Raw genomic sequence first — 56,470 nt, forward strand, 5'->3', positions numbered from 1 at the left:
GGCTCTTGATCGACGCGGCCGGCGAGTGGCCGTGGGACCGCGCGCTGGCCGTCAACCCCACCTTGGCGCGCATCAACGATCGCGCCCTTTTGGATGCCATGGCCCATGACAACTCGGTCGGCATCACCTCGGCGTGCGATGCGCGTGTGTATTGGGAGCGCGGCTACTTGGATGCGTACCGGCGCGCCGAGGCCAAGGGCGAAATGTCCGTGCGCATGGTGCTCGGGCTGTGGGCGTATCCGTTGAAGGACGACGATACGCAAATTGGAATGCTCAAAGGCATGTACCGCGACCAAGGCGGAATGGTCCGGGTGAGCCAGATCAAGATCTACGCGGATGGCTTGACCCAGAACACCACCGCGGCCCTGCTGGAGCCGTACCTGGCCAAGACCTTGGGCCCCGATCGCGGCCTCGAGTACTTCCCGCCGGCGCGCCTCGTTCGCTATGTGCGCGAGCTGCAAGGGACGGGCTTCGATATGCATATTCACACCATCGGCGACCGGGGCGTGCGGCAAGCGCTGGACGCCATCGAGTCGGTGCGCGGGGAGCCCGGCGGTGCGGCCGCGCGGCATCGGCTCACGCACGTGGAGCTGGTGCACCCGCGCGATGTGCCGCGCTTTCGCGCGCTGGGCGTCTTCGCCGATATGCAGCTGGGCGCGCACAACGATCCGGGGCACCTGAACGAGCTCGAGCCCTATGTCGGCGCGCGGCGGGTGCGCGAGCGCGCGTGGCCGCTGCGCGATCTCCATGCGGCCGGCGCGCCGGTGGTCCTCAGCTCCGACTACGACGTGGGCGATCTCGACCCGTTCATGGGCATTCAGCGCGCGCTCACCCGCGGCGCCCAGAGCCTCCCCAACTTGGACGCGGCGCTTCGCGCTTACACCGTGAACGCGGCGCGCGCGATGCGCTCGGAGACGCGCACCGGATCGATCGAGCCCGGCAAGCGCGCCGATCTCATCGTGATCGATCGCGATCTCGACGCGACGCCGGCCGACCAGATCGGCGCCACCAAGGTGCTCTGGACCTTGGTGGACGGCCGCGAAGTCTACCGGCGCCGCGCCTTCGATCTCTAGGCGCTCGCCGTCGACGTTCTCGCCGCTAGCCCAAGTCGTAGAGGTTCGGCAGGCCCAGGCGGTAGCGCAGCTGATCGTGCGCCTTGGAGGCTTCGAGCTCGGGTGCGCGATACAAGGTGTGCAGGGTCACCTTGGGCGCGGTCGAGCCCGAGGCCTCGAGCACGCCGTTGGCGGCCATGCGGCCTGCTTCGTTGGCGCCCTCCATGGTGGCCAGATCGATGTCGTTGCGCACGTAGTCGGCGCCGAGGAACAAGTTTGGAATCTTGGTGACGGCGTTGGGCCTCTTCCCCAAGGTGCCCACGGGGTGGATGAGGAGCTGCTCCGAGTTGGCCGCGCCCGGGGTGCCCAGATCGGTGACGGCGGGATCGAGGTGCCACGAGTGCCAGCCCTCTTCGGGGAGCACCTCGTCCCCCGTGTCCTCCAGGTGCGCCCGCAGCTGCGCCCACACCTCCTCGGCGACCTGCTGCCGTGTGCACTCTTTGGCGGTCTTGCCATAGAGGATGCCCTTTTTGTTCCATTCGGAGATATCGACCGAGAGGCAATCGACCACCGTGCCATCGCCGAAGCTCTTGGCGAAGTCCTGCGGCCAGAACTGCGCCTGGCAAATGGAGGTGAGCGCCCACGGCGAGTCCATGTAGTTGACGTGGCCTTTGACGATGGGCGGCCGGCGCCGAAGGAAGTATTGCAGTCCGACCATCCAATCCGTGTCGAGGGTGACGGCCTTTCGCAGCGCGGGATCGGCGGCCAAAATGTCCGGGCCCCAGATCGTCCGACAGTGCTCGATGGGGATGGCGCACACGTACCAATCGGCCTTGATCTCCCGGGTGGCGCCCGCTTTGTTCGTCACGGTCGCCCCCGCGATCGCGCCGCCGTCGAGCGCCATGCCGGTGACCTTCCAGCCCAGCTCGAGCTGCACGCCCAAGCTCGCCAGGTGCGCGAGCCATGGATGGATCCAGGCTTCATTGGTGGGCGCGTCGAGGAGCCTGTCCGGTGATTGGTAGTTCCCGCGGCGCAGCGCGGACCAGAGGAAGGCCTCGACCATATGGGCGACCGTCCACGTGCTCGCCACCTCCGCCTTGGTGGCGACGACATTGCGCGTGACGCCGAGCGCCAACATCCGCTGATACTCCGGCGACATTTTGGCGGCGCGCACGAAATCCCACCAGGGCGTGTGCTCCCATTGCCCGAAGCGGCGCTCGTCGCAGCTGGTGAGAAAGACCAAAATGCGATTGGCAAAATAGGCCAGCTCGTTCGGCGGTAGATGCATATTGGTCTCGAGCCAGCCGGCCAAGAGCTGCCGGAGCGCTTCGGGGGTGAGCCAGGAGGGCGCGTCCGCCGCGTCGAGCGGGATGAAGATGTCGTGCCGCCCGCCCGCGCGCGACATGCGGATGGTGCTGCCGTCGATCAAGTTGCCGAGGCAACCATTTCGGTTGCCGGGGAAGGGAATACGGCTCATCGTATCCGGCAAGTTTTGATAGAAGCCCGGAAAGAACCGAAATCCGTGCTCGCCCGGGAGATCTTTGCGACCATTTCGTCCGGTCCCAGGCACGGGGATGCTGCGCGCTTTGCCACCGAACCCCACCGGCTCGTACACCACGACCGAGAAACCCCGCTCCGCGAGCTCGTGGGCGGCCGTCAATCCGCCCACGCCACCCCCGAGCACCGCCACGTTCTTGCCCGGCGCTCCCGAGCTCGCCCATGCCGTGGAACGTCCACCGAGCCCCAACGTGCCAGCCACTCCCACCGCGCCGGCAAGAACCTGTCGCCTCGTCGTACCTGACATGTGTTTTCTCCCTGTGCCGCAAGCTACGTTTGCCAAACAGTAGAGAGCAGGAGAGGCGCTCTGACAAGGATAGTTGGTAATCGCAGACTGCGCGCCCGAATCATTTCGGTGCCGCAGGACGATTTAACGTCATGCGCTTTTCCATCGCGCGTGTCCCGTTTTGAATGGTCGGGAACGACCGAATTCGCATTTCCGTCGTGAGCCGCGCAGGTGCTTTCCTTCGAGTCGCTTCTCGCGGGTCGGCGTGCATGGCCAGGAGCCACGTCGCCCGCGCCTCGCGACGCACGAAGATCGTGCTTCCAGCCCGGCTGGAGCGGCCGCGATTCGGAGGTCCATGCCATCGGACGGGAAGAACCGCGCGCGCTCGTCTGTCATGGGCCCGATGGCACGGATCGATAGCATTCTGGCGATGGTCGTTCAGCAGGGCGCCAATGAGCTTCGCGTCGGCATCGATCGCGAGCCCAAGATCTTGGCGTACGGTGCGGCCAAGCGCTTCCACATGATGCCGACGTCGGAAGAGACGCTCCGCGAGCTCCTCGGTGAAATCCTCACGCAGGAGCGCGACGAGGCGCTGCGCTCGGCCCGAAAGCTCGAGGTCGCGTACGACGCGGGTGAGCTCGGGCCCTTTCGCGTGACCTTCGTCCTGCGCGCCGACGAGGGCTTCGACGCCGTCTTTCTTCGCGCGCGCGGCCGTCCCGAGGCTGCTCCGACGAGGCTCGCGCCCGTTCCTTCACCGCAGCCGCAGCCGCAGATGCAGCCGCAGCCGCTTCCCGCACGGGAGGTGCGCGACGTGCACGGTGGACGCGAGCTGCGCGACAGCGGTGAGGCGAAAGCGGTGCCCGCGGTCGATTCGGCGCCGGTGTCCGCGCCCGCCGCCGTGTCCGTCGATGGAGCGGCGGCGGCCGTGCCTTGCGAGACCCTGGTGGCGCACGCGGTGGCCATGCGCGCGAGCGATTTGCACCTCCTCGATGGCGACGTTCCGGTGGTGCGCGTCGATGGGGAGCTCCATCGCCTCGAGCACGAAGGCGCCGAGGACGTGGCGGCGCGCCTCGGCTTGGATCCGTCGGCCGTTGCGGCCGTTTCATCGGGCCGGGCGCTCGATTTCACCCTCGAGTCGGCAGACGGTACGCGGGCGCGCGTCAATGTGTATCGCACCTCGCGCGGCATCGCGGCCGCGCTTCGCTTCGTCTCGCGCGGGGCGCCGGCGCTCTCGTCCTTGGGGCTCCCGCTGCCCATCGACGATCTGGTCGACTTGCCGCACGGCCTCGTCATCGTGTGCGGCGCCACCGGCTCGGGTAAGTCGACCACCTTGGCCGCGCTCGCTCAAGCCGCGCTCGCGCGCCGATCCATCGTCTTGCTGACCCTGGAGGATCCCATCGAGTTCACCTTGGCGAGCGGACCGCGCTCGCTCGTCCGCCAGCGCCAGATTGGCCGCGATGTCCGCGATTTCCCGAGCGGCCTTCGCGACGCGCTCCGCGAGGATCCCGACGTGCTCGTCCTCGGCGAGATGCGCGATCCGGAGACGATCTCGCTCGCGATCACGGCCGCCGAGACCGGGCACCTGGTGCTGACCAGCCTTCACTGCGGCGGCGTCGCATCGGCCATCGAGCGCATCGTCGATGCGTACCCGCCCGAGCGGCAGCAGCAAGTGCGCATTCAGCTCGCCGACACCCTGCGCGCCGCCGTCGCCCAAAGGCTCGTTCCGCGCGCCCGTGGCGTGGGCCGCGTGCTCGCCGCCGAGGTGCTGCGCACCAACCACGCCGTCGCCAATATGATCCGCGAGGGGAAGACGGCCCAAGTCGCCAGCGTGCTCCACTCCGGAAAGCGCGAGGGCATGATCGCGCTGGAGCGCCACCTGGCCGACCGCATCCGCAGCGGCGAGGTTCGTCCCGAGGATGGCCGCGCCGTGGCCAACGATCCGGACTCGCTCGCCATGTTCCTTTCGCGCTGAGCGGCATCCCCCGGTCCGCCATGGAAGCTGCAACCGCGTGCAGCTCGGCACCCGCGCGCACGCGCCGAGCCGCACGCCGCATGTTGCAGCTTCCATATCCCCCTTTGTCGTTTTTATCCCCTCTATGAGCCTATTGTGCGCAACCGCGATGGTCGAGTTGCGGCACGAACCGTGTGGCACGCGCGGCGATGCTCGGTTTTGCATCCTCGCGGCCGCGGCCTGCGAGCTCGCCTCGATCCATGGCGCGCGCCGCGCGGCCCGGACGATGGCTCGGCGCTGGCCAAGATGATCGAGGCCGAGCGCGGCGCGCGCATCGGCCGCGGCTCGATCGAGGTCGTGCGCGCGCGCCATGAGCGCCGCACGCCGATGCGCTGACAATTCGCGCCACCATTGTCACATGGGAGAGGGGATTGGACGGCTGCTTCCACTTGCGCAGTATTTCTCTGCGAGGGCGGTTGCGCGTCGCCGAGAAGGGGGAGCGCTATCCCACACACCGGTTATCGATTTCATGAGCGGGGATGGACTTTCCGACCATTTCCTGAGATCGATGTATCCGCATTGGATGCAGCGAATCGACAGGGATATCGCTGCGCGTCACGCACAAACGACCGGAGGGAGCGGATATGAAGAGCATCGCGTTTTTGCCATTGGCATTGATGGTGGTGGGATGCGCAGCCGAGTACGGTGAGAATGTTGGGGAATCGGAGAGCGAGCTCGCCCCGGGAGTGTACGCGGCCCTCGGTGATTCGTATTCGTCCGGTCTCGGCACCCGCCAGTACGTCGACGAGGGGTGCAAGCGCTCGGTCCAAGCCTTCGGCCCCCAAATCGCGGCGGCTCGAGGCTACGAGCTAAAACACGTGGCGTGTTCGGGGGCGCGCGTTCACGATGTGCGCAACAATCAGCTGAGCGCCCTCTCGAGCGCCACCACCTTGGTGACCATTTCGGTCGGCGGCAACGACGCGGGCTTCGCCGACGTCATCACCGCGTGCGCAAAGCCCTGGCCGACCACGTGCTGGGGCAATATCGATAATTCCAAAAACTTCATCCGCAACCAGCTACCGGGTCTGCTCGACAGCCTCTACGCGGACATTCGCGCGCGCGCGCCCAAGGCCAAGGTGGTGGTCGTCGGCTATCCCCGGATCTTCAATGGCGAGGAGTGCAACCTGTTCGCGCGCATCAGCCCAGGCGAGCAGGCAGAGCTGAACAACACCGCCAACCTCCTCTCGGACGCCATCGGCAGCGTCGCGCGCGCGCACGGCTTCACCTACGCCGATCCCCGCGCGATCTTCACCGGCCACGCCGTCTGCGACGACGTGGAATGGGTCAATGGCCTCTCCAATCCCATCTCCGAATCCTACCACCCCAATCGCTCCGGCCACGACAACTACGCCTCGTTGATCCTGTCGCTCCTCTGACCTCGTCGCGCAGCCGGGCGGGAACCCGCTCTTCACATCATGACCCCCCTGGACCTCGGTGACCGTCGTGGCGGTCACCGCGGCCGGGAGGTGCTGGAGAAGCCCGCCCAGGAGCGCGCGAGCGCCTCGCGCAACGGTCCCATCGCGGCCCACCTGGGATAGTCTGCTTACCACCGTGCGCCCCAACCGACTCGAGCGACTTCGATCCATCTGCCTGGCCCTCCCCGAGGCCACCGAAAAAGAAGCGTGGGGCGATCCCACCTGGCGCGTGCGCGATCGCATCTTTGCCATGCAAAAGGGGAACTTCGAGGGCGGCCGACCTTCCGTATGGCTCAAAGCGCCCGACGGCGCGCAACGCATGCTGGTGTCGGCTCGGCCGGAGGTGATCTTCATCCCGCCCTATGTGGGGCACAAAGGGTGGATCGGCGTTTACCTGGACGGAAAGAGCATCGATTGGGGGGAGCTCGCGGCGCTGATCGAAGATAGCTATCGGCTCATCGCCCCCAAACGGATCGCGGCCAGCCTCGATGCTCCCCCGAAGCGCCGCACGTGACATGATGGGCGACGGGCGCGCTGTTCTTGAGCTGCGCGAGTTGGGATTCGCGCGTACGGGAAGATAATACCACTATCTGAGGATTCCTTTACGTATTTCCGAAGTTTCATTTTGGTTGCGCATTTCCGCCGCGCACGTCAGAAAGGCGTACGTTCCTCTGCGGCGGTCGTGCCTTTCGGACGTGTTTCGGCCGCGAGGCGGAGGGCACGAGCTCTACGAACCAGGAGGTGCTTCGATGGTGACGGGCAAGCTTCTCGCGCGCGGACTCCGGCCTCTCGGCTTGGTCCTGGGTTTGGCGGCGGCCGCGATGGCCGGCACGGTCATCTTGCCGGTGCGGGCCACGGCTGCGACGGCGGCCAATCATGGCTACGATATCGTATCGGCCAGCAGCGTTCAATTCTACGTCCAGGGGGCCCCGTGGGCGGATCTGCATTATCAAATCAACGGCGACGTGCAGCAAAACGTCCGAATGGCCCCCAGCGGCGGCAACAACACGTACACGGTCTCCAATGTGCCGTCGGGCGCCGTGGTGCGCTATTTCTTCACCATCGGCCTGGACGCAGGCGGCGCCACCGACACCGCCTGGTCGCAGTTCACCATGGGCTCGGCCCCGCCGGCGGGCAACTGGAAGGTCGTATGGGAGGACACCTTCGACGGGAGCGGTCAGCCCAATCCCTCCAACTGGAACTACCATGTCGGCAACGGGCTCAATCCCGGCGCCAATACCTTCGATGGCTGGGGGAACGGCGAGTGGGAGTGGTACCGTCCCGAAAATGCCTATTTGGAGGGCGGTAACCTGGTCATTCGGGCCGACTACCACGATACCCCTACCACCATCGCCGGCCGGCAGTGGTACCAGCGCTCGGCGCGCATCACCACGCAAGGAAAGCGCTCGTGGACGTATGGCCGCATCGAGGCTCGCATCGCGCTCCCCACCGCGGTGGCCACCTGGCCCGCCTTGTGGATGATGGGGACGTCGTCCGACAACACCTATACGAGCAATTATTCCGCGCCCATCGGCTACTACGACCGTATGGCGTCCAATTGGTCGAGCTGTGGCGAAATCGATATCATGGAGCACCGCAACGCCGAGACGGTGACCTTCCAGAACCTGTTCTGGGATACCCGCACCGGCGTGTTCCCCTGGGGCAATGGGCTCAACGCCGATCGCTCCCACACCTACGGCACCGGAAACGTCGCGCCGTTTCATCTGTACTCGATCGAGTGGGAGCCCAACGAGATCCGCTGGTACGTGGATCGGGAGACCAACCCGAACCCCGTGCACGTGGTGGGCATCACGGCCGCGAACCAAGAGGAGTTCCACAAGCCGTTTTACATCATTCTCAACTTGGCCATCGCGGGGCAGTTCCCGGGAACCACCCCGAACAAGGCCGATTTCCCGCTCTACATGCGGGTCGATCACGTGAGGGTCTGGCAGCGCCAGTAGCGCGTCATCTCCACCCGAGGAAGATCGGGTTGGAGAGCGCAACGAGCGTATCGGGGGTGCTCTCGGTCGGGACCGGCCGCCGCACCTCCGCGCGCACATAGGCCGCTTCGCGCGCGACCGTGCGCCACGTGAACGAGGCGGTGCCGGAGGCAGGGACGGGGACCGCGTGGACCTCGCCGCGATCGGTGATCAGGCGAACGGTGGTGCCGGGGACCCCCGCCACCTTCACCTCGACACCGATGTTCGTATGCGGGAAGGCCAGCAGGCGCTCGCCGATGCCGGCCTCGAAGATCCCGGCGCGGGCGCTCATCTCGAGCGCGACGTCGGCCGACTCGGCGAGCCAGCTCGTTCCGGCCCCGACCCCGTCGAGGATGCCTTGGCGGCTCAGGCTGCGGGCCTGCACCACCGTCTGCGGGAGCCCGATGATCTGCGGCTCGCGGTGCGCATCGCTGCTGCCGACCGCGGGCATCCAGCGGCGCGGGCCTTTGCGCTGCACGTAGTCGCGCAGCATCCCGTCCCAGAGCGCGACGGCCAGGGCGTCGTCGCCCGTCCAAGGGCCATTCCAGAGTTCGATCGCGTCCACGTCGGCATATCCGAACTTCCAGTCGCAGCCCACGAACGGACAGTACGGGTGCGCCGCGATGGCGAGCCCGCCGCCCCGGTGGATTTTGCCCACGAACCGCGCGAGCTGCGCGTCCTCGGCGCGGTAGCGCCAATCGATCCATTGATTGGGCCCGATCCCGGCGGCCACGAGGTGGCCGTTGCGCGTGGTCACCTCTTCACCGCTCACGATGAGGAGATCCGAGCCCGCGACATCGCCCCAAACGGCGTTGGCGCTGGTGGTGTTGTGCTCGGTGGAGACGAAGAAGTCGAGCTTGCGCTCCCGCGCGCCGGCCGCCACCTCCGCGGGGAGCCGCTTGCCGTCGGAGTGCACGGTGTGCAAATGCAGATCGCCGCGGTACCAGCCGAAGCCGCGGCCGGGGACGCGCGAGGGGCTGTAGCGAGGAACGAACGCCGGCCCCGGATCGCCGAAGCGCAACGTGATCTCCACGCGCCAGTTCATGCCTTGCGGGGCCACGGTGTAAGGGCCCAAAATGACGTGCCAGCGCCCGGGGCGAATGGGGCCCGGCAAATAGCCGGGGGTGGCGCTGCCGCGGCTGATCGTAAAGCTGTCGCGCGCGCCGCCCGACCAGCCGCGGAAGCCGGCCGCGTCGTCGAGATCGTGGCCATCCGCATCGAAGATGCCGATGTCGAGCGCATTGCCCGCCGCGCCGGGCGGCGGGGCCGGCTTATCGTACGTATAGCGAACTGCGATTTCACGCACCCCCGCCGGGACGTCGACCGGCACATAGGCCCAATCCGGCGCGCCCGGCTCGAAGCGGCCCGTCTCCACCCGAACCTCCTCGGGCACCACGCCCTGGTTCGATGGGTTCGATGAGCTCGAATCGTTCGAAAAGGCCGAATCGCCCGAATCGGGAGACGCCGCCGCGCGATCGGTCGTCACCAAGATCGCCGCAACCATCCCCAACGAAGCGACGGCGACGAGCGGTCCCGTGGCCCGTGAGCGTCCATTCATGGTCATCTCCTCTCCAACTCCAAGAACAACGAGGACGCGAGGATACCCGACGGCGCGCGGCCGGGATCGGATCCTCGCGCGCGTCACCGATATGTTGCGGCGGCGCCCTGCTTCGCGCGCGGATCGCGGCCCAGGGAAGCCAACTCATCTCGCAGAATGTCCAAAAATTCGGAGGTCAGCGGACTTCCTTCGCTCTTTCGCCAGGCCGCGCCCACCTTCCAGCGCGCCATTTCGTCGTCGAGCGCATGGACCACGATGCCCTCGATGCGCGTTCGAAGTTGGGATTCGGCGACCAGGGCCACCCCCAAGCCGGCGGCCACCAAGGCCGGGATGGTGCTGCTCTCGTGCGATTCTTGGATGACCCGGGGGTGAAAGCCATGATGGCTGCACATGCGAAGAATGTGGTCGTGGTAGCTCACCGAGAGGCTCCTCTGCGGCAAGATGAAGGGCGAGCCGCGGAAGTCGCCGAGGTCGATGCGCCGCTGCTCCTTGCGCTGGCTCTTCGGGACCACGAGCATCAGCCGATCTTCGAGGACCAAGAGCTGCCGGAACTCCTTGCCCGCCGGCACGCGGACGAACCCCACGTGGATGCGCCCCTCCCGCAGGGCGTCGAGCTGCGAGTGCGTCGCCATCTCGCGGAGATCGATCCGCACCTCCGGCCGGCGCTTGCGAAACTTGGCGAGGAGGCGCGGCACCAAGGTGAGGGTGGAGAACCCGAAGCCGATGGACAAGCGGCCGGTCTCGCCGCGCCCCGCGCGCCGGCCGATCTCGAGGACCCGGTCGGCGTGCAAAATCAGCCCGCGCGCCTCCTCCAAGAAGATCTTTCCCACCTCGGTGAGCGCGGCGCCGTGCCTGCCCCGATCGAACAGCGGCGCGCCGAGCTCCTCCTCCAGGAGCCGGATCTGGTTGCTCAACGCCGGTTGACTGAGGTTCAAGAGCCGCGCCGCCGCCCCGAAGTGAAGGCGCTCGGCCAAGACGACGAAGGAGCGCAGTCGATCGAAGTTCATAACCCATACTTATCACCATCGCCAAATCGTTGCATTGGACAGATGACCGGCCCGCGGGCTATCCCCATGAGCAGGCAGCGACGAGAGGAGAGAATTGGTTTCATGCGAATCGCAGTCGACATGGACGACGTGCTCGCCGATACGTTCGGCGTGCAGCTCGATTGGCTCAATCGCGAATACGGTCATGCGCTCACCCCCGAGAACATGACGGGGCTCGATCTTCTGGAGTGGCTCCCCCCCGCGCAGGTGGAGCACCTGGTCACCATGATGCAACAGGGCGATATCTTCGCGGACCTCCCGGTCATGGATCACAGTCAGGAGGTGCTGCGGAAGCTCGCCGACGCGAACGAGATCTTCATCGTCACCGCGGCCATGGAGTTCCCTGGCTCGTTCGGCCCCAAGTTTCGATGGCTGGCGCGCCACTTCCCGTTCATCCCCCCGAGCCGAATCGTGTTTTGCGGCGATAAGAGCATCGTCTCGGTCGATACCTTGATCGACGATATGCCGCGCAACCTGGCACACCTCGATGGACGCGGAATACTCTTTACGGCGCCGCACAATGCCCATCTCACCGGATATCGGCGCGCCACCGGCTGGCGGGAGGTCGAGCGCTTGCTCGTGCCCGAGTCGTCCGCGTTGGATGCGCCGCCCGCGGCGCCCGCCTTGCCCGCGTTGCAGGAGCTGCCGGAGCTGGCTCGAACGGCGTAAGTTGCTCCGAAAAACGCGGAGTGGTGCCAAAGACGACAAAGGCAGAGTCGCCGAGACGCGGAAATTTCTGGCTCTTGACTCAGGGCAGCCTCGTCCTCAATGTGGACATTGGGAGCACCCTCCATGCTTATGTCGCCTTCGCGTCGCCTTTGGGCCCCGCGCAGCGTTTCCACGCCGATTCAACCCACCATGGCGTACGAGTACGTGGGACAGGTTTGCGTTTTGGTGCACAGCGTCGATTGCCCCTCCGACCTCGAATGGGAGCGCGATCTGCCCGGGTACATCGAACGCTCGCGGACCGGCGCCACCACCTGCATGCTGGTTTACAGCGACGGGGGCGGGCCCACGTTGATGCAGCGCAATCGCATGCGCGTATCCCGCGAGCCGGCCTTCCACTGTCCGATTGCCATCGTCACCCGCTCGCGCATCGGGCGGGGGATCGCCACCGCCGTGCGCTGGTTCCGGCCCAACCTCGGCGTCTTTTCGCCCGACCAGCTCCGCGCCGCGTTCGAGCATTTGAACCTTCCGGCGTCGACCCACGACCACCTTGCGCAGCGCATCTTCGCGCTTCGCTCCGAGCTCTCCGCCCTTCGGGGCACCGGGATCCCGCCTCGCTTCACCAGCGGAAAGTTCCCCGGTTACGTCGCCGGGGAACCCTCCGAGGTGTGATGCGTGATGCACGAATGACGCGCGCGGCGAATCCCGCGCGCTACCGGCGGTAGCCGACCTTGAAGATGCGCCCTCCCGCGTCATCCGAATAATACAGTGCGCCATCGCGCCCCTGTCGAACATCGACCGGGCGCGGTGCCCCCGCCGCGCCTTGTTCGAGGCCGCCGGATGCATTTTTGGCGCCCACGATGGGCTCCACCGACACGATGTCTCCGTTCCGGTAGCGCGCTACGGCGAGCAGCTTCCCCACCGCCGGCAGACGGTTCCACGAGCCATGCACGGCGATGATGAAATCGTCGCGGTACGGCAGCGACCGTTCCGTGTACTGGACGATGCCGAGCGGCGCCCAGTGCGCTTGCATCACGAACTTGGGCGGGCGCACCTCCCGCGGATCGCGGCACCACGCGTCGGTCTTTCGGATCTCGGGGGCCAAGGTTCGATCGGACCACTGCGTCCCCAACCCTGCGCCGCCCGTCAGTTTGTATTCGCTGTAACAGAACGGATATCCATGAAACTTGGTGCGCGCGCGCTCGTCGTCGCCGGTGGCGACCACGTTGATCTCCTCGCCCGGATTGTCGGTGTGGATATCGCCGCCAAAGCGATCGTCGATCAGCTCGTCGCGCTCATTTTCGACGCCCCAGAGCCGATTGCGGCGGTCGATGAAGAGCCCCACCTCGTTGCGCATCCCCGAGGCGACGATGTCGCCCTTCGCATAGTCGATCCCGCCCGCAGGGATGTTCTCCGGAAGATCGAACCGGCGAACTTGGGATCGCGTGGCCCAGAGCTCCGGGGTGGCGTCGGTGTTGGTGGCGGAGCCCACGTTCACATAGAGACGGCCCTCGGAGTCGAAGACGAGGGTGCGCGAGTTGTGACGGCCCGCCGCGGGCATGTTCTTCACCACGATCTCCGCCGGGCCCTTGGCCGCGCGGTCGCCGCGCTCGTAGGTCCATCGGTAGATGGTGGTATCGCTCGATGCGTACACGAAGTCGCCATCGGGCCCGAAGACGAGACCGTGGTTGAGCCCCGCCGCCGTCGCGAAGGTGGCTCGTTCGTTGGTGTCGCTCGCACCATTGCGATCGGCATCCCATAAAACCGTGACCTTGTCGCGGTTGTTCACGAACAGATCGCCATTGGGCGCAAAGGCGAATTGCCGTGCGCGCCCCAGATTGGTCGCAAAGACATAGACGCAGAGGTTGGGATCGGCGACCCACGCATCATAGGGTGTCGTTCCGACGCAGTTGCCTCGCGGGCCCTGCGTTCCGTCGCTCGATGTGAGCGCTACGTCCTCGCCTGAAAAACCAGAAGAACCCGAGTCCGAAGAGGTGCTGCACCCGAAGAGCGCCAGAAGTCCCGTTGCTGCGGAAAAGACAAACCATCGCATTGGCTTTCTCCCTTGGTTGGATGTGCCACGCCGGTCGATACGCTTCGGCTAATTCATGAAAGCTGCTGGCGTTATTCAGCACACGTTTCCATGTTGCGCAAACTCAACGCGGTTCGTCTTCGCCGTCGAGATGGCGCGCGAGCAACGTCGCGAACCATTTGCGAAAGGTTCGCCCCGTCCGCGCGTTGGCCTCGAAGCCGGCCATGCCGAAGGTCGAGTCCCCTGCGATGGCCTCGCCGAAGAGCGCCAGCGCCGAGAGCACGATGGTGAAGCGGGTGTCCTTGTAGCTCGGCTTCTCGCCGCCCGCGCGCCTCCGAACGCGGAGCGCGTGCGTGGTCTCCGCGATCTTCGCCCACCCTTCGCGCGCGAGGTCGGAGTCGAACGGATCGTAGCCCGACAGCAGCAACCACGCGACCAGCCGCCCGTGCCCGCGCTCCTCGAACGTCTCGAACACGCGCTCGAACAGCGCCGCGCCATCGAGCGGTCGCCCCTCGGCCGCCGCCGCGAGATCGGCTACCAGATCCGCCTGCAGCCGCTCGAGAGCGCGCTCGACCACCGCGCGCACCAGGCCCTCGCGGCTGCCGAAGTGATGCAGGACGGCGGGGTGGGAAATGCCGACATCGGACGCGACCTCCTGCAGGCGAATGCTCCCCGGTCCCGTCTCGCGCAAGCGCCGCTCGGCGGCGTCGAGGATTCGTTGACGCGCCTCGTCGGCGCTTCGGCGGTGTCGCGGCATTTCGGCGGTCTTTCGCTTGGTCATTGACAAGGTTGTAAGTAGCGCTACCTACAAGATTGTAAGTATCTGCCGTTTACAGGATTGTAACAGGAGGAACCTCGCCATGTTCGACTCCCTGGGATCGCTCTACCTTCCGTGCTTGATGCGCTCGCCGCGAGGGCGCGCGTTCATGCTTCATTTCATGGCCCGCGCCGAGGAGGCCGACGAGGCGGGGGTGTTCGACACCTTGCTCGCGCGCGTGGACGATCCGGCGCTCAACAAGATGGTGCGCGTGCACCGCGACGATGAGACGCGCCACGCCGCGTTGCTGAGGGGCTGCCTCGAGCGCCTCGGGATCGAGCCGGAGCCGGTGCCGCCGGAGCTCGACGTGGTGGCCGGCATCGATCGTCACGCTGGCGGGCTCACCACCGCGTTCGTGGACGGGCGGCTCGGGGTGATGGAGGCGTATTTGCTCTTGCAAGTCATCGAAGAGCGCGGCGTGAAGCAATTCCCGCGCATCGCCCAGGCGATGCGGCCGTTCGATCCCGAGAGCGCCCGGATCATCGACGGCATCACGCGCGACGAGGAGCGCCACGTCAAGTACGCAAAGGCCATCAGCCGCCGTTACGCGCCGGACGAGGCCACGTTGAACCGGGTGCTCGACCGGTACCGGGCGGCCGAGGCGCGGGCCGTCGTCGAGAACGGCCGCGCGCTGCTCTCCTTTGCCACGCGCCGGGGGCTCGACGGCAGCCGCGGCCTCGAGCGGATTTTCTGGGGCGCCGTCGCGTCGCTCGGGCAGGTGAGGGGAGGTTTGGTCCGCGCCCACGCGTAGGTCCACGTCGGTTCGAGGCTTCGGCCCGTTGCTCTGGAGAGCTTCGGGTCTATAACCTCGGGCGACAAGGGCCAATGCCAATGATGGGACGCTCGACCGACTGGCTCCTCGCGCTCGCGGGGGGTGCGCTGCTTGCGGTGATGATTGATTTCAACAGCCTCATGGCCAAGCACAGCACCCCCGTGCTCGCCTCGTGGATCGCGCACGGCATTGGCTCGGTGGCCGCGCTCGCGCTGGTCCTTTTAGGGTCGCAATTCTTTCGCCGGGCGAAGGACGGGGCCGCGCGCACCAAGGGACCTCCGTGGGCCTACTTGGGGGGTGTGCCGGGGGCCTTGACGGTGGTGCTGGCGGCGATCGCGGTGAACAGCCGTCTGGCGCTCTCCGGCACCCTGGCGCTCATGCTGGTGGGCCAAGTGCTCTTCGGGATCGTCTGCGACCGCTTCGGGCTCTTTGGGATCGCGAAACGAAAGCTCGTCCTCACGGATTTCTATGTGGTGGTCTCCATCCTCGCGGGCAGCGCACTTTTGATCTTCTTCCGGTCCTGATCGATGATGGGATATGCCTTCCTTGCCATTCTCAATGGCGTGATCATCGGCACCAGCCGCGCCCTGAACGGTCAACTGAGCATCGAGCTCGGTCCGTTCAAAGCTTCGTTTTGGAACCACGCCATCGGCTTTGCGTTCCTGACGATCATCCTCTTCGCCATGGGCGGTCCCGTGTTCGAGGGGGCTTCGGGCGGTTCGTGGGCCGTCTCCGGCGCACCCGGTTTTACCTACCTCGGCGGGTTGTTTGGCGCGCTCTTCGTGGCCGTGAACAGCTATGTCCTACCGAGGATCGGGGCCATCAAGACCGTGCTCTTGGTGATCAGCGGGCAGATGATCACGGGCGTGTTGATCGATGCAAAGGGCGGCGCGGGCTTGTCCACCTTGGCCCAGCTCGCCGGGGTCGCGCTGATCCTCTTGGGCGTTTATCTGGCCAAGCGATCGAGCGCGCCGCCCTCCAAATGACGTATCGTGATGGAGGTCCATCGCCATGCAAGCCATCGTCGATTTCGTCCTGGAGCTGGACAAGCTCAAAGGCGTCACCCGCAAAACCCGCCCGCTCGGCCTGACTCGTCCGGAGAACTCGGCCGAGCATAGCTGGCAAATTGCGCTCTTGGCCGCGTCGCTCGAGCCCTATGCCGAAGCGCCGGTGGACATGCCCCGCGTGATCGCGATGCTGCTCGTCCACGACATCGGGGAGATCGATACGGGTGACACCATCGTGTACGCCGAGGGCGGCTGGGAGGAGCGCAAGGCCGCCGAGCTTCGCGCGGTCACGCGCATCTTCGGCCTGCTCCCCGAGGCGCAAGGCGCCCGCTTCTTGGCCCTCTGGCAAGAGTTCGAGCGCGGCGAAACGCCCGAAGCGCGCTTTGCCCACGCGGCCGATCGCGCGATGCCCGTCTTGCTCAACCTGGCCAACCACGGCCAGAGCTGGCGCGAAAACGGGATCAGTTACGAGCGCGTGGTGCGCCGCATCCAGCCTCCCATTCAAGCGGGCTGCCCCGCCTTATGGGCCTATCTCGAGCCCAAGCTGGAAGAGGCGCGGCAAAAGGGCCTCTTCGGCGCGTGACCGTCGCGAGACGGCCCGCGCGCCCGTCAGCCCTCGCGGCTGGGTCGATAGGTGTTCACCACCACGCCGGAGGTGAACGCCAAGGTGCTCGCCAGCCGCAGCGTGGCCTTCTTCGCGCGCAGCGCGTCGGGGAACAAGCGCCGGCCGGATCCCACGAAGACCGGGAAGATCGTCAGGCGGTACTCGTCGACGAGATCGTGCTCCATGAGCGTGTGCACCAGGGTGCGGCTGCCGGCGACCAAAATGGGGCCGCCGTCTTCCGATTTCAACCGGGTCACCGCGGAAGCGACATTGCCTCGGATGACGGTGGTCGGGCTCCACTCCGGGTTCTCCAAGGTGGTGGAGACCACGTGCTTGGGCATCGCGTTCATCTTGTCGGCAAATACACCCGAGCGCGCCGACCAGCCTTCGGCGAAGGACTCGTACGTGATGCGGCCGAGGAGCAAGGATCCGGCCTCGAGCGCCTCGGCGCACTTATGGGCGACTTCGTCGGTGCCCATGAATGGGTGCGCCCAACCGGTGTGCGGATGGCCGGGCTCACCGCCGGGCGCCTCCATCACGCCGTCCAAGGTGAGCAAGGTGGCGACGACCAGCTTTCTCACGATGCACCTTCGGCGGACGCGCCCGCGCGCAGGCTGGGGAGGAGCTCGGCGAGCTGGTCGAGGATCTCGTTCGTGCCTTGGACGTAGCCGCCGCCCACGTGCTCGTTCTTCATGGCCACCGACGCAAACAGCGTATGGATGGTCAGGATCGTCCCTCCGTCCTTTTCCGTGTAGGTGACGGTGACGATCATCTTCTCGGCGCCCGGGAGCTCGAACGCATTGTCGTAAACGATCTTTCGATTCGGAACGATCTCCAAATACTCACCTCCGAACGGTGTCTCGGGGTTGCCGTCGGGCCCCGTCATGCCAAAGCGAAAACGGCCGCCTACTCGAAAATCGATCTCGCACAAGGTGATGGGCCAGCCTTTGGGGCCGAACCATCGTTTGACGTGCTCCGGCTTGCTGTAGGCCTCGAAGAGCAGGCGGGCGGGGGCGTCGAACACGCGCGTGATGACGACCTCGCGGGCGGCTGCGGGCTCATTTTCGTTTTCGTTTGCTCTCATGGGTTTTCTCCTTTTGTTGTTGTTGCAGTTCCTTGACGTACACCGCGAGCTGGTCGAGGCTCTCTTCCCAGCACCGGCGGTAATCACCGATCCAGCGCGCAGCCCCTTCGAGCGGCGCCGCGTTCAAGCGCACGGGCCGAAACTGCGCGTCGCGACCGCGTGAGACGAGGCCGGCGCGCTCGAGCACCTTCAAATGCTTCGAAATGGTGGGTTGGCTGAGCTCGAAGGGAGCCACCAATTCGTTCACCGTGGCCTCGCCGGTGGCGAGGCGCGCCAGAATCGCGCGCCGCGTCGGATCGGCGAGGGCGGCGAAGACACGATCCAGCTCCGAGGTCGCGGGTACCATGTATAGCCCCTTGTCTATATAGACACGTATCTATATGCGAGGCGGGGCTTCGTCAAGCCCGTTCGTGAAGATGGCGGGTGGCGCAGCAATGGACTGCGCGCGGCCCGCTCGCGACGGCGCGAGCTACCGTGCGCGGCGGGCGAGCCAGGGGGCGATCATCACGAACGGCAGGGTCCAGACGTCGGTGGGATCGGTGACGGCGACTACGCGGCGCAGTGCGGGCAGCCCTTGGCCGTGTCCGAGGCGCAGGGCGGCTCGAAGTGGCCACTGAAGCGCGCCCAGCGCGTGGCGGTACCACGCGGTGCCCGCGGGATCGAGCTTGACCCATGCGAACACGGCGCCCGTCACGAGGGCGCAGAGGAGCAAGGATCGAAAGCCGATGGCGGCGGGCGGGCGGCGCGCGGCCCTGGCGGCAAGCGAGAGGAGCGCCAGGAGCACCACCGGAAAGAAGACCAGCCCGGCCGCGTCCGAGAGCTTGCCGGTGAGCGCCGAGGGCCAATGCACCTTCAGCACATGGTCGTTGATCCAAAGGAGCGCGATGGACCCCACGATCCACGGATGGGCGAGGAGCGTCGCGTGCAGCGGCGTCGCGTGCAGCGGCGTGGCGTGCGGCGGCGTCGCGTGCGGTGGTGTGGCACGCAGCGGCGCGGTGGGCTGCGGCGCAGCGGGCTGTGTGGCATGCAACTCGGCGCTCGGGGGCGGGGACGGCATGCGCGCCTAGGGGTTGCCCTCGAGGGCGTAGATGATGGACGTGATCGCGAGCGGAAGCTTCGGGGCTGCACACGGCTCGTGCTCGCGCTCGCAGAGCCCCTCGAGGGTGGCGACGATGCGCCAGCGCGTGCTCCGCCCGAGGCGATCGCCGTCGTTCGTTGCGCCTGCGTCGGTCCCGGCATCCGCGCCTGCATCGCCGAGGGCGCCCGCATCCGTGCCCGCGTCCGCGCCTCCACCGGCATCGACCCCCGCGCCTGAATCGACGTCTGCGCCTGAATCGTCACCACCCTCGTCGCGCGCCGAGAGGAGGTAGTCCGTCCCCGACTCGAGCCGGACGGACACACGCGCCGCGCGGCCACCACGCGCAGCGACGGGAAAGGCCTCGAAGCGCAAGGCGGGCGGCCCGCCGGGGACCAGCTCCGTGGGAGGGACCCAGCGCGCGACCTGCATACGAAAACCGACGTCGATGGTGCGCAATCGGCTTCCGTAGTGCCCGATGGTGACCTCGTGCTCGTGGCGCAGCGACCACGCGGGCCAAGGGGTGGGCTCGCTCACGCGAACGAAGGCGCCATCCGGGGGATCGCAGTCCCCGCCGCACCCTCCGCCGCATTCGCTCCCACTGGTGAAGACGCGGGTCAGGCGCTCGCCCGGAAACAGCGAAAGCTCGACCCGCGTTGGATGGGGAGGCACCTGCCGCCAATCCCCGATGCGCGCCGACGTGGGCCGCTCCACGTCGATCGCGACCCGTTCACTCGCCTCCGCCAGGTAGCGGTAGGCCATTCCCGGCGGCGGCGACGAGGTCTCCGCCGGGAGCTTGGCGTCCATCACCCAGCTCGGAGGCGACGTGGCGATCGACGCCACAGCCGCGGCGACGAGCGTCCCATAGGTCCGCCAGGACGAGGCGCGCCAAGCTGTGTTTCGAGGTCGATTCCGCATGGGATGGTGCCAACAGCACGAAGCGAGCCGATTCGTGGGCGCAGCACGGCTCGCTTCGACGCAAGACGGAACGCGCGTCCTCGCGCGGCGGCGTGAAACCTCGTTGCCGCCGAGGAGGACCGTGCGATCACACCCGGGTACGTCGCCCGCTACTTGCCCGCTTCCAGGTTCGCCAGGAGCTGCTCGCGGAAATAGCCCGGCGGGATGGTGCCCTGCTTCATGAACTGGATATGGAAGGCCTTGGCCGAGAACTTCGTGCCCAGCTTCTTTTCGGCGTCGGAGCGCAGCTCGAGGATGGCCTCCTTGCCGAGCCGGTAGGTAATGGCTTGGGTGGGCCACTTCGAGTAGCGGAACATGTTGCTCACGGAGACCGCGCAGCTCTGAACCTTGGCCGCATCCGTCGCGCCTTTGCAAGCGCCCGGCAGGAAATGCACGGCCTGCGAGAAGACGTCGACGGCTTCATCGAAGGTGAGGCGCCCGATGTGGATGCCGGTGTCGACGCGAACGCGAACATCGCGGAGCAGCTTGCCTTGCAGCTGGTACAAGCGCTCATCGGATTTGTAGAAGCCCTTGGGCGCGCTCGATTGCGGCTCCGCCATCAGCGCCTCGGCGTAGAGGCCCCAGCCCTCGGCGGCCGCCGAGTCCTCCCACATCGACGACGAGTCCTCCACCGCGCCGGGGGTGAGCCAGCGCACGCGGGTGATCTGATCGCGGTACTGCGTCATGATCTTGTAGTGCCAATCGTGCCCGGGGAACCCCTCGTGGGCGGCCAAGTAGGCGAGCGACGAGCGATTGTTCTCCGCCAAGGACGCGGGATCGTTGTTGGTCGGGGTCACGTAGAAGCGGCCCACGCCCGAGTCCTTGAAGGGCGGCGCCGGGTAGTACGCCGCGCCGCTGATGGAGCCCTGGAGCGGGGGAGGGGTGATGGTGACCTCCAGCTTGTACTCGGCCGGCATGTCGAAGAGGCCGGTGTCGCGCGCGTACTTGACCAGCCGCTCGCCGGCGTCGCGGTACCACCCGATCATCTCGTCGTCGCTCTTGGGCGCGTTCTTCGAGAGCTCGTCGAAGACGGCGCGCACGGCGGCCATGCCATCGGCGGGGAGCGTGAGACCGCGCTCTTGGCCGATGGTGCGGGCCACCGCGATCATCTCCTCTTGGGTGGCCTGAACGACGGCCCAGGACTCGTCGTACAGCTGCGCGGCCGTCTTCGTGAGGCGCAGGTTGTTCTGGAGCGCCCAGTTGTACTCCGCTTCACCCATCGCAAAGTGGTCGTCCCGGAACGCGGGCTTCAGACCGCTCCGATCGACCTCGGGCTTGGTCGCGTCGTCGAAGAAGGTCTCGGCGATGAACTGGTGCAAGGCGCGGTAGGCGGCGCTGGCCGAGGCCGACGCCTTGCGTACGCCGTCGAGGAGCGCCTCGCGCTGCGGCCCGCCGAGCCGCTCGTCGGCGATCTTCGGGAGCTCTTTGTCGAAGTAGTCGGCGTCGGCCTTGGCCGTGTTGATCCCGTTTCGGCGCAGCATGCGCCAGTCGGGCGTGTTGCCGTTCGCCACGCCGGCGCGGAGCTGCTCGCGGGCGGCCCCCAGGTACGGGCCCACGGCGTCGAGGCGCTCGATGATCCGCTGCCACTCGGCCTCGGTTCCATATTTGCCACCGCCGGCCTCGCTCATCCCTTGAAGTTGCCAATCGACGCCGCGAAAGGGCTCGTCGAGGTAGCTGTCCAGCGCGCGCTGTTGGTATTTGCGCACTTGGTGCAAATGCAATTGAAACTCGATTTGAGCCAGCGCCACGTCGCGATCCGTCTGGCGCGCGGGGCTGAGCTTCTCGCGCGGGAGCGCTTGGATTTGCCTCTTGAACTCCGCGAGCTTCCCGTCCTCCTCGGCGATCGCCGCGGCCGAATGATCGCGGAGCCGGCCATCGATTTTGGCCAAGCTCGAGTCGAGCGCGCTGCCGCCCAAGTAGGTGGCGACGACGGGGTTGCGCGACAGAAAATAAACGACGTAGTCCTGCTCGATCTTCCCGAATTGGGTATCGGTCGAGGGCGGCGGCGTGTCGGTTTTGTCGGACGAAGAGCAAGCTGCGCATAGGAGCGCAGCCGCAAGCACATGCGAAAAGGATTTCATCCTATCGTACTTAGCCGGTCCCCCTCGAAAGGCCATCCGCAAAGGATCGATCGCGCGGTGAGCGATGGCGCGATCGGCGCCTTCCCATGCGCTCGATCTGGCGCGCTCAGCGGATGTCCCATGCTATGTCCTCCCCCATATCGGGATATGCGAACGCGTTCTTCTCGCCCTTCTCTTTCTTGGTTCCGGCACCGACTTTCGTGTCGCGGTACGGCACCGTGGCTGGACATGATCGTGCCCCTGTGTGCCATGGCGCTCGTGGCCCTGCAGGTGCTTCGCTTTCACGCGTGGCTCTTTTCGCAGCCGGTGCTGGTGCATGCGCGGGACGAGGGCTACATCGCGGCATTTGCGCTTCGCATGTTGGAAGGGCGCATGCTGCCGTACGTCGATGCGGTCAGCCAGCGCGGTCCGCTCCTCTATTACGGCGTCGCCTGGATGGGGCACCTGTTCGATCCGCTCACCTGGATGCCCGTGCGCGCGATGAGCGTTCTCGCCATCGGCGGCTCGCTCACCGCCACGTCCCTCGCCGCCTGGCTCGCGCGCCGCCCGCTGACCGCCGCGGTGGCCGCCCTCGCGGGGGCGTGCGTGTACTTCATTTCCATGGAGGCCTACGATGCGCTGGGCCTCAGCGGCGAGCATTTGCTGAACGCCTTCTTGCTCGCGGCGTTTTGCTGCCTGGTGGTGGCGCTGCGGCGCGAGCGCCACGTGCCTTCGCCGGGGTGGCTCTTCGCGGCCGGCGCGCTGACATCGTGCGCCGCGCTGAGCAAGCACTTCGGGCTCGTGGGGCACCTCCCGTTCGGGCTATGGGTCCTCGCGGCGGCATGGCGCGAAGGGGCCCCGCCTCGGGCTCGGCGGGTGGCGGTCGGTGCCTATGCGGCGGGTGCGGTGATCCCCATCGCCGCGCTGCTGGTGCGGTATGCGGCGGCGTCCGAGCTCGGCGCGCTCCACTATTGGCTCATCGTGTACACGCGCGACATCTACATGGCGCCGCTCGATTACCCCGGCTACCGCGCCGAGGTGTACCGTCAGTGGCTCGTCCACAACATTCTAGCGATCGGCGCGGGGCTCACCTTGGCCGCCTCGGGGTTCACCCGGCTCTTGACCGCCGCGCCATTGGCGACGCCCGAGCCGCGCTCTCTTCGCGATCGGGTTCGCGATCGCGTTCGCGCTTCGATACGCGCCTACGACGAGCACGGCTTCGTGCTGTGCGCCAGCGTCATGGCCGTCATCGGCATTCTGGTCTGCAACGCGACCCTGCGCGGCTTTCCCCACTACGCGATCGTGGTCGTGCCCTGGTGCGGCTTGCTCCTGGGCGAGGTGGTGACGGCGCACCTCGGTGAGTCGCCTCGCGGTGGGGTGCGGGTGCTCGCCCAGGTGCTCGTCCTCGTGCCCGGCGCGGCGCTCTTCCTCCTTGGTTCGAGCCAGCTCCTCGCGCGCTATCGAGCCGATCAGCGCGCCGATCGCCTCTGGCTCGACGATCGGTATTGGACCGACGCGCAGCTCCGCCAGATGTGCGCCGAGATGGATCCCTACGCGCGGCGCGGCGAGCGGATCTTCGTCTGGGGCTTCGCGCCCGTTTTCTATGTCGGCTGCGGGCGGCGCCCGGCCACGCGCTACCTCATGACCACATACCCGTCGGGCTTCGTCCCTTGGTTCCGCGCCACCAAGGCGGAGGACGATGCGCGCGCGGTCCCCGGCTCGCGCGCGCAGCTCCTGGCCGATCTGGAGACCACCAAGCCGCGCGTGATCCTGGACGTTCCCTCGTCGATGGATAACCGCTCGATGGACCACTACGAGACGTTGGGCGCCTACCTTCACGAGCACTACTGCCGCGGAAAAACCGTGCTGGCGTCCACCTTGTACGCACGGCGCACCGACGAGGGTGCCTGTCCGCCGGGCACCGAGCCCTGAAGGGCCCCGAAGGTCAGCCCGCCGCGGGCGCTTGGGCGGTGCCCTTCGGGGCTGCGTCGTGCGCGAGGTCACCGTCGAGTTGAACCATGCCGGCGCGCGCGTACGCCTCGCGGTCGAGGATCTTCTCCTTGGCGGCCACCAGGATGGGCACCACCACCTGACCGGCCACATTGGTGGCGGTGCGCATCATATCGGCGATGGGGTCGATGGCCATGAGCAGACCCACGCCCGCCAGCGGCAGGTGCAAGGTCGACAGGGTCAGGGTCAGCATCACCGTGGCGCCCGTGAGCCCGGCGGTGGCGGCGGAGCCGATGACCGACACGAACACGATGAGCACGTACTCCTTGATCCCCAGCGGCACATCGAAGATCTGCGCCACGAAGATGGCGGCGAGCGCGGGGTAAATCGAGGCGCACCCGTCCATCTTGGTGGTCGCGCCGAACGGCACCGCAAAGGACGCATACTCCTTGGGCACCCCGAGCTGCTCGGTGACCTTCTGCGTGACGGGCATGGTGCCCACCGAGGAGCGTGAGACGAAGGCCAATTGAATGGCGGGCCAGGCACCTTTGAAGAAGGGGAGCGGGTGGACCTTGGCCACCGTCCAAAGCAGCAGCGGGTAGACGCCGAACATCACCAGCGCGCACCCCACATAGATATCCGCCGTGAAGGTCGCGTACTTGCCGATCAGGTTCCAGCCGTAGGTGGCGATGGCCTTGCCAATGAGCCCCATGGTGCCGATGGGCGCCAGGCGGATCACCCACCAGAGCGCCTTTTGCAAAAGCTGCAGCACCGAGCGACTCACCGCGAGCACCGGCTCCGCCTTGTCCCCCAACTTCAGCGCGGCCGCGCCGGTCACGGCCGCCATGAACACGATTTGAAGCACGTTGAGCTTGGTGAACGGCGTGACGATGTCCGTGGGGATGATGCCGGTCAAAAAGTCGAGCCAGGATCCGGTGTGCGAGGGCTGCTTGCCGTCGGCCGGGGTGAGGCCCGTGCCCGCGCCGGGGTTGGTGAGCCATCCAATCGCCAGGCCGATGACCACCGCGATCAGCGAGGTCATCATGAACCAGAGCAGGGTGCGGGTGGCCAAGCGCGCCGCGTTCTTGACCTGGCGCAGGTTGGTGATGGACACGAGGATCGCAAAAAACACCAGCGGCGCGACCGCCAGCTTGAGCAGCTGCACGAACACCGAGCCGATCTTCTCCAGGGCCGTTACCAGCCATGGGATCTCGGCGGTCTTGCCGATCCAGCCGAGCAAGGCACCCAAGACGAAACCGAGCAAGATCTGGATCCAGAATGGGACCCTGGGGGCACGGGAGCTTCGCACGGACGTGGACGCATCGGCGGTCGTAGGCATGGACACACTCCGGAACGTTCGAGATTAACATCCGAACATTGGGGAACCCAGCGCAGATTGGAAGCCCCTTGCGAAGGCTCCGCGTCGAATGCGCGCCGCCTGCGTGGCCGGCGGTCGGCGTCCGAAGGTTCGAGGAGCGAAGCCGAGCCATTGCCGAGGCCAGGCGCGGGTCTTACGACGTGCCCGCTCGTCCGGGCCGAGGGCTCGAGCCCGGAGTCGAAGCCTGGAGCTCGAAGCCCGCGCCCAAAAGCTCGAAGGCCCACCGACGCTCGAAACCCAATCCCGAAGGGAGACTGACCATGACGTCTCGATCGCGATCGCGGATTCTCCTTCCGCTGGTCCTTCTATTTCCTCTTTTGACGAGCAGCGCCCTGACCGCGGGTTGCGGCGCCGCCGATCCCGAGGGCGGCTCGATGTCGCTCGAACAAAACGCCGGAGCGCGCGGCGATGTCACCTCGGCGAGCTTCGCGCGCGCGAGCACGTCCGACATCTTTGCGGAGACGTTCGAAGGCGCGCCCGTCGGGGCGCTCGGCTCGGAGTGGACGCTCGCGGGCGGTGCACCGAGCTCGCTCACCGTGGACAACGGTGCATCGGGGCACCTTCTCCGGCTCCATGGCGACAAGGGCTCGGGGTTCGTGGTGGGCTCGCGCGCGTTTCCCAACACCACCCGGGACCTCACCGTCACGTACGACATTTGGGCGGAGGAGGGCTCCTCTCAGCAATTCAGCCTTGGCGGCTACCGAAAGGGCCAGATTCGCCTATTTCGCACCGATGGCATCTTCACGGCCGGTGTCCCCGGCGCCATGCGCGGCGATCTGCTGGCGAACACGCCCCGCGGCAATGTCGACTGCGGCCCGCTGCCGAGCAACACGTGGGTTCGCGTAACCCTCCGCTTACGATTCTCTACGCACTCCTACGACGTCCTCTTCAATGACGCACCGACCGCTTGCATGAACCTTCCAAACGAGGCCACCGCAGCCGACAAGCTCACCATCCAAGATCCCGCCAACGACGGCCTCGGCGGTGAGAGCCTCTGGGACAATTTCCGAGTCTTTTAGACACCCGCCCCGTCTTTCCCGTACACGTTTCCCGTGCCCGATCTCTCGAAGATTGCGCTTCGGGCGCCCCAGAGACGAACGTGTACGGGCAGAGGGGCGCGGAGGAGCTGCGGCTACGACGCACAACGACAAGAAATAATCCCACTCTGACGCATTCGGCACTAAGGTCCTGCTGAAGCGGAAGAACTGAAAGCGATTTTGACTTTCGTTTTCAATTGTGTCACGCTGGGAGCCCTGGGTTCGCTCCTCCAACCACGAATCGCGGATCCGCTTCCACCACCGACATGCAAGTCTCCACTCCCACTACTTCCACCTCCCCCGTCGATAGCGTCCCCCCGAATTACTACTTGGAGCACGTCGAATCCGTACACCATTGGACGGATTCGTTATTCAGCTTTCGGTGCACGCGAAACGCGGCATTTCGATTCGAAGCGGGCCAATTCACCATGATTGGCCTGATGGCGAATGGAAAGCCCCTGGTGCGCGCGTACTCCTTGGTGAACGCGCCCTGGGAGGAGTCGCTCGAGTTTCTGTCGATCAAGGTGGAGAACGGCCCTCTCACGAGCCGGCTCCAGCACATCGCGCCGGGCGATCCGGTGGTCATCGGCAAGCGGCCCGTCGGCACCTTGGTGATTGGCAATCTCGAACAGGGCGGGACGCTCTGGCTCCTGGCCACCGGCACCGGCCTCGCGCCCTTCATGAGCATCTTGCGCACGCCCGACGTCTACGAGCGCTTCGATCGCATCGTGGTGAGCCACACCGTGCGCACGGTGGCCGAGCTGGCGTACCGGGACGAGATCCTGGCCCTGCCGAAGAACGAGCTCCTCGGTGAGCTCATCGGCGACAAGCTGATTTATTATCCGGCCGTCACCCGCGAGCCGTTCCCCGTGAACGATCGCATCACGACCCTCATCACGAACGGCCGCATCTTCCGCGACCTGGGCCTCCCGGCGCTCGACCCCGTGCGCGACCGGGTCATGCTGTGCGGCAGCGAGGCCATGAACGCCGATTGCCAAAAGCTCCTCGAGGAGCGCGGCTTCACCGAGGGCTCCAGCGGCGAGCGCGGCACCTACCTGCTCGAGAAGGCCTTCGTCACCAAGTAGACGTCGCCGAATCGGGCGTATCCCACGTATCGGCCGACGCGGATCCACGCTCCTCGCTGCAGGCGTTCGACTGCACGAGGGGCAGGATCATGCGCCCGATGTCCTTCTCTTGTTTCTTGGGCCACGGCGCGGTCTCGAGCGTCTTGAGCGCGCGAATCAATCGCGGAAACGAGCCCCCGCACGACGCGAGCAGCGCGCCCAGCTCCTCCTGGCCCGAGTTGTACGTCTTGTATTGAATCAATGTCGCGTTGTTGATGGGCCGCTTGAAGCCGGTGGTCGCCCGCAGGCGCGCCAGGAGCTCGGCCTTTTCGGCCAGCTTCTCTTCGTCGGGCTTCGGCGAGGCATACAGCGCCTCGAGCGCCCGGTACGCTTCGCGCATCGATTGGCCGCGCCTTCGCAGCTGCTCCTCCGAGACCAAGTAGGCCGTGGTCTCTTTGGAGTCGTGGCCCACCGTCTCGTCGAGGTAGAGGGCCGCGAGCCCGTTGCCGACGAAGTTGGCCACGCTCTCGTTGAGCGTCGATTGATGGTGCACGAAGAAGGTGGCGTGCGTCATCTCGTGCAGGATGACGTTGGTGAGCGCGCCCAGCGCGTCGTCGCCCCGGTGGATCATGGTGGAGAGCACCGAGTCCTCGAAGTAGCCGGTGGTGGAGTAGGCTTGCGAGCCCCTCACGTCCACGTCCCACCCCTGGCTGCGGATCTCGCGGGCGAAGCGCTGGGCGTCTTTCTTCGCGAACCAGCCGAGGTAGGTGAAGCTGCCCACGACCGGAAATGTCCACGATCGGGAGCGAAAATGGAGCGGGTCGGCCGCGCTCGTGACCCATACCACGGCATCGCGGTCGACCCGCACGTACTTCCTGTAATTCTTGGTGGCTGCCAAGCCATGGCGCTCGCCGAACTGCTTTATCGGAGCGACGTGGGAGAGCAGCCGGCGCGTACGCGCATCGACGCGCTGTTCACGAACCAGCTCCCCGATGTCTCGCGCCCGCACCTGGAGATCGTATTGTCCGACGGCGGCTTGCCGTACGTATGCGAGCTTGGTGCACGAGGTTTGGAAAACAAGGAAAAGCAAGAGCCCGAGCACCCCCAGGTTTTTCGCACGGTGTGCGAATCGAGTGCTTCCGACTTCACGTATGGCAAAAGTCGGATTGGGGGTTCGATGGGCGCTCACGTCAATGGTCGGTTTTACGTCGCTCGCCCGGCCGCCGGCAAGTGCCGAACGGCAGGCATCCACGGTGTGACCTCCCGCTGTGCGGCGACACGGGCCCGGCGCGGGTAAGGGGAAAGGCGCCTTGCTTGCGTGCATCGTGGGGCCGGCGACGTGCGCGGCCCCCGAGGTCAGTAGCGTGTCCCTAAAGCCCCGCCGGCTCCAAGGAGGGGCCCGTGCATCGAGCGCGGGCCCACCCCTCGCCTATGAGCTCTGGAGGGTCAGCGGGGCTTTTGGCGTTCGTGATCCGAGCTCGATCAGAAGTCGCCGCAGCCGTGCGAGCATCCGCACGTCACGCCGGCGGCCGCGCGCGCAACCTTCACGTCCACCACGTCGAGGACGGTGACCTCGATCGCGGCCGCGTCGATGGCGGCGCCGCGGTTGCTCTTGTCTTGCGCGTTGATGATGATCTTCGCGATGCCCAGGTCGATCGTCTGGTTGGGCTCCTGGGTGACCAGGATGGGCCGGCCGTTGACGCTCAGGTTCAGGATTTTCACGCCAGCGGCCGAGTGACCGCGGCCCTTGCTGTCGCACCATGCACGGGCGTCTTCCTCGACCACGTCGGCGCGGATGCCCAATTCGAGCGCGCCACCCTTGCCGAAGAGATCCTTGACGAGGTTGTCCAGGCCGAGATCGCTGAGGATCTGCCGCAGATCGACGGCGAGATCGCCGCCGTGTCCGCTGTCACCGAGCACGTCGCCGAGCAGACCGCCCGCGTAGCCGCCGAAGAGGGCCGCGTTGGCGACCGAAGCGCGGGAGAGCGTCCCCCACTTGGTGCTCTTGGTCGACGCATTGGCCACGCCCGCCTTGAGCAAGGTACCCAAGTTGACCGTCACCAGGCTCTCGGCCAGCTCACCGCCCTTGGACGCGAGCGGCGTGGTGTCGGACAAGAAGACGTTGTCCGAGTAATCGGCGATACCATTCGGCTTGCCAACCTTGACCGTCGCGGCGATGGCGCGACCCGAATAAGACCGAGCCGGAGAGAAATCCCCGTCCGCTGCGCCCGGATCCTGCTGGGCGACCTGGTCACCCAACAGTTCATCGCTCGACGAGCCCCCGGTGTCTCCCGAGGCGCAACCTACGACCCCAAACGACGCCGCAAAGAGTCCGAGAATGCCCGCGCGAACTAGATTCGATTTGATCATTGTTACCCCCCTCAACGTTCAACGTGCGTTTCTTGTCAGTCGCACGTCTCGGACACTCTGATGTAGGGGGGATTGGTATCGCGTCGTCCGATGCATTCATAATCGTGCGTCAGCTGCTATCATTTACGTCAAGCGACTAGGCACGATGTCAGAACGCCATCAAACGCTCGCTCAGGGCTTGTTTTCCCGTACCAAGATGTTCGATGACCACCGGTCTCGGTGGTGTTGCATACACACACACGCACGAACTTACTCGCGTAAACTGCGCGATTTTCGAGTGTAGGCGATCGTGCGCTACGGCTGCTTCGAGCTCGCAAGCTTGACCGCCAGCCCTGCCAAAACGGCCCCCATGAACCATTTCTGCACGCGGATCCAGAGGGGATGGCGCGTGAACCAGGAGCTCACGGCGCCCGCCGTAAGGATGATGACGAAGTTCACGGCAAAGCTGATGGCGATTTGCGTGCTCCCTAGAATGATGGATTGCGTCAGGACCGATCCACGCTCCGGGTGCAGAAATTGAGTGAAGATCGAGATGTAGAAGACCGCGATCTTCGGGTTCAGCATGTTGGTGAACAGGCCCATGAAAAAAAGCTTGAACTTCGAGTCGGGCGGAAGATTCTTCGCCTCGAACATGGCGGGGGCGTTCGGCCTGACGGCCTGCCACGCGAGCCATAGAAGGTAGGCGGCGCCGGCGAGCTTGAGGGCGTTGTAGGCGATCGGGATCGTGACGAAGACCACCGTGAGCCCCAACGCGGCCAGCAGCATGTGAAAGAGGAACCCGACGGCCACGCCGAAGAGCGAGAGGATCGCGGCGTTTCGCCCTTGGCAAATCGAGCGCGACACCAGGTACACCATGTTGGGGCCCGGCGAGAGCACCATCACGAACGCGGCCAAACCAAACAGCAGGAGATCCCTCGCGTCGACCATTCCGCGCGATCTAGGGCGGGCGCAAAGGCGGGTCAAGTTGCACGGGGCGCCTCGGTCTTGTGCCAATTCGCTGCACTTCCGTGTGCAATGCGCGAGGCCGCGCGTGCCATAATGAAAGGTCTGATGAACAAAGACCGCGCCACCGCCGAGCGCATGATCTCCCTTCACTTGGCCGTCCAAAATGCCGCGACATTCTGGTCGGCCCTCGCCGCCGCGCGCGGACACGAGACCATCCGCCGTCCCGGTTTTCTGAGCGTGGATGGCCGCCATCATGGCATGCGCATCCTCGTGCTCTCGCCGACCCCGCACCCCGACGAGGTGGCCGAGCTCACCGAGCTGGCCCGCCACCGGCACCCCGGCAAGGTGCTGGTCGAAGACGCCTTCAACGTGGTGGACATGCGCGGGCTGGGGCTCACCGCGCGCAAGCTCCCCGTGATGATCCGCCACCCCGCGCCGGCCCCCACCACGTCGACCATGGTGATCACCAAGGTGGAGCAGCCCGAGCAGCTCGAGATCGCGGAGCGCATCGTCGTCCAAGGCTTCCCGGTGCCCGACTTTCAGCCGTATCAACCGGGGCAGCTGTTTCCCCGCGCGCTCATGGAGACCCCGGGGATCTCGCTCTTCCTCGTTTCGCGCGACGGCGCAACGGCGGGCGCGTGCGTCACGGTGGTCGATGGTACGGTGGGCGGGCTCTACTGGGTCACCACGCTCCCCGAGCACCGCTCCTATGGAGTGGGCCGCGCGCTGATGCACTCCGTCTTGAACTTCTTGAACGATCGCCCCGTCACCCTCACGGCGGCCAAGCCGGGCAAGCCGCTCTATGACTCGCTCGGCTTCGAGACGATCACCGAGGCGGCTTGGTGGGGGTGAGCGGGGCGCTCCGATACGAATCCGAAGTTCGACGAGCGAACGCGGACCGCTACTGAATGTCGTCGGCCCCGAGGGGCGTCGCCTTTCCGCTATCGAAGTCGACCTTCTTGCCGATGGCATCTTTGCAGATGGGGCAGAAGCTGCGGCCCGATTCCATGGTGCAATCGAAGCCGGGTTTGTGGCTGCGGTTGCGCGGCGTGGAGTCGGCATACCCGCCGAGGTACGCGCCGTAGTTGCTGCCGTTCCACTGGGATTCGGGGGTGGGGATGGGGGTGCTGGCCGAGACGAAATTGCGCCACTTCAAGTTGGCGCGGGTGGTGGTGAAGGTGATGTTCTGCGACCAAGGCTCGGAGATGCCGGGCGCGAACTCCAGCTCCGTGGGGCCTCCCCCCTCGTACTCTTCGTTCAGCCCGAAGTAGTGCCCGAACTCGTGCAAGAGCAGGTACGCGAACGACGGATGGCTCCCCGGAATGGCGGTGAGCTCGTTGAAGTTGCCGACGCCCCAGTACCGGTTGCTGTCGACGAGCGCGATCGGGTAATCGTACGGCACGCTGCCGATGCCCCTGCGGTAGCGCGACTCGCGCGTGGGGTACACCACGTTGTACCAGCGGCCGAAGTTCCTCCAATAAGGATAATAGAGCCCCAAAAACGAGTCCCGCTCCTGGACGGGCGAGCCCAGATCCGTCGCGGCGCCGAGCGCCTTGTTCGACGGGGAGAAGACCGCGCGGATGGTGAAGCGCGCGACCCCCGGGAAGTTGTTGTTCACCAGGGTGCTCACGGCCTTGTTGGCGTCGGTCCAGAACTGCGCTTTGCGGCTGGCCAGGTAGCCCTCGGCGTAGAGGTTCACCGCGATCTCGGGCTGCGCGGTGGCCTGCTTCAACACCCGCACCTCGATGGTGCTGGGATCGACCTGCACGCGGGGCAGGGTCGCGGGATCGATGGTGGCCGTGAACACGGGCTGCACGACGCCCGTCGACGGGTTCTCGGCCGAGAAGGTCAGCTGCGACACCTTGGTGGGGAGGGGGAACCGGAGGGTGATGGCGCGCGTCAGCCGGCGAAACTCCTGGCCGGTGCCGATCGAGTCGTATCCAATCAGCTTTCCATCGTTGTCCTTCAAAACGCCTTGGTAGCTCCCGAAGGGATCCTTCTTTTGGCTGCGCGCGAGCAGCGCCGGCGTCCCCGATGCTTCGATGACGGCCGAGGCCAGCCGGAACGTATCGTTCGAGGACACCCACTCCACCTCGGCGCGAACGATATCCACGCCGGCGGCGGCGACGGACGCGTTGGCGACTTGGAGCTTCTCCGACATCAAGGGTTGGTCGGAGACGGGATCGCGCGGCACGCGATTGGGATCGGGAAACGGATTGGCCCACGCCGTGGTGGGAATAAGACAAACCAATGCGGCAAGATAATATCGATTCGCCATAGGTCGCCCCTTTCGGCCCGCGATGGAATCATCCCGTGCGCGCTCCTGTCAAAGGCATGTATCCGCACCGATGTCGTCTTTTTCCTGACGCAGCTGCGTCATGTCGAGGAGTCGGGCGGAGGCCCGTGCAACATCACGGCGTCCATGCGCGCGCAAGTAGCCGAGAACGGCCGCCGTGGCCTCCTCACGGGCGGCGGCGAGGGACAATCGCGCGTCCGCCGCAGCACGGCGCCGCGGGAGAGCGACTCGATCCTGTTGGTGAGGACGAACGACATCCGGTCGAAATCGCGCAGTGTCCGAGCTCGTGCGACCGCGACGCGATGGCCCGCCGCAAGGTGGCACGCAGGCGCGCCTCGAATGTTGGACCGGCGCACTCTCGACCACTCGGCCTGTCTCCTCGATAGGGCGATCCAACAACGCGGTGAAGATGGCGCGCTTGTCTGGAAAGTACGGATAAACGGATCCGATGCGGACCCATGCCGCCGCAATGCGGTTGGTGGTCACGGCAGATGGGCGCCGTCATCGGCCGCGCCCGATGTGTTCGTAGATTTGCCAATTTCCTAAATACGTTTGGACCATTCCGTTCAAAAGAGTTTGCCGCCCTCTCGAACGAGGCGGGGTTCGAGCCTTTGCGGGTGGTGCCGGCGAAGCCGCCGGCGTGCGTCATCGCGTCGGTTCGGCGGTGAGCGCGGCCACCAGCGCCTGGCCCGCGGCGAGCACGTGATGGGTCGTGCGCGACTGGCACGCCCCCACGTCCCGCGCGCTGGCCGCCTCCAGGATGCTGCGATGCTCGCCATCGGAGCGCGAGCGCCAATCGAGATCGCGCCAGGCGGCGAATAGAAAACGGGCGCTCGCCTTGTGCAGATCGTCGATGGTGGCGAGCAGGCGCGGCATCCGGCACGGCTCCATGAGCGCCCGGTGGAAGGTCCGATTCGTCTCCTCCCACGTGAGAATGTCGTTCGAGCGCTCGCTCGCGCGCAGCGCCTTGCGCGCCCGCGCCAGATCGCCCTCGGTGAGGTTGGGGAGCGCATAGCGCAGGGCGAGCGCCTCGAGCGCCGCGCGCATTTCGGCCGACTCGATGATGCGCGGCGGATCGATGGGCGAGACGCGCACCCCGCGCCGGGGCTCGCTCACCACCAGGCCCTGCGCCTCCAGCCGCCGAAAGGCTTCGCGCACCGGAACATGGCTGGCGTGGAACTCGGCGGCAAAATGATCCTGCCGCAGCCGCATGCCGGGGGCGAGCGCGCCGGAGACGATGCGCGCGGCCAGGGCTTCGGTGATGCGGCCCACCACCGTGAGATCGGGGCGATCGGGCAAATCAGGGCTTGGCTCGGGTTTCTTCACGGTTCACCGGTGCCCCAAGGTTCTAGCCGTTCTGCGGCGCGCGCCGCGCTTGCGATCCTACGTTCCGTCGTTTTATAGATAATCTATAAAACAGGAGCCGACGATGACGAACCGAAAGCGACCGCAGCGTTTGAACGAAGTGGCAGGAATTGGCGTCGATCGCATGGGTGCGCTGGCCGATGCGTCCGGCGGCGAGCTTTTGCGCCTCGAGAACCTGGACGTGGACATCCCGCCCGATCCCGCGGCCGTCGAGCGAACCCGGCGCGCGGTCTCCGAGGACGGCGCCAACTCGTATTTGCCCTTCATCGGCCAAATCGGCCTGCGCCAGGCGGCCGCGCGGCACGTCTCGCGTTCGTCGGGGGTCGACTACGCGGGGGAGCGCCAGTGCATCATCAGCGCGGGCGGCCTCGCCGGCATTCTCAATGTGCTGCTCGCCACCGTGGACGTGGGGGACGAGGTCATCGTCACCGATCCCACCTACGCGGGGCTCCTCAATCGCATCCGGCTCGCCGGCGGCGTTCCCAAGCTCGTGCCCTTCGTCTTCACCCCAGGGGCGGAGTGGCGCCTCGATCGCGAGGCCATGCGCGCGCAAATCGGGCCCAAGACGCGCGCGATGCTGCTGATGTCGCCCTCGATGCCGTCGGGCGGCTACTTCGATCGCGATGATTGGGCGTGGATCGCCGGGCTCTGCGTCGCCCACGATCTGACCTTGATCCTCGACGCCGCGATGGAGCGCCTTCTGTTCGACGGGCGCTCGGTCGTGCACCCCGCCTCCTTTCCGGGCATGGCCGAGCGCACCATCACCGTGGGCTCGTCGGCCAAAGAGCTGCGGATGATCGGCTGGCGCGTGGGCTGGATCGTCGCACCCGAGAGCTACATGCCGGATCTGGTGGCCGTCTCCATCGCCAACTGCGTGGTGCCCGTGGGCATCGCGCAAGAAGCGGTGGCCATCGCGCTGGATCGCAGCCACACGAGCCTCCCCGATTATGCGGGCGAGCTCGAACGGCGCCGCGACGTGCTGCTGCGCGAGCTCGATGGGCTACCCGTGGGGGTTCCGGCGGGCGGCTGGTCGCTCTTGCTCCGCGTCTCCGATTTCGGCATCGACGGCGCGAAGATGTCGGATCGTTTGCTCGCGGAGAAGGTGGCGGCGACGGGTATGGCGGGCTGGGGTGAGCGTCATGGGAAGGAGTTCATCCGCTTCGTCTTCTCGAACGAACCGGTGGAGCGGCTGCGCGGCGTCGGTGCCAAAATCCGCGCAGCCGCTCGTATTTAGAGCCAGAGCCCGTGGTGGCTCAATCGCGGCGAAATCGCTTTAGCGACCGTACTCGGTCTTGGCGAGGATATCGTGCGTTCGCTGGATTTCCGTGAACGACGGGGGCTCGGTCCACGAGGCGAGGTCGGTGTCCTCGGCGGCGCCGGGAGGTGCCGGGGGGCGGCCCTTCGTAAAGAGCCAGAGGTTGAAAATGTCCTTGAGCGGCTTGCGCGCGAGCCGCTCGGAGAGCGCGATGAACTGCTCGATGGTGCCCGTTCGGTTCGCGCGATCGAACTGCCACGCCTTGAGGATGCGGAAGAAGGTCGCATCGCCGACCGCGACCCGCAGCGCGTGAATGCCGAGCGCGCCGCGATCGTAGACGGCGCGATTGAACTCGTTGCCCGCGCCGGGGTCGGCGACCACCACCTGCCAGAAGGGGTGATTCTCCGGCCGCGCATTGTACACGGACACCGCGAGCTGCTGCGCCGTGCCGCGCCCCTTGTGCTCGGACCATAGCCACGAGGCGTAGGTCGCGAAGCCTTCGTTCAGCCAGATGTTCCGCCACGTGTCCACCGATACGTGATCGCCGAACCACTGGTGGGCGCTCTCGTGCGCGACCACGCTCTCGTTGGTGCTGTTCAAGAAGAAGCTCACGCCGTAGACGGGGCGGGTCTGCGTTTCGAGCGCGAAGGTGAGCCCCGACACCACCACGCCGCCCTCGGCGTGAAACGGGTAGGGGCCGAACTGCGTGCCCAGAAAGTCGATGATCTCGGGCGTCTTGCCGATGCTCTCTTTGGCGAACCCGAGGCTCGGCTCCGCCAGATCGGTCGCGAACGCGGTGATGAAGGGGCGCCCGCGCGTGGCGTGCGCCGTCTCCACGTTGAACTTGCCAATGGTGAGGAAGGACAGATACGTGGCTGTGTACGAGCCGTTGTGCCAGATCCATCGTTTGAGGCCGCCGCGCTCGGGCACGGAGCCGAGGAGGATCCCATTCGATACGACCGCCGTCCCATCGTCGGGGACGGCCACCGAAATATCGTACGTGGCTTTGTCGCGCGGGTGATCGCTGCTCGGGAACCAATAGCGCGCGATATGAGGCTCGTTGACCGCCAGCGCCCCGGTGGGGGTCTTCTTCCAGAGGCTCCCCGGCACCTTCGAGGGCGTATCGGAGTACGTCACCTCGATGACGAAGGGGAGGGCGGGCAAGAGGGGCAGCACGGGGGTGATCGTGTATTCGTCGCCGTTGCGCGTGAAGGTGGCATTCAAGCCATTGACCTTCACCCGGCTCGCAGCCAGCGCGAAATCCACGTTGAAGGCCGTCAGGTTCTGGACGGCCACCGCGGTGATGGTGGCGGTGCCGGAGAGCAAGTCGGTGCTCGGCTGATACGTCAAACGCAAATCGTAATGCTCGACGTCGTATCCACCGTTTCCGTCAGTTGGATAATAGGGATCGCCGAGGCCCGGCGATCCGGAAGATCCTGCGAGGGCCGACCCGCTGAGCATGGCTGCCAAGGCGCCGATGGTGATCGCAGGGATGAGGCGAGAACGAGAGCGCATGACCGATATCTCCTGGTAAGAGAATGCGCCCCATATAGGGGATCCCTGCCCCAGGATTAAGCCAATAATACGTATGACACGCAGACGGCACACGTCATCATGTCGAGCACGCATCCGCTCGATGTCCGCTGCACGCAAATGGCGGTCGCGCTGATGTGCATAAAGATGAATTTCGTCTAGCTCGGATGTGCGACGGACTATCTTGTCCCGCAATCACCGCGCCGACCGCTCGATCCGCCGGCCGTCCCGCGGTGCGTGCCACCCGTCCCACGGAGCCGCGCAGACGGCGTGCGCCGAGGGGCTCGAGGGTGCGCGGACGGCGTGCGCCGAGGGTGCGCAGGTTCGGTCATAAGTTCCGTCAATGCCCGTCATAAATACAAATTCATTTCGCGCGTGATATGGCTCTTCATCGAAGGACGCGCGGCGAGCGCGGTGCGTCCATCGAGACGGAGCGCGCATGAACGTCGCAGACGATCCCGCCCGCGCGAGCGCGGCGCACCCTCGTATTTCGCAATCGACGGCGTTTGCCGTCCTGGCAGGCGCCCTCGCCGTGGGCGTCTTCGCGCTGATCATGGGGGGCGTGGATCGCGCGGAGCCGCATTATTACTATGCACCCGCGGTGCGCAGCATGAGCGACAGCTGGCGCGCCTTCGCGCAAGGCTCGCTGGATCCCGCGGGCAGCATCACCCTCGACAAAATGCCCGGCGCGTTCTGGCTTCAAGCCATCAGCGCCCGATGCTTCGGTTATTCCCATGCCTCCCTGGCGCTCCCGCAGGCGCTGCTCGCGGCGGCGACCGTCTTCGTCCTCTTCGACACGGTCCGGCGCTGGGCCGGCGCCGCCGCGGGCCTCGGCGCGGCGCTCGCCTTTGCGTTCACGCCCATCACCATCGCGCTCGCGCGCATCGACATCCCCGACACGGCCTTGATCTTCTGCCAAGTGTGCGCCGCCCACGCCACCGTGCGCGCTGTCCAAACCGGCTTTTGGCGACCGCTCTTGGCGGCCGCCGTCTGGCTCGGATTGGCGTTCCAAGTCAAAATGATCCAAGCCTTCGCCGTCCTCCCCGCCATGGCGCTGGCGTACCTGCTCGCGGCGCCCGGCCCGCTCCGCGCGCGCATCGCCAAAGGCGCGGGCGCGCTCGCCGTCACCGCGGCGATATCCATGAGTTGGCCCCTCGCGATGGCCCTCACCCCAAAGGGCGCCCGCCCGTACATCGATGGGTCGATCCACGACTCGGTGTGGGAGATGATCTTCGGCTACAACGGTTTGGGCCGTTGGATCGCGCTCCACGGCATCGGGCGCGCCCAGATTTCGGCCTCGCTGGGCGGCGAGCCGGGCGCGCTCCGCCTCTTTGGGAGCACCTTGGCCCCGCAAATCGGCTGGCTCCTCCCATTTTCGCTGCTCGCGCTGGCGACGGGCATCGCGCTCCGGCGCGGCGCGCCGCGGACCTGTTCCATCCGCGCCGGGTGGCTCCTCTGGGGAGGCTGGCTGCTGGTGCACGCCGTGGAGTTCTCCACGACCTCCGAGGTTCATCCCTATTACACGGCCGCCTTGGCGCCGGCCGTCGGTGCCCTCGCAGGCGCCGGCTTTGCGGCCATGGTTCGAGAGTGGAAGGCCGGCCGCCGCACGCGCTGGCTGCTCCCCGCGTCGGTCCTCGGGACGGCCGGGTGGTCGGCCTTCGTCACCTCGTCGGAGGGCGATTATCTCCCCTGGGTGCGCCCCCTCGCCATCGGCCTCGCCGTGCTTGGCTGCGGCGCGCTCGCATACCGCTTGGCCCTGGGCCTCGCCGTCGCCGCCGCGGCCATGCTGCTGGGGCCCGCCGCGTGGGCCCTGGCTGCGGCGGGAAATCCCATGAAGGGGCTCTCCGTCATCAGCCCCATGGCCGGGCCCGCGCGCCCTCTCTCCTCGAGCACCTTGGCGGCCCTGCACGGTTTTCCTCCGCACGTTCGAATCCCCGCCAGCGCCGGCGATATGCATATGAGCACCCCGAACGCACCCTTGCTCGCGTATGTCACCGCGCACCACCGCGGCGAGCGGTACCTCTTCGCCGTCCCCACCGCCAACACGGCCGCCCCCTATTTGCGCGCCGGCTACAGCGTGCTCCCCATGGGCGGTTTCACCGGCTCGGCGCCCATGCCCACCCTGGGCGAGCTGTCTCGGGCCATCGAGGCCGGTCATTTGCGCTACGCCGTGACGGGCGGCTTTCACGCCACCATGGGCGGCGCCATTTCGCGCGAGCGCCAGGATTGGATCAAGGCGCACTGCCAGCCGGTTCCACCCGCCGATTACGAAAATACCGCCGAGTCCACGGGCCCCCCGGGCAATCCGGAGGTTTTGTTCGACTGCCGTCCCCCCGTGAGCCCCGAAGGAACATGACCATGCGCGAGCTCGAATCCCATTTGCCCGCCCCACTCGCCCTCTTCGAGCGCCATGCCCGGGCGCTCGCGCTGGGATCCGCCGCGCTCTTGGCGGTGCTCATCGTGCTCCACCCGTACACGATGCCCATGCGCTATCCGCTCTTCAACTTGGTCGATTTGCAAACGTACCGGGACGGCGGGCGCGCCATTCTGGCGGGAGAGCCGCTCTACGATTCCACCTCCGGCATCTACCATCTCAACTTCGTCTACACGCCCTTTGCCGCGCTCGCGTTCGTGCCGCTGGCCTGGTTCCCAGCGTGGCTCACCGATGCCCTGGCGCCGTACGCGCAGCTCGCCGTTCTCGTTTGGATCGTCTGGATGGGCCTTCGCAGCTTGGGGCACCCCGATACGGGTGCCCTCCGGCGTGCCACCTTGGGCATCACCAGTGTGCTCCTCTGGTTGGAGCCGGTCTTTCAAACGATCTGCCTGGGGCAAATCAACTTGGTCCTTCTCCTCCTCCTCGTCTGGGACACGTGCGCCCCGCGCCCCGCGCGCTCCCTCCGATGGCAAGGTATCGCCGTCGGCGTGGCCGCCGGCATCAAGCTGACCCCCGGCATCTTCATCGTATACTTGGCCGCCACCCGACGGCTCCGCGCCGCGGCCCTCGCGTGCGCGGCGTTCGCCGGCACCGCCGTCCTCGGGTTTTTGGCGGCCCCCCACGACTCGTGGACATGGTGGGGCGGCACCTTTGCGCGCGGAACGCGGATCGGCGAATATGCCATTTGCGTCAATCAATCGTGGAGCGGCCTCGTCGCCCGCCTTCTGCACGCGGAGCACCTGCTCCAATGGACGTGGGTGCTCGGCGCCGCCGCCATCGCGAGCCTGGGGTTGTGGATGGCCGTCATGGCCCATCGCGACGGGCACACCTTGCTCGGCGCCACGCTCTGCGGCATGACGGGGACCATGGTGTCGCCGTTCTCATGGTCGCACCATTGGGTGTGGTTCGCGCCGCTCGCCCTCGTCGCCTTGCACCACGCGCGCGCGTTCTCGGCGCGCGCCCGAACGCTCGCGGTGGCCGCCTTTGCCGTGTGCCTGCTCGCGTGGCCGGTCGGCTTCGTGACCGGCCGGCACGAGCCCGATATGTTCGGGCTCTTCGCCATTGCGCCGTGGCACGGGCTCGACGTCGTCTACCACAACGTCTTCATCCTCGTGTACGCGGCGGTCGCCGTCGCTGCGATTCGCTTCTTACGTCGGACCGACGTTGGTCTTGTCGAGTGCCGCACGTAGGGCCCGCGCGAGCTTCTCCGCGTCGTCGTGCGCCCAGAAGTGCAAATAGAACAGGCGCGGCTCGTCCCACAAATCGTGGTGGTGCAGCTCCGCGATTTCGATTCCATGCTGGCGCAGGGTATCGACCACGCCTTGCACCTCGTCGGCGAGCATCGAAAAATCGCCGTTGATGGCCGCCTTGCCCCCGCCGGTCGGCTGAAAGCGCAGCGAGGCCATGGCGCCGAAGGTGGACGGTACGGCCATGCCCCGCATCTTGATGGCCTCCTTGCGCGGAAAGAGATAATGCCGCACGCCCGCGTCGACCACCCCGGCGCCGCCCAAAATCCGATCGAGCTTGCCGCCGTCCACCGTATGCTCGATGGGCTTTGGCGCCGGCGCGCCCAACGCCCCCGTTTGCCCCAGCGCGCCGTGCACCATCCGCGCAATTTCGACTTGGTCGCCCTCGGCCATCAGGTGAATCCAGAGCAGGCGCGGCTCCTCGCTGAGCAGGTGTTTGTGCATCGCGCTCATGCGGACGGGGGAGCCCACGAGCTTGCTCATCACGGCCTGCGCCTCGCTCTCGGTGGTGACGAAGTCCGACATCACCATGACCTTTCCATCGCTCATGGGATAAAAGATGAACGACGTCGTGTGCGTGAGCGACGTCGAGAGATTCAGCCCCCGCACCGTCAATTTCAAATCGGTCCGCGGGAACTCGAATTTGTACAATCCACCCGGAAACGGCTTGCCCTGCTTTCCGAAGACGCGCGCCACCGGCGCATAATCGTGCGTCGTGGCCGCCGTCGTCTGCGTCGCGGCCGGATGCGAGCCGGTCGTATGCGTGGCCGCCGCATGCGCGGCCGGCGAATCGGCCGTATTCGGTGCGTTCGCCGCATCGTTCGCGTTCGCGGCGTTGCTCGGGTGTGCCGCGTCCGGCGCGTTGTTCGCGCCCGCGCACCCGGCCAACGCGAGCAAAAACGCGGCGGCGAGGTCGCATGTTGTTCGCGTCTTCGCTCGCGTCTTCGTCCGCGGTCCCATCCACCCACGGGTCGTCATCATCTTATTTTCTCCGGTTCTTTGGCGATTGACGCGGGCTCACGTGACCCACGGACCGCGCGTCCAACCCTGGACGTCGTAGTCGTCCAGGCACTCTTGCACGAACGCCTCGCAGCGCTGCAACGACCCGCGCCGCGTGGCCCACTTCAGCGCATCCAGGCGAATTTGCTCCCCGTTGCCCGAATAATTGCGCTCGTAGAGCTCGTGCCTCCCGCCGAACTCGGTGCCGATGGCATCCCAAACGAGCTTGAACAGCTTGATGCGATCGAGCGCGCTCGCGTCCGCGCCGCGGTAGTAGCGGTCGATGAGCGGACGAAGCTCGGGGTTCTGCAGATCGCGGTGGCTGGAAGGGACCACCAGCGGCGCGCCGCCCAAGTGCACCTCGAAGAGCTCGTGGACGCGATCCCAGATCTGTGCATTGTACATGCGCATGGCCGACGCATATTCGAGCTTCGGAACCACGGTGCCCCCGGCGCTGGGCTCGGGATCGTAGGCCATGGCGGTCGTCAGCCCCCAGACCATGTCGCGCATGGTCACCACCTCGCCGATGGCCGCCTGCACCCCGCGGAACACGTCGGTCCCGTTCACCTTGGCGCCGCGGGAGAGGAGCCCCGCCATGAGCTCCAGCTTGATGGCGAGCCGCACCCCGGATTGAAAATTGTAGAGGTTCGCAAAACCCGATTTGGCGTAGAACCCCGTCGAGCGCTCGATGTCGCGATGAACGAGCACGTCCTCCCAAGGAATGAACGCCTCGTCGAGCACCAGCACCGCGTCGTTCTCGTCGAACCGGCTCGCCAGCGGCTGATCGAACGGCGCGCTGCGCGCGTACGGGGTGCGGCAAATGAGGTGCGCCCGCGGGTTATCCATGCGCACGAAGAACACCAGCGCAAAGTCCTCGGCCTTCCCCGACTCGAGCACCGCCGAGGCGACGGGCGCCACGAAGCTGGCGTGGGTGATGGCGGAGCCGGTGGCGAGCATCTTGGCCCCGCTCACCACGATGCCGGCGTCGGTCTCCCGCACCGTTCGAATGAACACGTCCTCCATATCGTGGATGGCGCGCTTTCGGTCGATGGGCGGGTTGATGATCACGTGATTGAGGTACAGCGCCTTCTGCGTGAACTCCCGATACCAGGCGATGGCGTTCGACGCGAATGGCCCATAATAGTCGGCGTTGACCTGGAGGCCGGCCATGAAGGCCGCCTTGTAGTCGGGCGTGCGGCCGAGAAAGCCGTAACCCATGCGCGACCAGAGCGCGATGGCCTCCCTCGCGTCGATCAAATCCTGGCTGCTGCGACTGGGCTTGAAAAATTTGTGGGTCCGCGTCCCGAACGAGTCGGTGCCCGTGAGCACCTCGGCGGTCTCGGGAGCGTGCAGCGCGTCGTACATGCGGCTGACCGAGAGCGCCGCGTTTCGAAAGGCCGGGTGCTTGGTGACGTCCGACACCTTCTCGCCGTTCACGTACACGTTGCGCGCGTCGCGGAGGCTCTCCAGATACTCGGCGCCCGTCATCATGCGCGATCGCGCCCCGCTCATTGGTAGGCCACCAGCCCGGGGTTGTCGAGCGGCGGATCCCCGAGCACGTGCACCCGCTGCAGATGGCGCGGCGCCCGGCTCACGAATGCCTCGCGGCCATGGAGCAAGGTGTAGTTGTCGGAGATCACCAGATCGCCTTCTCGCCAAGGGTGCGCATAGAAATTTGCCTTTGCGTACAGCGCCTCGCGCAGGCTGCGATGAAACTCGGCGAGCTCCTCGTCGGATACCCCGGTGAACGCCAGGGTCGGACGGTTGACGAACGTCGAGTCGCCTTCGCGCGGCGGCTCGTTGTAGCGAATGACCGGGAAGCCGCGATCGGGGTGGCGGGTGACGATCGGCGAGATGGTCTTGCTATCGTAATATTCCATCTTGCGGTGGTAGACGCCCGTTACCTTTTCCCAGAGCTCGCGCGCAGCCCGCGGCGCGTTCTCGAGGGCGAGCACGGTGTTGGAGAACGTCGTCCGCCCGCCCTGGCCCGCGAGCGGCGCGCTCGCGCAGTGGAAGATTTGAAGCTCGGGGACCTGCGGCCGATACATCCCGTCCCAGTGGAGCGGAACGTAGTTGTTGTCGAAGATATGATCCTGCGGCGCCTCTTGCTCGATGAGCTCCAGCACCTTTCCGAACGGCCACACGCTCACCGCACCCCAGCGCCCGCAGTAATCGGCGAACGCGTCGCTGCTCGCGAACGGCGCAAATCCGCGCACGACGAGCAGGTGGTGGCGCCGCACCAGCTCGCGCAGCGCGGCGATGGGGAGCTCCGCGGCGTCGCGCATCGCTCCGGTGGCGCACACCATGATACCGAACGGCGCGACGGGGACGGTCTCGTAGTTCATCGGGGTCCCCCAACTTAACGTCCCGATTTCCTGGAGACGAATGAAACCGAGCGTTGACTGCTATAAGCAGTAATTATATCGACGTGTGTGCCGGTGCGCGCCTTCGCCCAGCGCTCCTCACCCGACCAACGCCGCCAGCGCGATGCTCACCAGCGCCTTTCCGGCCCGCGACGCCAGCGCGTCCGCGCGGTAAATGAGGTAAATCTCGTCATGAAAGCTCGGCATGCCCCCGACGGGGTGCAAGCGCGGCCCCGACCCACATCGCGCGACGCGCGACGGCAAAATGCCGAAGCCCGCGCCGGACGTCACCAGCGCACGAATGACCTCCAGGTTGGGACACCCCACGAAACGGCGGACGGGCAGGGAGCGCGAGCCGAGCTTCTTCAGCACGTACTGCGTTTGCAAAAGCTCCGGATCGCCGAACAGATCGGACTCGTAGCGCCCGCGCTCGGCCTCGAACACGGTGACCACGTCGGTGCCCAGCTTCTTGAGCACCAGATCCGGGTGCGCCACCGGATTGACCACGAAGGCCAAATCGATTCGAAAATCGATGACCGCCTCCGTGATGCGCCGCGACAGATCGTGGGTCAGCTGAATTTCCACGCTGGGGGCCTGGGTGGCGAGATCGTTGAAAAATTTTGGAAGGATGTACGAGCCCACCGAGGGATGGCACCCGAGTCGATACCGTCCTTTGATCTCGGTATCGTCGGCTTGCGCCGCCGCCTGCACCGACTCCCACATCTCGAGCAAGTGCCCCGCCTGCCCGGCGATGCGTTCGCCGGCCTTGGTGAGCTGCACCCCCGTGCGCGTGCGGAGCAGGAGCTTCGATCCCACCGACGCCTCCAGCTTCTTCATCGCCTGCGTGAGCGCGGGCTGCGTAATGCCCAGGCGCACGGCCGCACGCGATAGATTCGACGTCTTGGCGATTTCGACGAAATATCGCAGCTCGGTTGCGCTAGGGAGCATCGGCTGCGCAATCTGCATGATCGCGGGTGCGCGAACAAGGTGACCAGAATGCGCTTCTGTGTTCCATTGTATGTGACAACCCGTTAGGATCATGGGATGGCGAAACCGTTGGCAGGCAAGGTCGCATTGGTCACGGGGGGCTCCCGGGGAGCAGGTCGTGGAATTGCCGTGCAGTTGGGGGCGGCCGGGGCCACCGTTTATGTCACCGGCCGGACGAGCGGGACCCAGCGCTCGGAGATGGATCGTCCGGAAACGATCGAACAGACGGCGGTGCTCGTGGATGAGGCGGGAGGCCGCGGCATCGCCATCCGTGTCGACCACCTGGTGCCCGAGGAGGTGCGCACCTTGGTCGAGCGCATCGAAAACGAGCAGGGCGCGCTGCACATCCTAGTGAACGATATTTGGGGTATCGGGGGGCCCAAGATGGAGTGGAACAAATCCGTCTGGGAATCCACCTTGGACATTGGGCTGCACACCCTGCGCTTGGGGGTGGACACGCACGCCATCACCAGCCATTTCGCCATCCCGCTGCTCATCAAAACGCCGGGCGGCCTGGTGGTCGAAATGACGGACGGCACCGACGAATACAACGCGAAGAACTACCGCGTATCCTTCTTTTACGATCTGGCCAAAGCCGCCGTGAACCGCATGGCCTTCGCGCTGGCCCACGAGCTCAAACCGCACCAGGCGACCGCCGTCTCCCTCACACCCGGCTGGTTGCGCTCCGAGGCCATGCTCGACGCCTACAAGGTCACGGAAGCGAACTGGCGCGACGCCACCAAGCAATCGCCCCATTTTGCCATCTCGGAGAGCCCGGCCTTCGTGGGCCGCGCGGTCGCGGCGCTCGCCGCCGATCCCGACGTGGCGCGCTGGAACGGACAATCGCTCTCCAGCGGGCAGCTGGCCAAGGTCTACGGCTTTACGGATCTCGATGGCAGCCAGCCCGATTGCTGGCGCTACGTGGTCGAGGTGCAAGACCTCGGCAAGCCCGCCGACGTCACCGGTTACCGGTGATGCTGGCGGCATCGTGCGCCGGGAGCTAGGGGATAGCCCGCGCGGCGCGCGCAACATCACCGCACCTTCACCGCAAATCACCAGAACAGCATCGGAACGCACGCCAGGAGCAAGAGCGCCATCACGATGTTGAAGATCCGCCAGGCGCGCTCCGTTCGAAATCGGTGATGGATGGCCACGCCGAAACCCGCCCAGAGCGACATCGAGAAAAATGATACGAGCAATACGATGGTGCACACCGCCGCCATCGACGGGATGAACGCGGCCCCCGGCAGCGAGAACAACACCACGATGTTGATCCCCATCAACCAGGTCTTCGGATTGGCGAACTGGAATACGGCCCCTTGGAGGAACGAGAGCGGCTTGCGCGCGGGGGCCCGCGCGTTCGCCTCCACCCCCGCCGGTGCGCCCGAGCTCCCGATCTGCCACGCCAGCCAGCAAAGATAGGCCGCGCCGACGAAGAACAGGACCGTCCGCAGCCGGGGCTCGCGGTTGAACACGACCCCCAGCCCCGCGGCCGAAAGAGCCACGATGAAGGTGCAGCCCACGCTCATGCCGAGCAGGCAAGGCACCGTTCTTCGATATCGATGATTCGCGCCCGACGACATGACCATCACGTTGTTGGGCCCAGGTGTCGCCGTCAGCGTAAATGCGTAAGCAATGGCGGCCGGGAGATTGAATCCATTGAAGAGATCGAGAGCGCTCGACATCGTTCCTCCGTAGTGTAGCAGCGATGAGCCAATTTTCGTGTGCTCGGTACATCCGGTGAACTGAGGCGAAGAAAAAGTTCATTCCTCAGTTGTTCGTACTTCATAAATGGTGTGGCGGGAATCGAACTATTAATGTTGTCGTGACATCGCTTCGAGCTCCAGCGCGTCGATTGTTACTTTTTTGCATATGGTGTCCCGTTTATGCGCTCATTTATCACAATCGGAAATGGGTCCTTGTCAGTGCCTTCGCCGTGCCTTATGGAGTCGATTCCAACAACGTCTTCGAAGGTTGAAGCTTATGAAAACAGAATTCAATGCGAAGGTATTGAGCTTTCATGGCGATCATCGTCGCACGCGGATGACCTTCCGCGAAGTGGCCGAAACCGTGCGCGATTTGCGCGCGCCGGCCATGCTCGTCGACGTCATTCCCGAGGATGAGATCGATGCATGGTGGAACGATCCCGGATTTCCACCCATCGGCGGCCACGAGCACCACAAAGGGCTCATGTCGTCGGGCCTCAAATTGACCATGGGGCAGCTCCAGCGCATCGATGGCGACGGCCTGATGCAGGGTATCGCGGATTATTTCGCGTTCGCGGCCACCATCAACGGTCCCATGAAGCAAACGCGATTCGTTCGCTTCTTCGAGCGGGAGCTGGGCGCGAGCCCCATGAAATTCGGACCATGCAGCGAATTGATGTTGGCGACCAAGAGGGAATATCCCCCCTATGACGCGGCGCCGCACAGTTTCGCGCCACACTGCGATTCGCTCGATTTCGGGCGCGATCCACGGTGGCCGATGAAGCACAACGGCGAGCAGCTGGGTGCGTTCGTGCTCATCCAGCGCGCCAGCAATCAGGCCGGCTTCGTCCTATGGGATCTGCGGGCCGGATCGCGCGCGGATCTCGATGGCTGGGCCAACGAGTACGCCGAGACGAGCTCGATCGCGGCGGCCAAATCGGCGCGTTCGATCGCGGTGAATCCCACCAATGGCCAGATGGTCGTATTCAACAGCCGATACCTCCATGGGATCGAGCGGTGCGACTCCACCCGGTACACCATTGGCACGTTTCTCATCGAGCACGGCGGCGGCTGGCGGCTCTTTGACTGATCCGAAATCGGCATGGACGAGACCCTCGTAACCAGCGTCGACGGTCATCCGCTGCGCGCTTTCTCGCGCCCGTGGGACGCGCAGAAGCCCGCGCTCACCTTCGTGCTGCCGTTTGGCACGAAATACGACATTGCGCAGCCGCTCTTCGAGCAGCTCGGGGCGCGCTTCAACGTCCTGACGTGGGAGGCTCGCATGATCCTCGACGATCCGCGCGCCGACGTCGACGTCGCGCGAATCACCCCGGCCATGCACGTCGCCGATATGATGAGCGTGCTCGCGCGGTTCGGGGTGGCGCGATCGGACGTCATCGGTTATTGCTCCGGCGCGGGCATTGCGTTGCTGGCGGCGCAGCAATATCCCTCCAGCTTCTCGAGGCTTTTGCTCGTCGCCGGCGAATACGTCCTCCCGCGGCACACCTGCGCGCGTACCCGCTTTCAGGAAGACGTGGACGCGCTGCTCCCCCTGGCCGCGAAAAGCAAAGCGCATGCGAGCGCGGTGTTTTCACGCATCCCGCAGCGGGAGGGCGTCGCCTCGGACCCCGTTCGTCGCGCCGCCGCCTTACCGTTCTCTCGGCCCGAGTACCTGCATCGCTTCGGCGCGAACTACGTCCAATACCGTCACGTTCGTTTTCTCGAGGTGGCCCGATCGATCGCGCACACCGCCCTGGTCCTCGTCGGCCGGCGGGACGAGCAGGTCACCGTCGAGAGCTCCGCGCTCATCCACGAGAAGCTCGCACATAGCCGCTTTCACGTCGACCCGGCGGCGGATCACTACGATGTGTGCCGAGGAAACACGACCATCGAACGGAGGGTGCTGGAGTTTCTCTCGCCTCCGTCCCACCCGCCGGCCGATGACCGGCATTTCGATGCGGCATCGCCGCTGCGAACGACGGCTCCGACCATGGGTCTGAAATGAAGTCACTCGTCATCCACGAGGTATTTCGCGCCATTGCAAGGTCACGGGGTGACCGGATCGCCGTCGAGTGCCGAGGTCGCACGCTCACGTACCGCGAGCTCGACGCGCGATCGGACGCGCTCTCGGTCGACATTCGTAGAAATCACATCGAGCGCGGCGCGCACATCGCCATCCTGACGCCGCGCTCGATCGACGCCATCGTGGCCATGCTCGCCATTCTCAAGGCGGGGTGCGCCTATGTGCCCATCGATGGCACCTATCCCGAGGCCGTCCTTCGCGATGCCATGATGCGCAGCCGGGCGGCCGCCGTCATGACGGGCGGCGAAATGACGCGGCTGTCCCGCGACCGCTCTCCTCGGCCCGCCCCGACGAGCGACGGGCCGGAGACGGCCGCGTACGTGATGTTCACCTCGGGGACCACGGGCGAGCCAAAGGGGGTCGTCGTGCCCCATCGTGGGGTGGTGCGACTGGTTCGCGATACGAATTACATCCGTATCCGTGAGGAGGACACGTTTCTGCTGCACTCGCCGTTGACCTTCGATGCGTCCACCTTCGAGATCTGGGGCGCGCTGCTGAACGGTGCCACCTTGGTCGTCTATCCGGAGCCGGCCTTCGATCCGAACGTGCTCGCGGACACGATACGAAGCCGCGAGGTGACCATTCTCTGGCTCACCGCGGGGCTCTTCCACGCGCTGGCGCGCCGCGCGGTGGAGTCGCTCGACGGCCTCACGACCTTGCTGGCGGGGGGCGATGTCATCCACCCGGACGCCGTCGAGCGCATCTTCGCGCGATATCCATCGATCACGCTCATCAATGGATACGGGCCCACGGAGAATACCACCTTCACGTGCTGCCATCGTATGACCGCGGGCTCCCCTCGGGGGCCCAGCATCCCCATCGGGCGGCCCATCACCGGAACATCGGTGCACGTATGGGGACCGAACCGTGAGCCGGTGGCGCGGGGCGAGGTGGGGGAGCTCTATACGGGCGGGCTCGGCGTGGCGCTCGGCTACCTCGACGCGCCCGAGGCCACGGCGGCGGCCTTCGTCCCCGATCCGGACCATCCGTCGCAAATGCTCTATCGCACCGGCGATCTCGTTCGCGAGCTGCCGGACGGCGCCCTCGACTTCGTGGGCCGCTCGGACAGCCTGGTCAAGGTGCGCGGCTACCGCGTCTCGACGACCGAGGTTCAGCAGCGGATCCATCGGATCGATGGCGTCGAAGGGGCCGTCGTTCGCGCGGAAGACGACGGTTCGGGCAGCCGATCCCTGATCGCATATGTGCAATCTGCACGCGATCCGCGGAGCATGAAGCAGCACATCAAGCGCGCGCTCGAGGCGGCGCTTCCGCCGTATATGGTTCCGAACGTCATTCACGTGCGCGCCACATTTCCGCTCAATGCAAATGGGAAGGTGGACGCGCGGGCGCTCGCGGGCGCCAACGAAACTTGAGCGAGGGTCCCGTGCATGCGGCGCGGGCCGCCCTCGCATACGAGCTCGGGAGGCTCAAAATGGCCAGTGAGAACGACATTTTGTCCGTGGTGAGGGAGATCGTTCGCGGCACGCTGAAAGGGGACATGCTCGAAGACGATGCCGATATTTTCGATGCCGGGGCGACGTCGCTGACGGTGGTGGATTTGCAGTTGCAATTGGAAGAGCGCCTGAATCGCCGGGCGCCGACCCACCGCTTGATGGCCTCACCCTCCATTCAGGGCTGGGCGACGATCTATTCGAGCGCGCAGGCCGGTCCAGCTACGTGAAAGGAGTCTCGGATCATGAACGACTTCAAATTGTCTCAGCAAGAGATCGCCCAATTTCGTCGTGACGGTTACATCGGCCCCTTCTCCTTGTACACCCCGGAGGACGCGGCGCAGCGCTACAAGGTGATTCGCGCCGAGCTGTTCGACCGCGAATTCGCCGTCTACGATTTGCCGCCGAACAGCATCATCGCCAACTACGATCGGCACCTCGACGTCGAGCTCCTGAGCGAGCACGTCGTACGGCCGGAGATCGTCCAGCGCGTCGCGTCGATCCTGGGGCCCGACGTGGTCTGCTGGCGCTCGGAGATGTTCCCCAAATATCCGGGCGACGAGGGCACCGATTGGCACCAGGCCGACACCTTCGCGCACGCCTCGGGCAAGCCTCAAATCATCTGGCCGGGCACGCAGCGGTTCGGAGGTTCCATCACCGTCTGGACGGCGCTGACCGACTCCACGGAGGAGACGGGGTGCCTGCGCTTCGTGCCGGGGACCCACGAGGAGATGTTTTACGACGAGTCGAAGAAGATGGAGTTTCGCCCCGAGCACATCAACGCGATGGACAAGGACGGCATCCGGCGCGGCTTCTACGGCTACGACTACCGCTCCCTGCAGAAGGATCCGAGCTGGAAACCCAATGAGTCGCAGGCCCGATCCATCACCATGAAGGCCGGACAGTTCGTGATCTTTTGGTCGACCTTGATGCACTCCTCGTACCCCAATGTCACCAAGAACAAGGTGCGCCTGGGGTACGCGACCCGCTATGTGCCGACCTCGGTCCGCGTCTACCCCGATACGGATCACGTCGACGAATATGGCAGCAAGATCGCGCTGGAAAAGTTCGGGGTGGTGGTGGTCGCAGGCGAGGATCGCTTTGGGCACAATCGAACGGTGAACCGCAGCACCCGCGGCTTCGACTTCCAACGTTACCGCTCGCCGGGGCGCGGCAGCCCCGTGCACACCGGCGCGGCACTCGGGGGCGAATGACATGCCGCGCGAGCTTCCGACGGTCGTCCGTGAAGCGTTCGCCCATTCTCTGGCGCTGGCGGCGGGCGACCTCTCGCCGGACGACGATTTCTTCGCGCGCGGGGGCACGTCGCTGACGGCGGCCTTGATGCTCACGGATCTCGAGAACGAGCTGAAGATCGAAATCCCCGTGACCGCGCTGATTGAAAATCCGACACCGAGCCGCCTCGCGAGCAAGCTGCGCGCGATGATGGCGCCCCGTCCGGGCGGCGGCCATTCTCCTACGAGCTCTCCCTCGAGCGCGAGCGACCGATGAGCCCTTTGCGCCTGTCCGACATGCGCCTGTCCGATATGTACCTGTCCGATATGTCCGATATGCACTTATCCGATATCGAGGCGGCGGATCTCGAGCCACCGGACATCGATTCGATTCTCGCCTATTGGTACGACTCGCCGGTGGACTACCTCCGCTCCATCGGCGTGGCACCGGAGAAGCTGCCGAGCAAGCGCAAGATGCGGGAGATGCTGGCGCTCAAGCTCGGGCAGCCCCATGTCCCGCCGACGATTTTGGTCGTCGCGGCGAAGGGTGAGCGCGTGGGGGTGCACGAGCTGACCCATATCGAGCCGGGGGTCAGCGCCGTGATGCACGCCCACATCTGGAAGGCGGAGCACCGCGGAAGGGGAATCGGGGCGGTGTCGTATGTCAAGGCCATGGAGCGGTTCTTCGACGCGCACGGTTTTTCGCGGATCCTGTTCGAGACGCCGACCGCGAACGCGGGCGCCAACCGCATCAAGCAGATATTGGGCATTGCCCCGCGGGGGGAGGGCTCCCTCTATCTTCCCATCATGGTGCGTCCGCTGGCCACCACACGCTACGCCGTCGAACGATCGGAGCTCCCGGCCATCGTGGGGCGTTTGGAGGCGAACGCGTGGAATCGAAGGCGGAGCTCATGATTCGTTTGTTTTGCTTTCCGTTCGCGGGGGGGAGCTCGGCCGCCTACGAGGGCTGGTCCGAGCGGCTCCCCGGAGTCGAGGTGTGCGCCATCGAATTGCCCGGCCGGCGAGCGCTGTTCGGGCAGCCTCCGCTGCGGCGCCTCGACGCCATCGTGGACCACGTCCTCGGCGCGGTCGCCGCGCGCATTCGAGGGCGGTTCGCCGTCTACGGGCATAGCATGGGCGCGGTCACGGCGCTGGAGGTGCTGCGCGCGCTGGCGCGGCGCGGAGAGCACGCCGAGTGCCTCGTGGTCTCGGGGTGCGCCGCGCCGCATGTGCCGTCGCGCAGGCCGCGGCCTCTACATACCTTGCCGGCGGACGAGCTGCTCGAGGAGCTGCGGGCCCTCGAGACCGTGCCCGAGCCGCTCTTGCGCAAGCGCGACGTGCTCGACGCATTTCTGCCGACCATCCGCGCCGATATGGAATCGCGCGAAACGTGGAGGGCGGAGGTGAGCGACATTCGAACACCGATCCACGCGGTGGGCGGACGAGACGACGCGCTGGTATCGCTGGCCGATCTCCGCGAGTGGGGTCGCTACACGTCGGCGGGCTTTCGCGCGACGCAGCTCGATGGCGGACACTTCTTCATCCGATCGAACCAACATGCTTTCTTGCGGCTCTTGCAGAGCACATTGCAAAATACGCAGCGCGAGCTGCACGATACGCCGAGCCCCCAGGGAGACCCATGACGAACATCGAAACGTGGGAGGTGCGCAAGCCGCCCATCGCGTCCAAAAATGGGATCGTCGTCACGCAGCATCATCGCGCATCGCAGATCGGCGCCGAGGTGCTCGCCGAGGGCGGAAATGCGGTGGACGCGGCCATCGCGGCCAGCTTCGCCATCGGCGTGCTCGAGCCGTGGCAGAGCGGTCTCGGCGCCATCGGCCACATGGTGGTGGCCTTCGCGAACGACACTCCGTACTCCATCGACTTCAGCGCGCGGACCCCGCTGCAATTGAACCCCGCCGATTACCCGCTGACGGGCGCGCCCGGGCCGAGCATCTTTTCGTGGCCCGGGGTGCAGGGCGATCGCAACATGGAGGGCCCTTACTCCTTTGGCGTGCCCGGTCAGGTGGCCGGCACATGGCTCGCGCACCGCAAATTCGGGCGAATGCCGTGGGCGCGGTTGGTGGCGCCGGCCGCGCAGTGCGCGGAGGAGGGGCTCGTGGTGGATTGGTATTGGACCTTCCGCATCGCCTCCGCGCTCCGCGGCCTTGCGCGCTACGAGCACACGGCGAGCGTCTACCTCCCCGATGGCCTGGTGCCGAGCGTGGACTGGCGCGGCGGCGCCGTGCGCCTCCGGCCGACGCGCCTCGCGCGGACCTTGCGCCACATCGCCGAAGCAGGCGGCGACGACTTTTATCGCGGCGATCTCGCCGCGGCCATCGCCGAGGACGCGAGATCGCTGGGGTCGAGCTTGACGCAGGCCGATCTGCGGCGCTACGAGCCATCGCTTCGCGCGATCGACGGCGTGCGGTACCGCGACAGCACCATCTTCGCCGCGTCGGGGCTCACGGCCGGGCCGTCTTTGGTGCAGGCCCTGGGCCGATTTGCCGCGCTCACCGGCCGCCCCGGCGATCTCCGATCCAATGCCCACGTGTTTCCCGCCATCGCCGAATCGCTCCTTCGCACGTACGAAGAGCGGCTCGCGAACGTGGAGAGCATGTCGGCCGATCCGGCCAAGGCCACCTGCACGACCCAGGTCAGCGTGATCGACCGCGAGGGCAACGCCGTTTCGCTGACGCAGACCTTGCTCCAGGCCTTTGGCTCGCGGGTCACCTTGCCGGAGACGGGGATCCTGATGAACAACGCGCTCATGTGGTTCGACCCCGTGCCCGGCAAGCTCAACTCGATCGGGCCCGGGCGCACCCCATTGTCGAACGTGTGCCCGGTGGTGGCGCGCACCGGCGATGGCGGCACCATCGCGCTGGGGGCATCGGGCGGGCGCCGCATTTTTCCCGCGGTCATGCAGCTGCTCGTCTTCCTCATCGACCGCGGCATGACCCTGGACGAAGCCGTTCACCATCCACGCATCGACGTGAGCGGCGATCCATGGGTCGTCGCCGACCGGTACCTCCCCGCCGATGCGCTCGAGGCCCTCGGGCGCAAATACGAAGTGCGCACGGAGCAAAACGCGGTCTTTCCGAACTACTTCGCGTGCGCCAACGCCGTCGTGCGCGATGGGCGCTCCGGCGTCAACCACGGCGCGGCCTATGTCGTCTCGCCGTGCGCGGGGGCCGCCTCGGGCTGAGAGAACGCGCAATACATGATGTGGAGCCCCACCCGCCCCAAGGTCTTGTGGGCAAAGGCGCCGGGGACCGTTCCGACGATGGCGAAGCCAAGTCGCTGGTAGAGCGCGATGGCCGCATGGTTCGTCGCCACCACGGCGTTGAATTGCATACCGGTGTACCCGTGCGTCCGCGCCCAATCGAGCGCGAACCGGCACAAGGCTTCGCCCACACCGCGCCCGCGCGCATCGGCGGCGACCATGAAGCTCGCCGTCGACACGTGCGCGCCGGGCCCCGGACGGTTCGGGCCGATTTTGGCGGTGCCGAGGATGCGCCCGCCATCGTCGGCGACCACCGTGATCCCCGGCGGCGCCTCGATCCACACGCCGTGCGCTTGCGCGGCGGTCATGTTCGGGTCGTAGACGAAGGTGTCCTCGGCTCGCACGACGTCGCGCACGATGGGCCATACCTGCTCCCAGTCGGCCTCGACGAACTCTCGGATCGGCATGCCCGCAGCTTACCGGATGCCCGGGGCGGCCACGCGCCGACTTGACGAGCGCGCCACCGCGAGCGCATACCCAGAGGTACGAAGGCTACGCATCTGCCGAAGGACGCCGTATGAGTGTTCGCCGTACCGTTGGTTTTCTCCTCTTGGATCGGGCGCCGGCGTTGAATGTCAACGGGCCAGCGGAGGTGTTCAGCGCGGCCAACCACGCGCTCGAAGACGAAGGAGGCGGCTACGATCTGGTCTTCCTGTCCGACACGGGCGGCCTGGTCCGGACGACCTCGGGCATCGCCATCGCGACCCAAGCTCTCGCGACCTTCGATCCCGCGCAGCTGGACACGCTGATCGTGGTGGGCGGCGCGGAGGCCGAGGCCTTCGTGCGCGACCTCGCGCTCATCGCGTGGATCAAGCGTGCATCCAAGACCGCGCGGCGTACGTGCAGTGTCTGCAAAGGCGCCTTCTTGCTGGCCGCCGCCGGATTGCTCGACGGGCGCCGCGCCGTGACCCATTGGTGCGAGGTGGCGGTGCTCCAGGGCATGTACCCGGACGTGCACGTCGAGCTCGATCCCATTTACCTCCAGGACGGTCGAATCTGGACCTCCGCGGGCATGACCGCGGGGATCGATCTGGCGTTGGCCCTGGTCGAAGACGACTACGGCCGCCGGACCAGCCTTCGGATCGCCAAAGATCTGGTGGTGTTTCTGAGGCGGCCGGGCGGCCAGGCGCAATTCAGCAGCGCGCTCGCCGCCCAGACGCGTTTGGTCGCCGGCTCCGAGGACGCGAAGCTCGGCGAGCTCCCCGCGTGGATCGCGGACAACCTGCACGCCGATCTCAGCGTGGAGGTCCTGGCGAAGGCCGTCGGCATGACCCCTCGCACCTTCGCCCGCAATTTTGCGCGATGGCACGGGGGCACGCCGGCCAAGCTGGTCGAAGATCTTCGGGTCGAGGCCGCGTGCCGGCACCTGGAGAACGGCGATCGCGCGATCAAACGCATCGCCGATCTCTGTGGTTTCGGCGACGAAGAGCGCATGCGAAGGGCCTTTTTACGCCGTTTGGGCGTTCCGCCGGCCATCTATCGGGAACGATTCGGCCGCGCGGAGATGCGTGAATAGGCCGGCCCTCGGTCTGCGGGCGCCGCAAAGTCTGCGGGCGCTGCGAACGCATCGATGG

The 56,470-nt window shown here is 66.2% G+C and carries 53 protein-coding genes (1 of these 53 cut by a window edge); 29 read left to right on the forward strand and 24 right to left on the reverse strand.

Annotated features, from left to right (window positions below):
- Positions 1–1,073 carry the 3' portion of an amidohydrolase family protein gene (locus tag LZC94_12850; GenBank protein WXB18136.1) on the forward strand. Its footprint begins 733 nt before the window's first position, so 1,073 of the gene's 1,806 nt are visible here — the last part of the coding sequence; its start codon lies beyond the left edge, outside the window; it ends in the stop codon at positions 1,071–1,073.
- Positions 1,074–1,098: 25 nt separating this feature from the next.
- Here LZC94_12850 and LZC94_12855 read toward each other — a convergent pair whose 3' ends face one another.
- On the reverse strand, positions 1,099–2,811 hold the full coding sequence (locus LZC94_12855; protein WXB18137.1) for an FAD-dependent oxidoreductase: 1,713 nt from the start codon (positions 2,809–2,811) through the stop codon (positions 1,099–1,101).
- A 427-nt stretch (positions 2,812–3,238) separates the two neighbouring features.
- Here LZC94_12855 and LZC94_12860 point away from each other — a divergent pair, with 427 nt between their 5' ends.
- The 4 genes from LZC94_12860 (at position 3,239) to LZC94_12875 (ending at position 8,222) form a co-directional block, all read left to right on the forward strand.
- Positions 3,239–4,807 (forward strand): PilT/PilU family type 4a pilus ATPase, encoded by a 1,569-nt coding sequence (locus tag LZC94_12860; protein ID WXB18138.1) that lies wholly within the window; start codon positions 3,239–3,241, stop codon positions 4,805–4,807.
- Positions 4,808–5,430: 623 nt separating this feature from the next.
- Positions 5,431–6,222, forward strand: coding sequence for an SGNH/GDSL hydrolase family protein (locus LZC94_12865; GenBank protein ID WXB18139.1), 792 nt, complete (start codon positions 5,431–5,433; stop codon positions 6,220–6,222).
- A 175-nt stretch (positions 6,223–6,397) separates the two neighbouring features.
- Positions 6,398–6,775, forward strand: a complete 378-nt coding sequence (locus tag LZC94_12870) for an MmcQ/YjbR family DNA-binding protein (protein WXB18140.1) — start codon at positions 6,398–6,400, stop codon at positions 6,773–6,775.
- A gap of 235 nt (positions 6,776–7,010) precedes the next feature.
- On the forward strand, positions 7,011–8,222 hold the full coding sequence (locus tag LZC94_12875) for a glycoside hydrolase family 16 protein (protein ID WXB18141.1): 1,212 nt from the start codon (positions 7,011–7,013) through the stop codon (positions 8,220–8,222).
- A gap of 4 nt (positions 8,223–8,226) precedes the next feature.
- On the opposite strand, the gene LZC94_12880 is transcribed toward LZC94_12875, so the two are convergent.
- Together LZC94_12880 and LZC94_12885 are read right to left on the reverse strand one after the other, a co-directional pair.
- Positions 8,227–9,798, reverse strand: a complete 1,572-nt coding sequence (locus tag LZC94_12880) for a CehA/McbA family metallohydrolase (GenBank protein ID WXB18142.1) — start codon at positions 9,796–9,798, stop codon at positions 8,227–8,229.
- A gap of 83 nt (positions 9,799–9,881) precedes the next feature.
- Complete coding sequence (locus tag LZC94_12885) at positions 9,882–10,805, reverse strand: LysR substrate-binding domain-containing protein (GenBank protein ID WXB18143.1); 924 nt, start codon at positions 10,803–10,805, stop codon at positions 9,882–9,884.
- 102 nt (positions 10,806–10,907) lie between these two features.
- Here LZC94_12885 and LZC94_12890 point away from each other — a divergent pair, with 102 nt between their 5' ends.
- Entirely contained in the window at positions 10,908–11,513 is a 606-nt protein-coding gene (locus LZC94_12890; protein WXB18144.1) for a hypothetical protein, read from the forward strand.
- 189 nt (positions 11,514–11,702) lie between these two features.
- On the forward strand, positions 11,703–12,182 hold the full coding sequence (locus LZC94_12895) for a hypothetical protein (GenBank protein ID WXB18145.1): 480 nt from the start codon (positions 11,703–11,705) through the stop codon (positions 12,180–12,182).
- A 40-nt stretch (positions 12,183–12,222) separates the two neighbouring features.
- Here LZC94_12895 and LZC94_12900 read toward each other — a convergent pair whose 3' ends face one another.
- Positions 12,223–13,563 carry a PQQ-dependent sugar dehydrogenase gene (locus LZC94_12900; protein ID WXB18146.1) on the reverse strand — a complete coding sequence of 447 codons (1,341 nt, stop codon included), beginning with the start codon at positions 13,561–13,563 and terminating at the stop codon, positions 12,223–12,225.
- A 103-nt stretch (positions 13,564–13,666) separates the two neighbouring features.
- Complete coding sequence (locus tag LZC94_12905; protein ID WXB18147.1) at positions 13,667–14,323, reverse strand: TetR/AcrR family transcriptional regulator; 657 nt, start codon at positions 14,321–14,323, stop codon at positions 13,667–13,669.
- Positions 14,324–14,402: 79 nt separating this feature from the next.
- Here LZC94_12905 and LZC94_12910 point away from each other — a divergent pair, with 79 nt between their 5' ends.
- From LZC94_12910 to LZC94_12925, 4 genes are all read left to right on the forward strand, one after another.
- Positions 14,403–15,110, forward strand: a complete 708-nt coding sequence (locus tag LZC94_12910; GenBank protein ID WXB18148.1) for a ferritin-like domain-containing protein — start codon at positions 14,403–14,405, stop codon at positions 15,108–15,110.
- 80 nt (positions 15,111–15,190) lie between these two features.
- Positions 15,191–15,655 carry a DMT family transporter gene (locus LZC94_12915; GenBank protein WXB18149.1) on the forward strand — a complete coding sequence of 155 codons (465 nt, stop codon included), beginning with the start codon at positions 15,191–15,193 and terminating at the stop codon, positions 15,653–15,655.
- A 3-nt stretch (positions 15,656–15,658) separates the two neighbouring features.
- Positions 15,659–16,117 (forward strand): DMT family transporter, encoded by a 459-nt coding sequence (locus LZC94_12920; GenBank protein WXB18150.1) that lies wholly within the window; start codon positions 15,659–15,661, stop codon positions 16,115–16,117.
- Positions 16,118–16,142: 25 nt separating this feature from the next.
- Positions 16,143–16,721 carry an HD domain-containing protein gene (locus LZC94_12925; GenBank protein WXB18151.1) on the forward strand — a complete coding sequence of 193 codons (579 nt, stop codon included), beginning with the start codon at positions 16,143–16,145 and terminating at the stop codon, positions 16,719–16,721.
- Between the two features lie 26 nt (positions 16,722–16,747).
- Here LZC94_12925 and LZC94_12930 read toward each other — a convergent pair whose 3' ends face one another.
- From LZC94_12930 to LZC94_12955, 6 genes are all read right to left on the reverse strand, one after another.
- Positions 16,748–17,323: a dihydrofolate reductase family protein gene (locus LZC94_12930; GenBank protein WXB18152.1), complete on the reverse strand. Its 576-nt coding sequence runs from the start codon at positions 17,321–17,323 to the stop codon at positions 16,748–16,750.
- Positions 17,320–17,826: an SRPBCC family protein gene (locus LZC94_12935; protein ID WXB18153.1), complete on the reverse strand. Its 507-nt coding sequence runs from the start codon at positions 17,824–17,826 to the stop codon at positions 17,320–17,322. The genes LZC94_12930 and LZC94_12935 overlap by 4 nt, the downstream gene beginning before the upstream one ends.
- On the reverse strand, positions 17,801–18,172 hold the full coding sequence (locus LZC94_12940) for a metalloregulator ArsR/SmtB family transcription factor (protein ID WXB18154.1): 372 nt from the start codon (positions 18,170–18,172) through the stop codon (positions 17,801–17,803). Before LZC94_12940 ends, LZC94_12935 begins: the two co-directional genes overlap by 26 nt.
- 123 nt (positions 18,173–18,295) lie before the next feature.
- Positions 18,296–18,883: a hypothetical protein gene (locus tag LZC94_12945; protein WXB18155.1), complete on the reverse strand. Its 588-nt coding sequence runs from the start codon at positions 18,881–18,883 to the stop codon at positions 18,296–18,298.
- 6 nt (positions 18,884–18,889) lie between these two features.
- Positions 18,890–19,819 (reverse strand): hypothetical protein, encoded by a 930-nt coding sequence (locus tag LZC94_12950; protein WXB18156.1) that lies wholly within the window; start codon positions 19,817–19,819, stop codon positions 18,890–18,892.
- A 149-nt stretch (positions 19,820–19,968) separates the two neighbouring features.
- Positions 19,969–21,939, reverse strand: coding sequence for a DUF885 domain-containing protein (locus LZC94_12955; protein ID WXB18157.1), 1,971 nt, complete (start codon positions 21,937–21,939; stop codon positions 19,969–19,971).
- Between the two features lie 228 nt (positions 21,940–22,167).
- Between LZC94_12955 and LZC94_12960 the strand changes: the two genes are divergently transcribed.
- Positions 22,168–23,850: a phospholipid carrier-dependent glycosyltransferase gene (locus tag LZC94_12960; protein ID WXB18158.1), complete on the forward strand. Its 1,683-nt coding sequence runs from the start codon at positions 22,168–22,170 to the stop codon at positions 23,848–23,850.
- A gap of 13 nt (positions 23,851–23,863) precedes the next feature.
- Here the strand turns inward: LZC94_12960 and LZC94_12965 are convergent, their stop codons facing one another.
- Positions 23,864–25,207: a dicarboxylate/amino acid:cation symporter gene (locus tag LZC94_12965; protein WXB18159.1), complete on the reverse strand. Its 1,344-nt coding sequence runs from the start codon at positions 25,205–25,207 to the stop codon at positions 23,864–23,866.
- 299 nt (positions 25,208–25,506) lie between these two features.
- Between LZC94_12965 and LZC94_12970 the strand changes: the two genes are divergently transcribed.
- Positions 25,507–26,265, forward strand: coding sequence for a hypothetical protein (locus LZC94_12970; GenBank protein ID WXB18160.1), 759 nt, complete (start codon positions 25,507–25,509; stop codon positions 26,263–26,265).
- A gap of 284 nt (positions 26,266–26,549) precedes the next feature.
- Positions 26,550–27,368 carry a ferredoxin--NADP reductase gene (locus tag LZC94_12975; protein WXB18161.1) on the forward strand — a complete coding sequence of 273 codons (819 nt, stop codon included), beginning with the start codon at positions 26,550–26,552 and terminating at the stop codon, positions 27,366–27,368.
- Here the strand turns inward: LZC94_12975 and LZC94_12980 are convergent.
- The 3 genes from LZC94_12980 to LZC94_12990 form a co-directional block, all read right to left on the reverse strand.
- Positions 27,358–28,437 (reverse strand): aminopeptidase, encoded by a 1,080-nt coding sequence (locus LZC94_12980; GenBank protein WXB18162.1) that lies wholly within the window; start codon positions 28,435–28,437, stop codon positions 27,358–27,360. The genes LZC94_12975 and LZC94_12980 overlap by 11 nt on opposite strands.
- Before the next feature lie 392 nt (positions 28,438–28,829).
- Entirely contained in the window at positions 28,830–29,717 is an 888-nt protein-coding gene (locus LZC94_12985) for a hypothetical protein (GenBank protein WXB18163.1), read from the reverse strand.
- A gap of 294 nt (positions 29,718–30,011) precedes the next feature.
- Positions 30,012–30,644: a LysE family translocator gene (locus tag LZC94_12990; protein WXB18164.1), complete on the reverse strand. Its 633-nt coding sequence runs from the start codon at positions 30,642–30,644 to the stop codon at positions 30,012–30,014.
- A gap of 123 nt (positions 30,645–30,767) precedes the next feature.
- Here LZC94_12990 and LZC94_12995 point away from each other — a divergent pair, with 123 nt between their 5' ends.
- The gene (locus LZC94_12995; GenBank protein ID WXB18165.1) at positions 30,768–31,514 is read left to right on the forward strand and encodes a GNAT family N-acetyltransferase; all 747 of its coding nucleotides are present in this window, start codon (positions 30,768–30,770) and stop codon (positions 31,512–31,514) included.
- A 49-nt stretch (positions 31,515–31,563) separates the two neighbouring features.
- Here LZC94_12995 and LZC94_13000 read toward each other — a convergent pair whose 3' ends face one another.
- Positions 31,564–32,913: a M64 family metallopeptidase gene (locus LZC94_13000; GenBank protein ID WXB18166.1), complete on the reverse strand. Its 1,350-nt coding sequence runs from the start codon at positions 32,911–32,913 to the stop codon at positions 31,564–31,566.
- Positions 32,914–33,603: 690 nt separating this feature from the next.
- Complete coding sequence (locus LZC94_13005) at positions 33,604–34,284, reverse strand: GntR family transcriptional regulator (protein WXB18167.1); 681 nt, start codon at positions 34,282–34,284, stop codon at positions 33,604–33,606.
- 103 nt (positions 34,285–34,387) lie between these two features.
- Between LZC94_13005 and LZC94_13010 the strand changes: the two genes are divergently transcribed.
- Positions 34,388–35,557 (forward strand): pyridoxal phosphate-dependent aminotransferase, encoded by a 1,170-nt coding sequence (locus LZC94_13010; GenBank protein WXB18168.1) that lies wholly within the window; start codon positions 34,388–34,390, stop codon positions 35,555–35,557.
- Between the two features lie 39 nt (positions 35,558–35,596).
- Here LZC94_13010 and LZC94_13015 read toward each other — a convergent pair whose 3' ends face one another.
- Positions 35,597–37,093 (reverse strand): M1 family metallopeptidase, encoded by a 1,497-nt coding sequence (locus LZC94_13015; protein WXB18169.1) that lies wholly within the window; start codon positions 37,091–37,093, stop codon positions 35,597–35,599.
- A gap of 457 nt (positions 37,094–37,550) precedes the next feature.
- Between LZC94_13015 and LZC94_13020 the strand changes: the two genes are divergently transcribed.
- Together LZC94_13020 and LZC94_13025 are read left to right on the forward strand one after the other, a co-directional pair.
- The gene (locus tag LZC94_13020; protein ID WXB18170.1) at positions 37,551–39,467 is read left to right on the forward strand and encodes a glycosyltransferase family 39 protein; all 1,917 of its coding nucleotides are present in this window, start codon (positions 37,551–37,553) and stop codon (positions 39,465–39,467) included.
- A 2-nt stretch (positions 39,468–39,469) separates the two neighbouring features.
- Entirely contained in the window at positions 39,470–40,735 is a 1,266-nt protein-coding gene (locus LZC94_13025; protein WXB18171.1) for a glycosyltransferase 87 family protein, read from the forward strand.
- On the opposite strand, the gene LZC94_13030 is transcribed toward LZC94_13025, so the two are convergent.
- The 4 genes from LZC94_13030 to LZC94_13045 all read right to left on the reverse strand — a co-directional run bounded on the left by LZC94_13030 (position 40,694) and on the right by LZC94_13045 (position 45,102).
- Positions 40,694–41,773 (reverse strand): DUF1259 domain-containing protein, encoded by a 1,080-nt coding sequence (locus tag LZC94_13030; protein ID WXB18172.1) that lies wholly within the window; start codon positions 41,771–41,773, stop codon positions 40,694–40,696. The two genes, LZC94_13025 and LZC94_13030, sit on opposite strands and share 42 nt — an antisense overlap.
- 36 nt (positions 41,774–41,809) lie before the next feature.
- Positions 41,810–43,303 carry a 4-hydroxyphenylacetate 3-hydroxylase family protein gene (locus LZC94_13035; protein ID WXB18173.1) on the reverse strand — a complete coding sequence of 498 codons (1,494 nt, stop codon included), beginning with the start codon at positions 43,301–43,303 and terminating at the stop codon, positions 41,810–41,812.
- Complete coding sequence (locus tag LZC94_13040) at positions 43,300–44,136, reverse strand: TauD/TfdA family dioxygenase (protein ID WXB18174.1); 837 nt, start codon at positions 44,134–44,136, stop codon at positions 43,300–43,302. Before LZC94_13040 ends, LZC94_13035 begins: the two co-directional genes overlap by 4 nt.
- Positions 44,137–44,253: 117 nt before the next feature.
- Complete coding sequence (locus LZC94_13045; protein WXB18175.1) at positions 44,254–45,102, reverse strand: LysR family transcriptional regulator; 849 nt, start codon at positions 45,100–45,102, stop codon at positions 44,254–44,256.
- Positions 45,103–45,198: 96 nt separating this feature from the next.
- Here LZC94_13045 and LZC94_13050 point away from each other — a divergent pair, with 96 nt between their 5' ends.
- Positions 45,199–46,116 (forward strand): SDR family oxidoreductase, encoded by a 918-nt coding sequence (locus tag LZC94_13050; GenBank protein WXB18176.1) that lies wholly within the window; start codon positions 45,199–45,201, stop codon positions 46,114–46,116.
- 77 nt (positions 46,117–46,193) lie between these two features.
- Here the strand turns inward: LZC94_13050 and LZC94_13055 are convergent, their stop codons facing one another.
- A complete protein-coding gene (locus tag LZC94_13055; GenBank protein ID WXB18177.1) occupies positions 46,194–46,826 on the reverse strand; it encodes a LysE family translocator in 633 nt (210 codons plus the stop codon).
- 298 nt (positions 46,827–47,124) lie between these two features.
- Here LZC94_13055 and LZC94_13060 point away from each other — a divergent pair, with 298 nt between their 5' ends.
- The 9 genes from LZC94_13060 to LZC94_13100 are packed head-to-tail and all read left to right on the forward strand — an operon-like array spanning position 47,125 to position 54,818.
- Positions 47,125–47,937: a hypothetical protein gene (locus LZC94_13060; GenBank protein ID WXB18178.1), complete on the forward strand. Its 813-nt coding sequence runs from the start codon at positions 47,125–47,127 to the stop codon at positions 47,935–47,937.
- 12 nt (positions 47,938–47,949) lie between these two features.
- Positions 47,950–48,852 (forward strand): alpha/beta hydrolase, encoded by a 903-nt coding sequence (locus LZC94_13065; protein ID WXB18179.1) that lies wholly within the window; start codon positions 47,950–47,952, stop codon positions 48,850–48,852.
- Positions 48,849–50,303, forward strand: coding sequence for an amino acid adenylation domain-containing protein (locus LZC94_13070; GenBank protein ID WXB18180.1), 1,455 nt, complete (start codon positions 48,849–48,851; stop codon positions 50,301–50,303). The genes LZC94_13065 and LZC94_13070 overlap by 4 nt, the downstream gene beginning before the upstream one ends.
- A gap of 59 nt (positions 50,304–50,362) precedes the next feature.
- A complete protein-coding gene (locus tag LZC94_13075) occupies positions 50,363–50,611 on the forward strand; it encodes an acyl carrier protein (protein ID WXB18181.1) in 249 nt (82 codons plus the stop codon).
- Positions 50,612–50,626: 15 nt separating this feature from the next.
- Positions 50,627–51,595 (forward strand): chlorinating enzyme, encoded by a 969-nt coding sequence (locus LZC94_13080; protein ID WXB18182.1) that lies wholly within the window; start codon positions 50,627–50,629, stop codon positions 51,593–51,595.
- A 1-nt stretch (position 51,596) separates the two neighbouring features.
- Positions 51,597–51,890 (forward strand): acyl carrier protein, encoded by a 294-nt coding sequence (locus LZC94_13085; GenBank protein WXB18183.1) that lies wholly within the window; start codon positions 51,597–51,599, stop codon positions 51,888–51,890.
- Positions 51,887–52,528 carry a GNAT family N-acetyltransferase gene (locus tag LZC94_13090; GenBank protein WXB18184.1) on the forward strand — a complete coding sequence of 214 codons (642 nt, stop codon included), beginning with the start codon at positions 51,887–51,889 and terminating at the stop codon, positions 52,526–52,528. The genes LZC94_13085 and LZC94_13090 overlap by 4 nt, the downstream gene beginning before the upstream one ends.
- Positions 52,525–53,256: an alpha/beta fold hydrolase gene (locus LZC94_13095; protein ID WXB18185.1), complete on the forward strand. Its 732-nt coding sequence runs from the start codon at positions 52,525–52,527 to the stop codon at positions 53,254–53,256. The genes LZC94_13090 and LZC94_13095 overlap by 4 nt, the downstream gene beginning before the upstream one ends.
- On the forward strand, positions 53,253–54,818 hold the full coding sequence (locus tag LZC94_13100) for a gamma-glutamyltransferase (protein ID WXB18186.1): 1,566 nt from the start codon (positions 53,253–53,255) through the stop codon (positions 54,816–54,818). The genes LZC94_13095 and LZC94_13100 overlap by 4 nt, the downstream gene beginning before the upstream one ends.
- Here the strand turns inward: LZC94_13100 and LZC94_13105 are convergent.
- A complete protein-coding gene (locus LZC94_13105) occupies positions 54,779–55,303 on the reverse strand; it encodes a GNAT family N-acetyltransferase (GenBank protein WXB18187.1) in 525 nt (174 codons plus the stop codon). The two genes, LZC94_13100 and LZC94_13105, sit on opposite strands and share 40 nt — an antisense overlap.
- A gap of 110 nt (positions 55,304–55,413) precedes the next feature.
- On the opposite strand from LZC94_13105, the gene LZC94_13110 reads away from it, so the two are divergent.
- Complete coding sequence (locus tag LZC94_13110) at positions 55,414–56,412, forward strand: DJ-1/PfpI family protein (GenBank protein ID WXB18188.1); 999 nt, start codon at positions 55,414–55,416, stop codon at positions 56,410–56,412.
- Positions 56,413–56,470 lie beyond the last annotated feature (58 nt).

The sequence above is a fragment of the Sorangiineae bacterium MSr11954 genome (assembly GCA_037157815.1).
Taxonomy (GTDB): Bacteria; Myxococcota_A; Polyangia; order Polyangiales; family Polyangiaceae; genus Pendulispora; species Pendulispora albinea.

Excerpts from the sequence above, each read along its gene's own strand:
- LZC94_12860 (WXB18138.1), top strand. The coding sequence starts at position 3,239 with ATGGCACGGATCGATAGCATTCTGGCGATGGTCGTTCAGCAGGGCGCC.
- LZC94_12865 (WXB18139.1), top strand. The coding sequence starts at position 5,431 with ATGAAGAGCATCGCGTTTTTGCCATTGGCATTGATGGTGGTGGGATGC.
- LZC94_12875 (WXB18141.1), top strand. The coding sequence starts at position 7,011 with ATGGTGACGGGCAAGCTTCTCGCGCGCGGACTCCGGCCTCTCGGCTTG.
- LZC94_12880 (WXB18142.1), bottom strand. The coding sequence starts at position 9,798 with ATGAATGGACGCTCACGGGCCACGGGACCGCTCGTCGCCGTCGCTTCG.
- LZC94_12885 (WXB18143.1), bottom strand. The coding sequence starts at position 10,805 with ATGAACTTCGATCGACTGCGCTCCTTCGTCGTCTTGGCCGAGCGCCTT.
- LZC94_12890 (WXB18144.1), top strand. The coding sequence starts at position 10,908 with ATGCGAATCGCAGTCGACATGGACGACGTGCTCGCCGATACGTTCGGC.
- LZC94_12895 (WXB18145.1), top strand. The coding sequence starts at position 11,703 with ATGGCGTACGAGTACGTGGGACAGGTTTGCGTTTTGGTGCACAGCGTC.
- LZC94_12900 (WXB18146.1), bottom strand. The coding sequence starts at position 13,563 with ATGCGATGGTTTGTCTTTTCCGCAGCAACGGGACTTCTGGCGCTCTTC.
- LZC94_12905 (WXB18147.1), bottom strand. The coding sequence starts at position 14,323 with ATGACCAAGCGAAAGACCGCCGAAATGCCGCGACACCGCCGAAGCGCC.
- LZC94_12910 (WXB18148.1), top strand. The coding sequence starts at position 14,403 with ATGTTCGACTCCCTGGGATCGCTCTACCTTCCGTGCTTGATGCGCTCG.
- LZC94_12915 (WXB18149.1), top strand. The coding sequence starts at position 15,191 with ATGATGGGACGCTCGACCGACTGGCTCCTCGCGCTCGCGGGGGGTGCG.
- LZC94_12920 (WXB18150.1), top strand. The coding sequence starts at position 15,659 with ATGATGGGATATGCCTTCCTTGCCATTCTCAATGGCGTGATCATCGGC.
- LZC94_12925 (WXB18151.1), top strand. The coding sequence starts at position 16,143 with ATGCAAGCCATCGTCGATTTCGTCCTGGAGCTGGACAAGCTCAAAGGC.
- LZC94_12935 (WXB18153.1), bottom strand. The coding sequence starts at position 17,826 with ATGAGAGCAAACGAAAACGAAAATGAGCCCGCAGCCGCCCGCGAGGTC.
- LZC94_12940 (WXB18154.1), bottom strand. The coding sequence starts at position 18,172 with ATGGTACCCGCGACCTCGGAGCTGGATCGTGTCTTCGCCGCCCTCGCC.
- LZC94_12945 (WXB18155.1), bottom strand. The coding sequence starts at position 18,883 with ATGCCGTCCCCGCCCCCGAGCGCCGAGTTGCATGCCACACAGCCCGCT.
- LZC94_12950 (WXB18156.1), bottom strand. The coding sequence starts at position 19,819 with ATGCGGAATCGACCTCGAAACACAGCTTGGCGCGCCTCGTCCTGGCGG.
- LZC94_12955 (WXB18157.1), bottom strand. The coding sequence starts at position 21,939 with ATGAAATCCTTTTCGCATGTGCTTGCGGCTGCGCTCCTATGCGCAGCT.
- LZC94_12960 (WXB18158.1), top strand. The coding sequence starts at position 22,168 with ATGATCGTGCCCCTGTGTGCCATGGCGCTCGTGGCCCTGCAGGTGCTT.
- LZC94_12965 (WXB18159.1), bottom strand. The coding sequence starts at position 25,207 with ATGCCTACGACCGCCGATGCGTCCACGTCCGTGCGAAGCTCCCGTGCC.
- LZC94_12970 (WXB18160.1), top strand. The coding sequence starts at position 25,507 with ATGACGTCTCGATCGCGATCGCGGATTCTCCTTCCGCTGGTCCTTCTA.
- LZC94_12975 (WXB18161.1), top strand. The coding sequence starts at position 26,550 with ATGCAAGTCTCCACTCCCACTACTTCCACCTCCCCCGTCGATAGCGTC.
- LZC94_12985 (WXB18163.1), bottom strand. The coding sequence starts at position 29,717 with ATGATCAAATCGAATCTAGTTCGCGCGGGCATTCTCGGACTCTTTGCG.
- LZC94_12990 (WXB18164.1), bottom strand. The coding sequence starts at position 30,644 with ATGGTCGACGCGAGGGATCTCCTGCTGTTTGGTTTGGCCGCGTTCGTG.
- LZC94_12995 (WXB18165.1), top strand. The coding sequence starts at position 30,768 with ATGAACAAAGACCGCGCCACCGCCGAGCGCATGATCTCCCTTCACTTG.
- LZC94_13010 (WXB18168.1), top strand. The coding sequence starts at position 34,388 with ATGACGAACCGAAAGCGACCGCAGCGTTTGAACGAAGTGGCAGGAATT.
- LZC94_13015 (WXB18169.1), bottom strand. The coding sequence starts at position 37,093 with ATGCGCTCTCGTTCTCGCCTCATCCCTGCGATCACCATCGGCGCCTTG.
- LZC94_13020 (WXB18170.1), top strand. The coding sequence starts at position 37,551 with ATGAACGTCGCAGACGATCCCGCCCGCGCGAGCGCGGCGCACCCTCGT.
- LZC94_13025 (WXB18171.1), top strand. The coding sequence starts at position 39,470 with ATGCGCGAGCTCGAATCCCATTTGCCCGCCCCACTCGCCCTCTTCGAG.
- LZC94_13030 (WXB18172.1), bottom strand. The coding sequence starts at position 41,773 with ATGATGACGACCCGTGGGTGGATGGGACCGCGGACGAAGACGCGAGCG.
- LZC94_13035 (WXB18173.1), bottom strand. The coding sequence starts at position 43,303 with ATGAGCGGGGCGCGATCGCGCATGATGACGGGCGCCGAGTATCTGGAG.
- LZC94_13040 (WXB18174.1), bottom strand. The coding sequence starts at position 44,136 with ATGAACTACGAGACCGTCCCCGTCGCGCCGTTCGGTATCATGGTGTGC.
- LZC94_13045 (WXB18175.1), bottom strand. The coding sequence starts at position 45,102 with ATGCTCCCTAGCGCAACCGAGCTGCGATATTTCGTCGAAATCGCCAAG.
- LZC94_13050 (WXB18176.1), top strand. The coding sequence starts at position 45,199 with ATGGCGAAACCGTTGGCAGGCAAGGTCGCATTGGTCACGGGGGGCTCC.
- LZC94_13055 (WXB18177.1), bottom strand. The coding sequence starts at position 46,826 with ATGTCGAGCGCTCTCGATCTCTTCAATGGATTCAATCTCCCGGCCGCC.
- LZC94_13060 (WXB18178.1), top strand. The coding sequence starts at position 47,125 with ATGAAAACAGAATTCAATGCGAAGGTATTGAGCTTTCATGGCGATCAT.
- LZC94_13065 (WXB18179.1), top strand. The coding sequence starts at position 47,950 with ATGGACGAGACCCTCGTAACCAGCGTCGACGGTCATCCGCTGCGCGCT.
- LZC94_13070 (WXB18180.1), top strand. The coding sequence starts at position 48,849 with ATGAAGTCACTCGTCATCCACGAGGTATTTCGCGCCATTGCAAGGTCA.
- LZC94_13075 (WXB18181.1), top strand. The coding sequence starts at position 50,363 with ATGGCCAGTGAGAACGACATTTTGTCCGTGGTGAGGGAGATCGTTCGC.
- LZC94_13080 (WXB18182.1), top strand. The coding sequence starts at position 50,627 with ATGAACGACTTCAAATTGTCTCAGCAAGAGATCGCCCAATTTCGTCGT.
- LZC94_13085 (WXB18183.1), top strand. The coding sequence starts at position 51,597 with ATGCCGCGCGAGCTTCCGACGGTCGTCCGTGAAGCGTTCGCCCATTCT.
- LZC94_13090 (WXB18184.1), top strand. The coding sequence starts at position 51,887 with ATGAGCCCTTTGCGCCTGTCCGACATGCGCCTGTCCGATATGTACCTG.
- LZC94_13095 (WXB18185.1), top strand. The coding sequence starts at position 52,525 with ATGATTCGTTTGTTTTGCTTTCCGTTCGCGGGGGGGAGCTCGGCCGCC.
- LZC94_13100 (WXB18186.1), top strand. The coding sequence starts at position 53,253 with ATGACGAACATCGAAACGTGGGAGGTGCGCAAGCCGCCCATCGCGTCC.
- LZC94_13105 (WXB18187.1), bottom strand. The coding sequence starts at position 55,303 with ATGCCGATCCGAGAGTTCGTCGAGGCCGACTGGGAGCAGGTATGGCCC.
- LZC94_13110 (WXB18188.1), top strand. The coding sequence starts at position 55,414 with ATGAGTGTTCGCCGTACCGTTGGTTTTCTCCTCTTGGATCGGGCGCCG.